The following is a 57,671-nucleotide window of genomic DNA, read 5'->3' as shown; positions in this document are numbered from 1 at the left end:
GCGGCATGTCGTCACGTGACACCAAGGAGAGCAATCGCAGTGGCAGGTCTCCCTGCGCACTCAGTTCGAGTGCGGTGTCCAGGAGGATCTCTGCCCCGGGCCGTCTCCCGATGGCGGCGGTGATCGCCCGGACCCGGGCCGACCCGGTGTGACTGAAGCCCCTCGGGGCCAGCGCCACCGGGATCGAGGAACTGTGCAAGAGGTCATTGACGACCGACCCGAGGGAATGCCGGCCGATGAGGCCACCCCCGGAGGCGCCGACGACGAGCAGGGTCGAGTTCAGGCGTTCGGCCTCCTTGAGGATTCCGTCGGCGGAGTTCTCGTCGAACGCGACGTGAGTCGCAACTGTCACGTCGTCGGGTACCAGGGCCGCTGCCTCTGCCAGCCATTCCTGGGCCGCATCGTCGAGGACGTCGGCGTAGCTGCCTGTGCTCGCGAACGCCTCCGGTCGGTCGGGCGGGATCACCAGAGAGATGTCGAGTGAGGCTTTCAGGGTGCGGGCCAGGCACACGCCGAGCGCTACGGCGTCCTGGCCCCCGGGCGTTGCCAGATACGCGACGAGCAGCTTCATCGTGCACTCCGATCGTGAGCTCGAGAACGATGCAGGTGAACTCACTGTGCGCCGGTCATGATGCCTGCGCATCTGACAAGATGTCGCGCTCGGTACACCAGCCATGTACATGGTGGAGCGGAGAGGTCGCCGACGCGGGCCGGGAGGTCACCCGGTGGTCACCCGCGTGACGACGTCGAACTCCAGGCGACCAAGAGCAGGCCGAGGCGACCGCCCTGGGCGACGATCGGTGTCGCCGAATGCCCGGTCGGCTCGCTGCTCGCGGAGAAGGTCATGGAGGCCTGACCGGGTTTCCCAATGAGCGGACGACGCTGCCGGCCAGGGTTTTTCCCGACCGGCAGCGCCGTACACGTCGGCTCAGCTGAGGTGATGGACCTCCTGCAATCCGTACACCGGCGTCGGGATGCCCTCGTACCGGGCCTTGAGCTGGAGTGCGAGATAGAGCGAATAGTGGCGGGACTGATGGAGATTCCCGCCGTGGAACCACAGGCCGGGTTGCTGGGTGGGCTTCCACATGTTGCGTTGCTCGCCTTCCCAAGGACCCGGATCCTTGGTGGTCTCCGAGCCGAGTCCCCACACCTTGCCGACGCGATCGGCCACGTCCTGGCCCATCAGGTCGGCCGCCCAGCCGTTCATCGAGCCGTAGCCGGTCGCATAGACCACGACGTCGGCCTCGAGTTCCGTGCCGTCGGCGAGGACCACGGAGTGTTCGGTGAGGTGATCGACATCGCCGTGGGCGAGTTTGATGGCGCCGTCGGCGACGAGATCGCATGCGCCGACGTCGATGTAGTAGCCGGAACCGCGCCGCAGATACTTCATGAACAGACCGGAATCATCGTCGCCGAAGTCGAGATCGAATCCGGCCGCCTCGAGACGGTCGTAGAAGTCCTTGTCGCGCTCGCGGATCTGGTCGTACAACGGGATCTGGAACTCGTGCATGATGCGGTATGGCAGTGAGGCGAAGGTGAGGTCGGCCTTCTTGGTCGTCATTCCGGACTCGACGGCCTGCTCGCTGTAGAGGGCGCCGAGGCCGATCTCCATGAGTGAGTCCGACCTCACGATGTGGGTTGACGACCGCTGCACCATCGTGGTGTCGATACCGTTCTCCACCAGCGCCTTACAGATGTCGTGCGCGGAGTTGTTGGCGCCGATCACGACGACTTTCCTGCCGGCGTAGCCATCCGGACCTGGATGCTGACTCGAGTGGTGCTGCTCGCCGGTGAACACATCCTGACCAGAGAAGGAGGGCACGTTGGCCTTGCCCGACATACCGGTGGCCAGCACCAGCTGAGTGGGATGGAGGGACGTCCGCTCGCCGTCGCGCTCGATCTCGACAGTCCACTGCTGTGCCTGCTCGTCGTAGTCGGCCGACAGGCACGTCGTCTTGCTCCAGTACGGCACCTCCATGACCTTGGTGTAGAACTCCAACCAGTCGCCGATCTTGTCCTTGGGGGCGAACACCGGCCAGTTGGCCGGGAAGGGTAGATACGGCAGGTGGTCGTACCAGACCGGATCGTGCAGGCAGAGCGACTTGTAGCGCTTGCGCCACTGGTCGCCTGGTCGGTCATGGCGGTCGACGACGATCGACGGCACGCCGAGTTGCCGTAGCCGGGCGCCGAGCGCGATCCCGCCCTGCCCGCCGCCGATCACCAGCACGTACGGCTGAAGCGTGCGGCCCAGCGCGGCGTCCTCGTCTTCGCGCTTCTCCGCCCACGAGCGCCGGTCGGGGTCGGATCCGTGTACCGCGCCGCGCACGCGGGTGGCGCCGTTGGGTTCTTCGTGTCCCTTGAGTTCTTGCAACGTGGTGAGCAGTGTCCACGCGACATCGGTGCCGGACACCGCGTCCGGCCGGAGCCGCAGATGACCGACGCCGCGACCGGTCGCGGTCTCGAACTCGATGAACGCCGAGGCGACGTCGTTCTCCGCGGTGGCGGGTGCGGCAGAACGGAAGGCTTGCGGATCGATGTCGGCGAGCCGGGTGGTCAGCATATCGGCGATCTGTTCGCGACCCTCGACGGTCTTGAGGTTCCAGGTGAACGACACCAGGTCTCGCCAGAAGCTGTCCGTGGCGAACATACCGGTGACCTGGTCGACGTCGCGGGCAGCAAGTGCGGCCTCGAACGCGGCGAGCCAGGCGTCGATGCGCTGCTGCGGTTCGGTCGGTCGCGCCTCGGCAGTGGTGGGCTCCAATGTCTGCGTCATGATGTGCCTTCCTCGGGTGCTGCGATCATCGCTGTCTGTGATCCACAGCACACCGATGAGGCGGCCGCGACAAGGGTTGCAGCGGGTTGCGGCCGGAGGCCCTCGTGGCTGCAACCCGCTGCAACCCACGTCCGTGCTTTGCGGGCCGAGTGTGATGGGGAGCACAATCAGGGGGTGTCGGACCCAGATGCGCAGATCGGCCCCGAACCCGCGATGTCCGCGGGGGATGACCCACGGCACTACGCCCAACTGCTCTCCGCCGTGTACGACGCCGCGATGGCCGGCGACAAGATGCCGGCTCGTCCTCGGTCGGTGATCAGCGAGTCCTGGGACCGCGTCCTGACCGCGGGAGTCGATCCGGAGGTCGGGCGGACCGATGACGGCCTCGACGTGAGTGAGATCGAGGAACGTCGGGCTGTGTCCGGTCTGACCACAGTGCTCGACGACCTGACCCGAGGTCTCGATTCGGTGATCGCGGACGGTGGCAACATCCTCGTCGTCGCCGACGCCGAAGGTCGCGTCCTCTGGCGTAGCGGCGCACCGCGCGTCTTGCAAAGGGCCGATCGACTCGGTTTCATCGAGGGCGCAGGCTGGGCGGAGGACGCTGTCGGGACCAATGCGATCGGCACCGCGCTGATGTCGGGTCGTGCGGTCCAGGTGTTCTCGGCGGAGCATTTTGTGCGCAGCCACCATTCCTGGACCTGCGCCGGGGCGCCGATCCGGGACCCGAGGACCGGCGCTCTGCTCGGCGTGGTGGACGTGAGTGGACCGGCCGCCACGATTCATCCGACCACTGTGGCGCTCGTCGACGTGGTCGCGAGGCTCGCAGAGTCGCAACTGCGTGATCATCACCGCCGCTCACTGGACCAGCTACGGTCGGTCGCCGCGCCGATGCTCGCCAGATTCGGCGGGCCCGCATTGGCCGTGGACGACGACGGATGGGTGGCCGCGCTCGACGCCGTCGCGCCCCGCACCCGCCTGACGTTGCCGCGCCATGCCGGACCCGGTCGGATGTGGTTGCGCGGTCTGGGGGAGTGTGACCTCGAACCGCTGCCGGGTGGTTGGCTGGTCCGAGTCGCCGAGCGGGACTCGACGTCGTCGTCGGACACGACACTCGATCTCGATCTGCGCGATTCGCGCAATCCATCGCTGACGGTGTCCGGTCTGACGGGCCGGTGGACCATGCAGCCGTCGCCCCGGCACGCGGAGATCCTGACGCTGCTCGCGCAGCACCGGGGTGGCCGGAGTGCGGCACAGATGTCACGGCATCTGTTCGGGGCGGATGACCGGACGGTCACCGTGCGAGCCGAGATGTCGCGCCTACGGAAGCATCTCGGTGGACTGCTCACCGCAAACCCCTACCGCTTCGCCGATGGTGTGACCGTACGAGTGGACCGTGCGGTAGCCGTCTCCTGACACGCCGGACAAGCGTGCTCTGAGGCGCCGGGTGCGGGCGATCGCGTTGTGGGAGTGGTGATCTCGATATGCCGCGGGCTGGCTGCGCTCGCTCGTGGCCATTCGGGCGACGGAGGACGATCGGCGGGAGGCCGGGCTACTCGATGGGCGGAGGACGATCGGCGAAGGACGCGGGCTACCCGATGGGCGCACCTCCGCCCCCGAGCGCCGCTTCTGGCCTACATTCGCTGTGTGACCTCCCTCGTCGACGGGTATCTCAGCCACATCACGTCCGCCTGCGCCGCCGATCTCTCCGGCGCGGTGGCCGACTACATCCCCGAACTCGCGCAGGTGGACCCGGAGGGATATGGGCTGTCATTGTGCGTGCACGACGGCCACGTCTACTCCCGCGGGGACAGTTCGGTGGAGTTCACCATCCAGTCCATCTCCAAGCCGCTCACGTACGCGATGGCGCTCTCCCGACTGGGTTACGTGCAGGTGGACACCAAGATCGGAGTGGAGCCCTCGGGTGAGGCGTTCAACGAGATCAGCGTCGACGACCGTCGGCGCCCCAAGAACCCGATGATCAACGCCGGCGCGATCCTGACCGCATCGATGCTGCTGCCGCCCGTTCGTGAGGTCGCCGCGCAGACCGTAGACGAAGTCTTCGACGAGTTGGTGACGTTCTATTCGGCATGCGCCGGGCGGCATCTGTCCATCGACTCCGCGGTCTACCGGTCGGAGGCGGCGACCGGTGCGCGCAACCGGGCGATCGCCTACATGCTCGACAGCTTCGGGGTCATCGACACCGATCCGGAGGCTGCGCTCGACCTCTACTACCGGCAGTGCTCCCTGCGGGTGACCACCGACGATCTGGCGGTGATCGGATGCACCGTCGCCAACGGCGGGGTCAATCCGCGTACCGGTCGCCAGGTGCTGAACCAAGAGGTGGCCCAACGAGTGCTGTCGGTGATGACGACCTGTGGAATGTACGACGGCGCGGGCGACTGGGTGTCGTCGGTCGGGCTGCCGGCCAAGAGTGGGGTGGGCGGCGGAATCCTCGCGATCCTGCCGGGGCAGCTGGGGATCGGGGTGTACTCACCACGACTCGATCGGCACGGCAACAGTGTGCGGGGCATCGACACCTGCCGCCATCTGTCGACCGACCTCGGTCTGCACATGTTCAATCTGACCCGGGAGAGCCGGGTGACCATCCGGTCGATCCACGACATCGCCGATTTCGAGATCGGGGAGGACTGGGGCGAGGTCGAACGCCTGTATCTGCGAACCTGCCGTGACCGGGTGAGAATCTACGAACTCCAGGGCGACCTGACCTTCTCTGGCGCCGAGAGCGCGATGCGGCGGTTCGAGGGGGATCTCGACGACCTCGACGTCCTGATCGTGGACATCTCCCGGATCGGGGTCATCGACCCGGTGGCCCGGACCATGATCCTCAACTTCAAGCACGCCCTCGACGATCGTGGGCAACGTGCCATGCTGGTCGACCCCGACGGCGTGGTGCGGGCCAGCGTGGATCGCCACCGCAACGACAGCTCGCTCCCAGATCTTGCTGCACCGCAAGCACTTCGGGGTTTCGACCCGACGTTGCCGCATGTCCACGGCACCATCGCGGATGCGGTCATCGACGCGGAGGCGTTTCAGCTGAAGCAGCGGTACTCGGCGTGAGGGCGTGTTGGGTGGGGAGTGCGCCGCCACGTCGGCGCGGTCGCTAAGCTGGCCACCGTGCGTCTGGTTATCGCGAGCTGCCAAGTGGACTACGTCGGGCGATTGACAGCACATCTGCCGATGGCGAAACGTCTGCTGTTGATCAAGTCGGACGGCTCGGTGAGCGTGCACGCCGACGACCGCGCCTACAAACCCCTGAACTGGATGAGTCCACCCTGCTGGATGGCCGAGCTGCCGGTTCCAGACGGCGTCGACGGCGAGGCGTATTGGGTCGTCACCAACAAGGCCGGCGAGGAACTGCGGATCACCATCGCATCGATCGAACACGACTCGGCTCATGAGCTCGGCGTCGATCCCGGTCTGGTCAAGGACGGTGTCGAAGCCCACCTGCAGGAGCTGCTGGCCGAACACGTCGAGACGCTCGGAACCGGTCACACCCTGGTCCGGCGTGAGTACATGACGGCGATCGGTCCGGTCGATCTGCTGTGCCGCGACGCCACCGGCGCGACGGTGGCGGTCGAGATCAAGCGTCGCGGCGAGATCGACGGGGTGGAACAGCTGACGCGCTACCTCGAGTTGCTCAACCGCGATCCCATCCTGTCGCCGGTGTCCGGGGTCTTCGCCGCGCAGCAGATCAAGCCCCAGGCGCGAACGCTTGCCGAAGATCGTGGAATTCGTTGTCTGATACTCGATTACGATGCGTTGCGTGGCGCGGAGAGTACCGAGTTCCGGTTGTTCTGAACACTCCCCGCGGCCCTCAGGACATCGGCGGCAGTGCGACCACGGCGATCGTGCGGCTGACCTGGTCCTGATAGCTCTGGAAGTCGAAGCCGTTCTCGTTCAGGGTCGTCCACATCTGATCTCGTTCGGCACCGATGATCTCCGCGCCCGAACCGGCGTCACCGCGTCTCCGATCGCGATCTCCGCCGGGTCGCGCGCCTTGAGGTTCAGCCACCAGCCGGGCTCCCAGCCGCCCCCGCCGTTCGAGGCGACGACGATCCATCGATCGCCGTCGGGCATCAGGATCAGAGGTGTCGTGCGCCGCGCTCCGCTCTCGCGGCCCGTGGTGGTCAGCATCAGCAGGTCGGCCCCGCGGAAATGCCGTGGACGGATCCGTCCGATCACAGCGTTCATGGTGCGGTTCACCAGACGCACGCCACTTCATGGCGAGATCGTGGGCAGTTCGGCGGAGATCCGCCGCGCATCGATCCCGGTGGGCCTACTTGTTCGCTGTCTGGTTCTTCGCTGTCTGGTTCTTCGCCGTCTGGTTGTTCTTGGACTGACCGCCGGCGACATTGGACGTGGGCGCCGCCGACGAGCCGTTGGTGCCGCCGCCGTTTGCCGCGCCGGGTCGCTTGATCTGGGACTGCGAGGAGAGCGCGCGATTGAGCAGTTCGAGATCGTCGGAATCGGTGAGTTCGGCGAGGTCCTTGTGGCGTTCGGCCAGTTGCTCGGGAACCTTCGCCAACTGCTCGCGGACCCGGTCGAGCTGCTCGACGACCTGCTTGCGGGCGAGGTCGGCCTTGTTGGCGAGTTCACGCGAACGGGCCAGTCGCTCGGTGGCTATCTCTTGTGCCGTGTCCTTCGTCCGTTGGGCATCGTGGCGTGCTCGGTCACGCTGGGCGGCCAGTTCGGCGTCGTGACGCTCGCGCTCGGCCTGGCGCGCACGCGTGCTCTGCAGTTCGAGTTCGGCGGCCTCACCCTTGGCCTTGGTGACGATCCGACGTGCCTCGTCGCGTGCCGCGCTCATCGTCTCCTTGTGCTCGGCCTCCATCGCCGCAGTGCGCTCGGTGATGAGGACGCCGGCCTCCTCGGCCTCCTCGGCGGCCTGCGCGGCCAGCGTATCGGCCTTCTCGCGCGTCTGACGTGCACGTTCCTCGGCTTCGTCGATCAGCTTCTTTGCTTTGTCCTCCGCGTCTTCACGGATGCGCTCGGCGTCGGCCTGGGCGTCGTCGCGCAGCCCGGCGGCCTCCTGCCGGGCGACAGAGGTCGTCTCGGCCGCCTCGGCGGCGGCATCGGCACGGATCTCCGACGCCTCGTCGGAGGCGAGCTGGAGCATCCGGCCGAGCCGCTCGCTCATTCCCTGAGCGGTGGTCGGCGGTACCGAGAGTTTGTCGACCTCGCGACGCAACTCCTCGATCTCGTCGCGTGCTTCTTCTAAGTGTGCGGCGAGTTCGTGAGCGTTGGCGGTGGCCGCATCGCGGTCCGCCGCGAGCACGCGCAGTTCGGCGTCCATTCGCTGCAGATGCTCGGCAACCTGCTCGCGATCGAAGCCGCGCATGACGATCGCGAACGGGAGTTGCCGCGGTGCAGGAGCTGACATGCGGCACAGTCTATCTCAGTGGGAAAGGTCAGTGACCTGTGGAATCCGTCGCAGGCTCGACCAGCTCGAGGAGCACGCCGCCGGCATCCTTGGGGTGCACGAAGTTGATCCGCGAGTCGGCCGTGCCACGCCGTGGCTCGGGGTACAGGACACGCACGCCGGCGTCGGTCAGGCGGGCGCTCACCACGTCGACATCGGTGACGCGGACGGCCAGCTGCTGCAGACCCGGCCCGTTGCGGTCGAGGAACTTGGCGATCGTGGAGTCCTCGGTGAGCGGGGCGAGCAACTGGATCACGGCACCGCCGGACTCGGCTGCGCTCCGTGGGCCCACCATGGCCTCGATCACGCCCTGGTCGGTGTTCGTCTCCTGGTGAAGGGTCTCGAATCCGAGGTGGGTCAGGTACCACTCCTTCGCGGCGTCGAGATCGGGGACCGCGATGCCGACATGATCGATCGCGACGACGAGATCCGAGATCAGCTCGGTGGCCGAGACGGTTGCGGGGTCTGTTGCAGAGGTGGTCATGCAACAACGGTAGCGTTGGATGTACAAGCGCACAGAGCGGGCGCTCGGTCTGCCCGCGTTCACCGGAGATCCTGGAGGTCCCATGTCCACGAACACGGAACAGTCGTCGACGGTCATCGTCGCGGGAGCGCGGACGCCGTTCGGCCGCCTGATGGGGTCGCTGAAGGATTTCAGTGGAGTGGACCTGGGCGCGATCGCGATCGAGGGCGCCCTGGCGAAGTCGGGCGTGCCGGCCTCGGAGGTCGACTACGTGATCATGGGGCAGGTGCTCACCGCGGGTGCCGGTCAGATGCCGGCGCGGCAGGCCGCGGTCAAGGCGGGCATCGGCTGGGATGTCCCGACGCTGACGATCAACAAGATGTGCCTCTCCGGGATCGACGCGATCGCGCTCGCCGACCAGATGATCCGCGCCGGCGAGTTCGACGTCGTGGTCGCCGGTGGCCAGGAGTCCATGACGCAGGCACCACACCTGCTGCCGGGTAGTCGCGGTGGCTTCAAGTACGGCAACACCGAGCTGGTCGACCACATGGCCTTCGACGGCCTCTGGGATGCCTTCACCGATCAGCCGATGGGCGCTCTGACCGAGCAGGGCAACGACGTCGCGGCCGATGCGGCAGCAGACGTGACCCGTGGATTCTCGCGCGCTCAGCAGGACGAGTTCGCCGCGCAGAGCCACCAGCGAGCAGCGATCGCGTGGAAGAACGGCGTGTACACCGACGAGGTGGTGCCGGTCAGCATCCCGCAGCGCAAGGGTGACCCGATCTCGTTCGCCGAGGACGAGGGCGTTCGCGCGGACACCACGGCCGACTCGCTGGCCGGTCTGCGCCCCGCATTCCGCAAGGACGGCACCATCACCGCGGGCAACTCGTCGCAGATCTCCGACGGTGCGGCCGCCGTCGTCGTCATGAGCAAGGCCAAGGCGATCGAACTCGGCGTCACGTGGCTCGCGGAGATCGGTCCGCACGGCGTGGTCGCGGGTCCCGACTCGTCACTGCAGGCGCAACCCGCCAACGCGATCGAGAAGGCGTGCGCGCGCGCCGGGATCACGCCCGCCGAACTCGACCTGGTCGAGATCAACGAGGCCTTTGCCGCGGTCGGGCTCGCCTCGACCGCACAGCTCGGGATCGATCCGTCGATCATCAACGTCAACGGCGGGGCGATCGCCGTCGGGCATCCGATCGGCACGTCCGGCGCTCGCATCACGCTGCACCTCGCGCTGGAACTGCAGCGTCGTGGCGGCGGAGTCGGCGTGGCGGCGCTCTGCGGCGCCGGTGGACAGGGCGATGCCCTGATCGTGCGGGTCCCGAAGAGCTGATCCGACCGGACGAGGAGACTTCTACTACACCTGGTCGTAGAATTCTGTCTGATTCGGCACAATGGAGACCATGTCGCAATTCTTCGATCTCAGCACCCCGGCCAAGCGCTTCCGTTTGGTCGCGGTCCTCGAGGCGATCACCTGGTTGGCGCTGTTGGTCGCGATGTTCTTCAAGTGGGTGCTCGGGCACACCGAAGCGGTTGCGGTTCCTGGCATGGTGCACGGCATCGTCTTCATCCTCTTCGTCATCGTCTCGCTGGTCACCGCCATGCAGCTGCGCTGGCGTGCCGGGGTCACCGTGCTGGCGCTCGTGTCCAGCATCCCGCCGTTCGGCACGCTGGTGTTCGAATGGTGGGCGCAGCGCAACGGCCACCTCGCGGAGCTCTCCGACGAACCCGCCGCCGAGCAGCTGACCGCCTGAGTACGGGCCGTCGTGATCGTTGCGTTCAGCCTGACGCCTTCGGGCGGCGATGCGGTCGGCGACGACGGCGGCATGAGCGCGGCCGTCGCGGCAGCGGTTCGAGTCGTCCGTGAGTCGGGTCTGCCGCACCAGACGACTGCGATGTTCACCTACCTCGAGGGTGACTGGGACGAGGTGATGGCCGTGGTCAAACGCGCCACCGACGCCGTTGCCGAGCACGCCCCGCGCGTGGGCCTGGTCCTCAAGGCAGACATCCGGCCGGGCCACACCGACGAGCTGACCGGCAAGGTCGAGCGGGTCGACCGGCATCTCGCGTGAATGCGCCTCGTCGGGGGGCGCAACGCGAGGTCGAGGTCGAGGCCACCGAACGACGGGCACGCGCGTCCGTCGTCGCCGTCTTCTCGCTGAACGGCTTTCTCGCCGCGATGTGGGTGGCCCACATCCCGGTGATCACCGAACGCACCGGCGTCTCGCATGATCAACTCGGCGGGCTGCTCCTACTCCTCGGGGCGTCGGCGTTCGTCGGGATGCAGGTCTGCGGACCGCTCATCGACAGATGGGGCTCGCGTCCGAGCACCGTCGTCGCGGCCGTTGTGCTCTCGCTCGTGATCCTCGCGCCGGTGAGTGCGGTCAACGGCGCAACGCTGGCCGCCGCCCTCGCCGGATTCGGCTTCGCCAACGGTGCACTCGATGTCTCGATGAACGCCCAGGCGGTTCAGGTCGAGCGCCGGTACGGCCGCCCGATCATGTCGTCGTTCCACGGGTTCTTCTCCGTCGGGAGCCTGATCGGGTCCGGTGTCGTCGCGGCGACGCTGTGGCTCGATGCGGGGGTCCTCGCCACCGTCGCCGTCGCGGGCGTCGTCGGCCTGGTGGTCGCCGCATGCGCGGCCCCCGGGCTGCTGCCCCGGGAGCAACACCAGCCGGCGCCCGTGCGGCGTGCCGCGGAATCGGAGGGGGCGGGTCCTGCGCGCTGGTGGACCGGCGTCGATCTGCGACGGCTGGCGTTGCTGGCCGCGGTGGCGTTCGCGCTGATGCTCGCCGAGGGCACCGCCTACGACTGGAGCGCCCTGCACGTCGTCGAGACGTTCGGTACCCGCGAATCGATCGGTGCCATCGCCTTCGGCGCCTTCAGCGCGGCGATGACGGTGTCCCGATTCGGCGTCGACGCGGTCGCGGCATCCGTCGGCCCGGTTGCGGTGATCCGCTGGGGTGCCCTGATCGGGATGACGGGCATGCTGCTCGCAGTCCTCGCGCCGTCGGCGGGCTGGGCGATCGCCGGATGGACCATCTTCGGCGTCGGCCTGGCCGGACTGATCCCGCAGATCTTCACCGCCGCCGGAAACCTCACGACTGCTTCGAGTGGTCGGGCGATCTCCATGGTCGTCGGATGCGGCTATCTGGGCATGCTGGCAGGACCGGCGGTCGTCGGGTTCATCAGCACCCGCAGCAGCCTGTCCGTCGGATTGATCGTCGCGATCGGCGCCCTCGTCTTCGCCGCGGCGGCCGCCGGGGTGGTACGCGCGGACCGGTGACAGCGGAGGTCGGCCGTCGGGAGGCATGACACACTGGAGGGGTGAGCAGACCAACGAATCGGCAGCAGGCGGCCGCCGCGGCCGCACGGCAACAGGCTGCCGCGGTAGCGATGTCGGGTGCGGTCGACCTGTCGGCCCTCAAAGAACGCGCCGACGCGCAGCGGCAGCAGTCGGGAAGGCCGGCACCGGCCCCCCGAACGTCGGAAGCACCGCACGACGCGCCGGGCGGCAACGCGCCGGCCGGCGGTACCCCCGGCGACTCCGGCGGCGCAGTCATCGACGTCACCGACGAGAACTTCGAGAGCGAGGTGCTCGGCCGGTCGCAGGAACAGCTGGTTCTCGTCGATCTGTGGGCAGAGTGGTGCGGTCCCTGCAAGCAACTCTCGCCCGTGCTCGAGTCGCTGGCGGCGCGCGCGCAGGGCTCCTGGGTACTCGCCAAGATCGATGTCGACGCCAACCCGCGCATCGCCCAGGCGTTCCGGGTGCAATCGATCCCGATGGTCGTGGCGATCGCCCAGGGACAGCCGGTGGCCGCCTTCAACGGTGTGCGATCCGAGGCAGAGATCTCGCAGTGGGTCGGGGAGATCCTCGATCAGCTCGGCGAGGCCCTGCCCGGCGGTGAGGCCGGTGAGGTCGAGCCGGAGCCCGACGACCCCCGCATGGTGGCGGCCGAGGACAAACTGAACGCCGGTGATTTCGAGGGCGCCCTCGCCGATTATCGGGCGATCACCGAGGCCGAACCCGACAACATCGAAGCGGCGTCGGCAGCCCGGAATCTCGAATTCGTGCTCCGCGCACAGGCCCACGATCCGGCGATCGTCGACACGGCTGCACCGGCCGACGTCGATGCCCAGTTGGCCGCCGCGGATGTGTTGCTGCTCGGGCAGCGGCCCGAGGATGCGTTCGACCGGATCGTCGGCGTCATCAAGGTGACGTCGGGCGACGAGCGCACGCGAGCACGGACCCGCCTGCTGGAATTGTTCGAGCTCTTCGATCCGGCGGAACCGTTCGTGGTGGCGGCGCGCCGCAAGCTGGCCAGCGCGCTGTACTGACCGTCCGCCGAGGCCGACAGACTGTCCGCCGAGCGGGCGCAGGATTCCGTCGAGCGGGCACACCGCTGTGCCTGTCGGCACGATCGGCGGGTATCTGCGCCCAGTCGGCGAGATTGTGCCCGATCGACGAACCGGTGCGCCCGGTCGGCGTCAGCTCGACGACGTGGCGGGTGCGAGGAAGATGGCCGAGTTGGCCGGGAGCATCACCGTCGCGGAGCTCTCGCGGCCGTGCCAGCCCGGTCCGTCGGCGACAACCTGTCCGAGATTGCCTTTCCCTGCTCCGCTGTAAGCCGCCGAGTCGGTGTTGAGGACCTCCGCCCACGTCCCTGGCCGCGGCAGGCCCACGCGGTAGCTCTCGCGATCGGAGCCGGAGAAGTTGAACAGGCAGGCCATGACCGAGCCGTCGGTGCCATAGCGTAAAAAGCTGATGACGTTGTTCGCGGTGTCATTGGCATCGATCCACGAATACCCGTCCGGCGTCCCATCCTGGCTGAAGAGTGCCGGGCTCTCGCGATACACGCGATTGAGATCGGACACCAATGCCGATATCCCGGAGTGCAATTCGCCTTCCCAACCCTGGAGTTGGTGCCAGTCCAGGCTCCGGTTGTCGGCCCACTCACCGGTCTGCCCGAACTCCTGACCCATGAACAGCAACTGCTTGCCGGGGTGTGACCACATGTACGCGAGCAGCACGCGGACCCCACACGCCTTGGTGAACGAGTCGCCCGGCATCCGACTCCACAATGTGCCCTTCCCGTGGACGACCTCGTCGTGCGAGATCGGCAGCACGAAGTGCTCACTCCACGCGTACATCAACGAGAAGGTGATCTCGTGATGGTGGAAGCTGCGGTGGATCTGATCCCGGGAGAGGTATCCGAGCGTGTCGTGCATCCAGCCCATGTTCCATTTGAAGGTGAATCCGAGACCGCCGAGCGTGGTCATCTGGGTCACCCCAGGCCAGGCGGTGGACTCCTCGGCGATGGTGACGACGCCGGGGAAGTGTTTGTGCACAGTCGCGTTCGTCTCCTGGAGGAACTGTACGGCCTCCAGGTTCTCGCGGCCGCCGTAGACGTTCGGGCGCCACTGCCCGGCGGGACGCGAGTAGTCCAGGTACAGCATGGATGCGACCGCATCGACGCGCAGTCCGTCGATGTGGAACTCCGTGAACCAGTACAGGGCGTTCGCCACCAGAAAGTTGCGGACCTCCCGGCGTCCGAAGTCGAAGACCAGAGTGCCCCAGTCCAATTGCTCGCCGCGCATCGGGTCGGCGTGCTCGTAGAGGGCCGTGCCGTCGAAGCGGGCCAGGGCCCAGTCGTCCTTGGGGAAGTGGGCGGGGACCCAGTCGACGATCACGCCGATCCCCAACGAATGCAGATGATCGACGAGATATCGGAAGTCGTCGGGCGAACCGAAGCGCGCGGTGGGCGCATAATACGACGTGACCTGATAGCCCCAAGACCCGCCGAACGGATGCTCGGCGACCGGTAGGAATTCGACGTGGGTGAACCCCTTCTCGACGAGGTAGTCTCCGAGCTCGGTGGCGAGTTCCCGGTACGAGAGATCCACCCGCCACGAGGCGATGTGGACCTCGTAGACACTCATCGGCTCGTCGACGGGCGAGCCCTCGGCGCGCCGGGCGATCCAGTCGTCGTCGGTCCACGAGTACGTGGACTCGCTGACCACCGACACCGTGGACGGTGCGGTGTGCGTTTGCCGGGCCATCGGGTCGGCCTTGTCGCGGACCACACCGTCCGCACCGTGGACGCGGAACTTGTACCGCTCGCCATCAGAGACGTCGGGGACGAACACCTCCCAGATCCCACTGCTGCCGATCTGCCGCATCGGAGTCTGCCGCCCGGTCCAGTTGTCGAAATCGCCGATGACCGCCACGCCATGGGCGTTCGGGGCCCACACCGAGAATGCCGTCCCGCGGACCTCGCCGTCCGGTGTCGTGTACGAGACCACCCGAGCGCCGAGGACGTCCCACAGGGATTCGTGCCTGCCCTCGGAGAAGAGGTGGACGTCGACCTCACCGAGGCTGGGCAGGAAGCGATATCCATCGGCCACCAGATGGTCGTCGCCATCCGGGTACGAGACCCGATAGCGATAGTCGATCAGTCCCGTGATCGGCACCGCGACGACCCAGAGGTCGTCGCTCTGGCGCTGCATCGGATGGTCGGCCTCGCCGATCACGGCGACGACGGCGGTGGCATCCGGTCGCAGGGTGCGCAAGATGGTCCAGCCGTCATCGGTCTCGTGCGCGCCGAGAAAGGAGTGCGGGTCCGGGTGCGTCAAGCTGAACAGCCGGCGCAGATCATGGTCGGAGGCATAGGGTTCGGGGGTTTTGGTCGTCTCGGTCACGGCAACCTCACTGCATCCGGTAGGCGAGTCGTCTGGCGGCGGTCGGGGCGATCGGGGGCAATGCGAGGATGTGCGCCACCGCACGCCATGGCTCGAGCTGGATGTAATTGGCCTGTCCCCAATGGAATTCGTGGCCGGATACCTCGTCACGGACGGTGAAACGGTCCTGCCAGTCGTAACCGAGAGCGGGGAGGTCGAGCCACAGCGTGGACGTCTCGGTACCGAACGGATTGAGATTGATGACGACGATCACGCGGTCGCCGGACACCGGATCGAACTTCGAATAGGCGATCAGCGCGGGATTGTCGAGATGGTGGAAGGTGATGTTGCGCAACTGCTGTAAGGCCGGATGACGCCGTCGGATCTCGTTCAGTGTGGTGATCCACGGTTCGAGTGATTCGCCCCGGCTGGAGGCGGCCTTGTAGTCGCGTGGCCGCAGCTCGTACTTCTCGGAGTGGAGGTACTCCTCGCTTCCGTCGGCCACCGCGATGTGCTCGTAGAGCTCGTATCCGCTGTACACTCCCCACGTCGGCGCCAGCGTGGCGGCCAGCGCGGCGCGCAGGGCGAACATCCCGGGGCCGCCGTGTTGCAGGCTCGCGTGCAGGATGTCCGGGGTGTTGACGAAGAGATTGGGACGGGCCTCGTCGGCGTGGGCAGCGATCTCTCGGCCGAACTCCTCGAGTTCCCACTTCGCCGTCTTCCAGGTGAAGTACGTGTAGGACTGGCTGAACCCGATGCGGGCGAGTCCGTACAGACGGGCCGGCCGGGTGAACGCCTCCGCCAGGAACAGGACGTCCGGGTCCCGCTTCTTGACCTCGTTGATCAGCCACTCCCAGAAGTTGGGTGGCTTGGTGTGCGGATTGTCGACCCGAAAGATCTTGACGCCCAGTCCGACCCATTTCAACGTCATCTTGAGGACCGCGCGATAGAGCCCGTTGCGATCGTTGTCGAAATTCAGTGGATAGATGTCCTGGTACTTCTTCGGGGGATTCTCCGCGTAGGCGATGGTGCCGTCGGGCAGCGTGGTGAACCACTCGGGGTGTTCGGCTGCCCAGGGATGGTCGGGAGCGCATTGGAGAGCGAAATCGATGGCGACCTCGAGGTCGAGTTCGCGGGCCCGCGCGAGGAAGTAGGTGAAATCGTCCTCGGTGCCGAGCGCGGGGTTGATCGCGTCGTGCCCGCCCTCGACGGAGCCGATGGCCCACGGTGAGCCGACGTCGTCGGGTCCTGCGACCAATGTGTTGTTGCGGCCCTTGCGATTGACCTTGCCGATCGGGTGGATCGGCGGGAGGTATACGACGTCGAAACCCATGCCGGCGATCCGGGGCAGGTCGTCGACGGCCGTCAGAAAGGTGCCGTGGACGGGATTGCCCTCGTTGTCCCATCCGCCGGTGGACCGCGGGAAGATCTCATACCACGAACCGAACAGTGCGCGGCGACGGTCGACCCAGACGCGATACGACCGTGATTTGGTGACCAGTTCGCGGATCGGGTGTTCGGTCAGCAGTTCGGCGACCTCGTCGGAGATGGCCAGGATCACCCGGTTCTCGATGCGCCGTCGCCTCGCGCGCAGCAGGCGGATGGCGTCGTCGAGGGTGTCGTGGGCCTCGATCGGGACCACGTCGTGTGCCCGGGTGAGCAGCTGGGCGCCGATCTCGAGGTCATTCGCCAGATCGGCGGCGCCCTGGCCGGCGTCGATCTTCTTGACGATGGCCGACCGCCACGTGGTGTACGGGTCGCTCCAGGCCTCGATGCGGAACACCCAGTATCCGATGGCGTCCGGTACGAACGCGGCGTTGAACACGTCGGGTTCGCCGGCCGGTTGCATCCGGATGTCGAGACCGGTCCGCTCCGGGCCGTCCACCCGCAAGGTCACGCCGAGGGCGTCGTGTCCTTCGCGCCATGCGGTGCTGCTGACCGGGATGAGCTCACCGACAACGGCTTTCGCCGGCAGCTGCCCAGCCGACACCAGGGGTCGGATATCGTCGATCCCCATCCGCCCGATCACCAGCGGCCTCCTCTCGTCAGACCCCGCGATCTCTGGCGCACGCTCGGGTGCGGCGACGCCGGCATCGCTGCCGCTCTCAACCGTAGGGGATCGCGGCCAGTCTGCCCAACGCAGAACGCACCAGATCGCCATCGGTCGTACGCCAGAACGGCGGCAACGACGCAAGCAGATACCCACCGTATCCGGCCGTCGCCAGGCGGGAGTCCAGAACGGCGACGACACCGCGATCATCCGTGGAGCGCAGCAGGCGTCCGGCACCCTGGGCGAGCAGCAGTGCGGCGTGATTGGCCGCGACCGTGAGGAATCCGTTGCCTCCGCGAGCCTCCACTGCGCGTTGGCGGGCGGTGAGCAGCGGATCGTCCGGTCGGGGGAACGGGACACGGTCGATGACCACGAGGCTGCACGACGGCCCTGGGACGTCGACACCCTGCCACAACGAGAGCGTCCCGAACAGGCACGTCTCGGGATCGTCGGCGAATCTGCGGACCAGGGCGGATGTGGTGTCCTCACCCTGACAGAGCACCGGGTGATGGGTGCGGCCCCGGATGGCTTCCGCGGCCTCCCGCGCCGCGCGCATCGAGGAGAACAGCCCGAGGGTGCGTCCACCGGCGGCGTCGACGAGACCGGCGAGTTCGTCGAGGGTCACGTCGGCGATCGCATCCCGGCCCGGTCGCGGCAGATGGCGAGCGACGTAGAGGATCGCCGCTTTCTGGTAGTCGAATGGGGAGCCCGCGTCGAGGCCGGCCCAGCGTGGCGGTGCGTCGTCTGCGGGTGCGGTCTTGCCGATCGCCATGACGTCGATGTCGCCGGTCGGCACCTCGGTCGACGGGTCGACCCCGTCGGTGTCACGCCGGCCGGCGGCGGGCAGACCCCAGGTTGCGGCGAGCGCGTCGAAGTTCCCCCCGACGGTCAGCGTGGCCGACGTGAGGATGACCGTCGCCTTCGCGAACAGGGACGCCCGCAACAGGCCGCCGACCGACAGCGGTGCGATGCGCAGCACCGGTCGGGTGTCCTGCCCCACCTTGTCGTGCGCCACCCACACGACGTCGCGGCGCTTCGCCTCGTCAGGCGAGTCGAAGGCGCCGAGCAGGCGTACCACGGTGTCGTGGGTGTCCTCGAGCGAGGTGAGCGCGGCCGAGCGGGCGGCGGCCGAATCGTCGCTCGCGCCGGGCATCCGGACCGGGCCGATCGCATTGCGCGCCTGCCACAGGCGATCACGCAACATGGCGAGGGCCTCGGCCGTGCCGGAGGGCAACCGGAGCCACTCGCGGGCCGGCAACTCGGCGAGCAGGCCGTCGAAGTTCTCGCCGGCACCCAGCAACGCATCGGTGGTCTCGTCGTCGATGAGCTTGCCGCATCGTCGCGCGACCAGAGTGATCCCGGCGCCGGAGATCTCGGCGGTGGAGACCGAGGTGATGCGGTCGACCAGCTCGTGGGCTTCGTCGATCACCACCACGTCGTGTTCGGGCAGGATGCTGGCGGGGCTCATCGCGTCGATCGCGAGTAGCGCGTGATTGGTGACGATGACGTCGACCTGCCCGGCCGCCCGGCGGGATCGTTCCGCGAAACAGTCGTCGGCGTAGCTGCAGTTGGCGGCGCCGAGACATTCGCGCGCCGTCACACTCACCTGGCGCCACGACCGATCGGTCACACCGGGGGAGAGGTCGTCGCGATCACCGGTCTCGGTGTCCGAGGTCCACTCGCGGAGTCGGGTGACCTCCCGTCCGGTGCGTGACAGTTCGAAGGCGTCGAAGAGTTCGGTGGCCGGCTCCTCGGCAGTCCCACTGTGGATCTTGTTGAGGCACAGATAGTTTCCTCGACCCTTGAGAATTGCGAAGGTCGGCTCCCGATGCAACGATCCGGCGAGTGCCGGTGCCAGGCGCGGCAGGTCCCGCTCGATGAGCTGGCGTTGCAGTGCGATCGTCGCGGTGGACACCACGACCGTGCGGCCGGACTCGACGGCGTGCCGGATCGCCGGGACGAGGTAGGCCAGGGACTTACCCGTACCGGTGCCGGCCTGGACGGCCAGATGTTCGCCGGTGTCGATGGCGTGCGCGACCGCCGCCGCCATCCGGACCTGCCCGTCACGGCGGCTGCCACCGAGGGCGGTGACCGCGGTGTCGAGCAGCGCGGTCACCGATGGGGTCTTGCTCATCCGGTCGGCGCCATTGCGCCCGACGCCGTGTGGTGCGGAGTCATGTAGGGCGACGTCATTCGATGTGTGTGGATCCGTCGTAGAGCAGATCCCCCGTGAGATCAACTCCTGCCGAACGCATCTCGGACAAAGCCTTCGACGACGTGGTGGCGGCGACGGCTGCGGTGAAGTTCAAGAGCACGCGCGTCTGGAATCCTTCTTTCACGGCGTCGAGCGCGGTCGCACGTACGCAGTGATCGGTCGCGATCCCGACGATGTCGACGTGCGTGATCCGGTGATCGCGGAGCCAATCCGCCAGGGAGGTGCCGTCGTCGGCGGCCCCCTCGAACCCGGAGTACGCGGCGCTGTAGTGGCCTTTCGAGAAGACCTCCTGGGCGACCGATGAATCGAAGGAGGGGTGGAACCAGACACCTTCGGTGCCGGCCCGGCAATGCGGAGGCCAGGAGTCGACATAGTCGGGATCATCGGAGAAATGATCGCCGGGATCGATGTGATAGTCACGCGTCGCGACGACGGTGCGGTAATCGTGCACGATCGTCTCGAGGGCTGCGGCCACCGCGGCACCACCGTTGACGCCGAGTGCGCCGCCCTCACAGAAGTCGTTCTGGACGTCGACCACGATCAATGCATGGTCCTTGGGTTCCCGATCGGACATCGCGACTCCTAACCGAGCAGGTAACGGGTGGGCACTGCCGGGTCGCCGTGCGACAGGCCGAGGCCCTCCCACGGGAGGGTCACCAGTGCGTCGGCGAGATGGGTTCGGCTGTCGCCGAGCGACGGCAGGCCGTCGACGGGTTCGCCTCCGCGGACCAGCGGGATCTGCAGTGGCCGAACGGACAGGCCGTCGGTGTGCGGTGGATCGTCGGTGGCGCGATACAGGATCTCCTCCACAATGGTGCCGCTGGCGCGAGCCGCTCGCAACGCGGATTTGGCCCCGCCCTTGGACTCCTTGTGACTCGAGCGCTTGGCGACCGGGATCCCGTCGACCTCGACCAGCTTGTAGATCATGCCGGCGGTCGGTGCGCCGCTACCGGTGACCAGGGAGGTGCCGACGCCGTAGGTGTCCACCGGCTCGGCGCGGAGCGACGCGATGGCGTACTCGTCGAGGTCGCCCGACACGACGATCTTGGTGCCGGTCGCGCCCAGGTCGTCGAGCTGTTCGCGGACCTGGCGTGCGAGGACACCGAGATCACCGGAGTCGATCCGGACGCCGCCGAGTTCGGGACCGGCGACCTCGATCGCATTCCGGACGCCCTGGGTGATGTCGTAGGTGTCGACCAGGAGGGTGGTGCCGGTCCCGAGGACCGCGATCTGGGCAGCGAAGGCCGCCTTTTCGTCGGGGCCGTCCGGCCCGGCGAAACCGAGGGTGAAGGCGTGTGCCGCGGTGCCGGCGCTCGGGACCCCGTAGGTTCGGGCTGCCTCGAGATTGGAGGTCGCGGCGACACCGGCCAGATAGGCGGCGCGGGCGCTCGACACCGCGGCACGCTCATGCGTGCGGCGCGAACCCATCTCGATGATCGGGCGTGATGCGGCGGCGCTGACCATGCGGGCGGCTGCGGACGCGATCGCACTGTCATGGTTGAGGATCGAGAGGACCAGCGTCTCGAGCAGGACGCCCTCGGCGAAGCCGGCCCGGACGGTCAGGATCGGCGATCCGGGAAAATAGAGTTCGCCCTCGTGGTAGCCGTCGATGTCTCCGGAGAACCGGTATTCACGTAACCAGTCGACGGTGTCGGCGTCGAGGAATCGGCGCACCACGGCGAGTTCCTCGTCGCCGAAGCGGAATCCGGCGAGCTCGTCCATGAGTCGTCCGGTGCCTGCCACCACGCCGTACCGACGGCCGTCGGGGAGCCGCCGGGCGAACACCTCGAACACGCACGGACGGTGCGCGACAGGGTGGTGCAACGCGGCCGAGACCATGGTCAGTTCGTACTGATCGGTCAGCAGCGCGGTGTTGTCGATGGTCACAATCGCTTACCCTTGGTCCTATGGCGCCTGACGAAACTCGTGCGCACGAGGCTACCCCGGGCGAGCGGAGCGACGGGAGAAGGCTCGGCGAGCGGAGCGACGGGAGAAGGCTCGGCGAGCGGAGCGACGGGAGAAGGCTCGGCGAGCGGAGCGACGGGGGATTCTTCGGCGAGCGGAGCGACGGGGGATTCTTCGGCGAGCGGAGCGACGGGGAATCCACGCCGGGAGGTACCGCGGTTGCCGAACCCGGCGTCGCAGAGGGTGCGACCGCCCTCGACCGGCCCTGGGTGACGATCGTATGGGACGATCCGGTCAACCTCATGAGGTATGTCACCTTTGTGTTCCAGAAGATCTTCGGCTACTCCGAGTCCCGGGCCAACGAGCTCATGATGCAGGTCCACAACGAGGGCAAGGCCGTGGTGTCGGCGGGTGCTCGTGACAAGGTGGAGTCCGACGTCCGGAAGCTGCATGCGGCGGGCCTGTGGGCCACCATGCAGCGCGACGCCTGAACGGGGACCGGACGACACGTGCGTACCTGGAAGCGCAAGGGCCGTGGCCCTGCGATGCGTATCTGCTCCAACCTCGACGTGCACGAGGTCGAGCTGCTGGCATCGATGGTCACCTCGCTGAGGGAGTTGCTCTCCGAACGCGAATCCACCGCGCCGCGCGATGAGCTCTCCGATCTCACCGGTATCCGCACCGGACACAGCGCCGCACCGGGCGACGCCACCCTCGGTCGTCTGCTGCCCGACTTCCACCGGCCTGATCAGGACCGGGAACTGACCGCCGATGTCGTCAACGGCGATGTCAACGGTGCGCTCCGCAGCGTTCACGAGCCGCACATCATCGACGCGAAGATGGCGGCCGCACAGGTGGTGCTCGACACCCTGCCGCGCGGCGGCGGCGATCTGGCGCTCACCGAGGATCAGGCGATGGAGTGGCTGACGGCGCTGAACGACGTCCGGCTCGCGCTCGGTGCCATGCTCGGCATCTCCGAGGACACCCCGGATCAGTTGCCCCCGGATCATCCACATGCGGCCCATCTGGACGTCTACCACTGGCTCACGGTGATGCAGGAACTCCTCGTGGAATCGTTGCCGTGATCGCCCCGTCGGGGGACCGCATCACCGACGTCGCCGGCATCGAGGTTGGTCATCATCACCGGATCGATCCGGACGCGGTGGTCGCCGACCCAGACGCCGCCCGGGACGGCAGCGGCTGGGCGACGGGCGCCACGGTGGTCCGGATATCCGGCCCGAACGCGGTGTGTGCGGTGGATGTGCGCGGAGGCGGACCGGGTACCCGGGAGACCGATCTGCTCGACCCCGTCAACACCGTCCAGACCGCACACGCCATCGTGCTCACCGGCGGCAGCGCCTACGGACTGGCCGCCGCCGACGGGGTGATGTCGGGCCTGGAGTCCGCGGGGGTCGGCCTGCGGATGGACGACCTCGGTCACGTGGTGCCGATCGTGCCGGCCGCGGTGATCTTCGACCTCCCGATGGGCGCGTGGGAGAACCGACCGGACGCCCCGTTCGGTCGGGCGGCGTTGTCGGCGGCGACGACCGACCTCGAGGTGGGCAGTGTCGGTGCGGGGGCCGGGGCGCGGGCGGGGGCCCTCAAGGGCGGCGTGGGTACGGCGTCGATCGTGATCGAGGACGGACCGGCCGCGGGCGTGACGGTCGGTGCCCTCATGGTGGTCAACCCGGTCGGTTCGGTGATCAACGAGAATACCGGATTGCCCTGGTCGGCAACAGATTTCGATCTGGAAAGGTTCGGTCTGCGACGACCGTCGGGGCGTCACATCGTCGACCATGCCGGCCTCGTCGCCAAGCAGACGGTGCTCAACACGACGATCGGGGTGGTGGCCACCGACGCGGTCCTGGATCCGGCGTCGACCCGTCGGGTGGCGATGGCCGGTCACGACGGCATCGCGCGGTCGATCGTGCCGGCACATTCCCCGCTGGACGGAGACACCGTCTTCGCGGTGTCGACGGGGACGGTTCATCCCGAACAACCCGACGTTCCGGCGGGTATGAATCCGGGCGTGGCGTTGCTCACCGAGGTCTGTCGCGCCGCGGCCGACGTGGTGCAGCGGGCGATCGTCGGCGCGGTGCTGGCCGCGACCCCGGTGGCGGGGCTACCGACGTACCGCGAGGTGCTGCCCTCGGCTTTTCGAGTGACCGGGTGAGGCCGATGCCGCTCCTCACGCCGCTATTTGCGTTCGGCCGCGCGGTTCGTGTGACCTGGGGCAGGTGCGGGTCCGGAATAGCGACAACCGGACCGACGTTGTCGCCGAGCGTGACGAGAGGTGGGACGAAGTGCTGACGATCGGTCAGGAATTGGTCGATGCGATGGTCGCGCACGCTCGTGCCGACCACCCGGACGAGGCGTGCGGGATCATCGCCGGGCCCGAGGGGTCGGATCGACCCGATCGGTTTGTCGCGATGGTCAACGCGGAGCGCTCGCCGACCTTCTACCGATTCGATTCGGGCGAGCAGTTGAAGGTGTGGCGGGAGATGGATCGCCTCGACGAGGAGCCGGTGGTGATCTACCACTCGCACACCGGGACCGAGGCCTACCCGAGTCGCACCGACATCTCGTATGCGAGTGAACCGAATGCCCACTACGTGCTGGTGTCCACCCGGGACGCCGACAACGCGGAGATCCGCAGCTATCGCATCGTCGATGGTGTGGTGACCGAAGAGCCGATAGAGATCAGGAGCTGACCTATGGCGGTAACCGTGTCCATCCCGACCATCCTGCGTGCACACACGGGTGGTGAGAAGCGCGTCGAGGCGTCCGGCGCGACCCTCTCGGAGGTCATCGACAATCTCGAGTCGGCCAACCCGGGGATCAAGGAACGACTCGTCGCCGACGGCAAGCTGCATCGCTTCGTCAACGTCTATGTCAACGACGAGGACGTGCGGTTCTCCGGCGGTCTCGACACGACGATCGGCGACGGTGACGACGTGACGATCCTGCCCGCCGTCGCGGGCGGATAGATCTCGGTGGCTCGCTACACGTCGCTCATCGACTCGGTGGGGCACACACCCCTGATCGGGCTACGGCGACTCTCACCGCGTTGGGACGAGACGGCCGACGGTCCGCATGTGCGCCTGTGGGCCAAACTCGAGGATCGTAATCCGACCGGTTCCATCAAGGACCGTCCCGCGTTGCGGATGATCGAGCAGGCCGAGCGTGACGGGTTGTTGTCACCCGGATCGACGATCCTCGAACCGACCAGCGGCAACACTGGGATCTCGCTGGCGATGGCCGCCAGGCTGAAGGGTTATCAGCTGATCTGCGTGATGCCCGAGAACACCTCGGAGGAACGCCGGTCGCTGTTGAAGATGTTTGGTGCGCAAGTCATCTCGTCGCCGGCGGCCGGTGGCTCCAACACGGCGGTCGCGATGGCGAAAGATCTTGCCGCCGAACATCCCGACTGGGTGATGCTGTACCAGTACGGCAACGAGGCCAACATGCTCGCCCACTACGAGGGAACCGGACCGGAGCTGTTCGCGGACCTGCCGGAGATCACGCACTTCGTGGCGGGGCTCGGCACCACGGGGACCCTCATGGGTGTCGGCCGCTACCTGCGTGAGCAGAACCCCGAGATCGAGATCGTCGCCGCCGAGCCGCGTTACGGCGACGAGGTCTACGGGCTGCGCAACATCGACGAAGGTTTTGTGCCCGAGCTCTACGACGACTCGGTGCTGACCCGTCGGTTCTCCGTCCAGGGCGTCGACGCGGTCGCCCGGGTGCGCGAGCTCATCGACGCCGAGGGGATCTTCGCGGGTATCTCCACCGGGGCGATCCTGCAGGCCGCACGCGGAGTCGGCCGGGGTGCGATGAAGAACGGCCAACGCGCCGACATCGGCCTGGTCATCCCCGATGCCGGGTGGAAGTATCTGAGCACCGGAGCGTACGAAGGTAGCCTGGAGCAGGCAGAGCAGGCGCTCGAAGGTCAGCTCTGGGCATGACCTGCGCTGGTCTGGAGTCGACCGGCCCCAGCAGCTGGTCGAGTGTCGGCGAGCGGACGGCCGACCGGCCCCAACTGCTGGTCGAGTGTCGGCGAGCGGACGGCCGACCGGCCCCAACTGCTGGTCGAGTAGTCGGCGAGCGGAGCGAGTCGACGTATCGAGACCACCACCGACGAGGACCCAGATGACAGCCAATCCGGCACCCGCACGGCCCACGCCGCGGCCCCTCTGGCAGCGCTCGGCGCTGATCATGGCCGCGATCGCCGTGCTGCTGTTCGTGATCGAGGCGATCGATGCGGCCACCGATTACCGGCTCGACGACGCCGGTATCGTGCCGCGTCAGGTCGACGGCCTCGACGGCATCCTCTGGGCGCCGTTTCTGCATGTCGACTGGGCGCACCTCATCGGGAATCTCATCCCCGGGCTCATCCTCGGATTCCTCTTGTTGCTGACGAGGCGCTTCGTCCTCGTCACGCTGATCGTCTGGGTGGTGTCCGGGATGGGCGTGTGGCTGTTCGGACCGGCGTACACGGCGACCGTAGGTGCGTCCGGGATCATCTTCGGCTGGCTGACATACCTGCTCATCCGTGGACTGTTCACCAGGGACATGTGGCAGATACTGGCCGGAGCCGTCCTGTTCCTGGTCTACGGATCGATCCTGTGGGGTGTGCTGCCGGGCAATCCGGGCGTCTCCTGGCAAGGGCACCTCTTCGGTGCGCTCGGAGGGGTGCTCGCCGCCTGGTTCCTCGCCGACCGGGACCGTCGTCGCAAGGTCAAGCCCGGCACACCCCAGTTCCCGGGGGTGTCGTCATAGCGGCGAACAACAACGGCGACGGGCGCGCTCACGTCGCAGCCGGGCTGGGTGACCCGACGGCCCCCATCGGCATCTTCGACTCCGGCGTGGGCGGATTGACGGTGGCGCGCGCGATCATCGACCTCCTCCCCGACGAGGACGTCATCTACATCGGTGACACCGCCAACGGTCCGTACGGCCCGCTCGCCATACCTGACATCCGACGACACGCCCTGACCATCGGCGATGATCTCGCCGAACGGGGCGTGAAAGCGATTGTGATCGCCTGTAATACGGCCTCGGCAGCGTGTCTGCGCGACGCCCGGGAGCGTTATGCGCCGATCCCGGTGGTCGAGGTGATCCTCCCTGCAGTCCGCCGCGCGGTGGTGGCGACCAAGACCGGACGTATCGGCGTGATCGGCACCGAGGCGACCATCGCCTCACGCGCCTACCAGGATTCGTTCGCCGCGGCCCGGGACGCGGAGATCACGGCGGTGGCCTGTCCGCGGTTCGTCGACTTCGTCGAACGGGGTATCACCAGCGGCCGGCAGATCCTCGGTCTGGCGCAGGGCTACCTCGAACCCTTGCAGGAGGCCGACGTCGACACGGTCGTCCTGGGGTGTACGCACTATCCGTTGCTGTCCGGCGTCATCCAACTGGCGATGGGTGATCAGGTCACCCTGGTGTCCAGTGCGGAGGAGACGGCCAAGGACCTCTTTCGGGTGCTGACGGAGCGCGATCATCTGCACCCTCACTCCGACCGTGACGCCGTCCGGGAGTTCCGGTCGACGGGCGACCCCGAGTTCTTCGCCCGCCTGTCCAGCCGTTTTCTCGGTCCGGCGATCGGTCAGGTACAGCATCTGTGATCGCCGCATCGCTCCTGTGAACAGTCGTTGGCCAGTTGTGACCCGTACCTGATCGCTATCCGACGACGGCGTGGCACAGTAGGGCATATGCGTCTGACGGTCCTCGGATGTTCCGGAAGTGTGGGCGGCCCCGGCGCCGCCTGCTCCGGATATCTGCTGTCGACCGAAGGCCGTCGTCCGGTGCTCATCGACTGCGGTCCCGGTGTGCTCGGCGAATTGCAGAAGGTGGTCGACCCCGTCGAGGTGGACGTCGTCCTCAGCCATCTGCACGCCGACCACTGCCTCGACCTGCCCGCGATGCTGGTGTGGCGACGTTATGCGCCGTGCCCAGCGCCCTGCCGGGCCTGGCTGTACGGCCCGCCCGGTACCGCGTTGCGGGTGGGTGCGGCGTCCGCAGAGATCCCCGGCGACATCGACGACATCTCGGACACCTTCGACATCGTCGAGTGGCAGGACGGTGTTCCCGAAATGCTGGACGGTGTGGAGATCGTCCCGACGAAGGTCAACCATCCGCCCGAGACCTTCGGAATGCGTCTCACCGGGCCCGACGGGCAGGTGATCGCTTACAGCGGCGACACCGCGATGTGCGACGAGGTGGTCGACGTGGCGGCCGGCGCCGACATCTTCCTGTGTGAGGCGACCTGGACCCATGCACCGGACGAGCGACCGCCCAACTTGCATCTCTCGGGGTACGAGGCCGGTCAGATCGCCACCAAGGCGGGGGTGCGGTCGCTGGCGTTGACGCATCTCGCCCCGTGGTTCGACGCGGAGGCCATCCTGAGCGAGGCGCGCTCGACCTTCTCCGGACCGGTCGACCTGGTGCGGCCCGGACAGGTTTTCGATCTCGTTCCCTGAGGCCTGCCAACGCCCGGCAGGCCGGTCGATCACCCGTCAGACGGGTAGTTACAGTTGGGATCGTGACGACACGAGCTGATGGCAGGACCGACGACGAACTGCGACCGATCACCTTCACCCGCGGATTCACGAGCCATCCGGCGGGCTCCGTGCTCGTCGAGTTCGGCCAGACCCGCGTGATGTGCACGGCCAGCGTGACCGACGGCGTGCCGCCCTGGCGTCGTGGTTCGGGTCTGGGCTGGCTCACCGCCGAGTACGCGATGCTGCCGTCGTCGACGCACGAACGTTCCCGCCGCGAATCGGTGAAGGGCAAGGTCGGCGGACGTACCCATGAGATCAGCCGGCTCGTCGGACGGTCGTTGCGGGCCTGCATCGATCTGGCGGCGCTGGGCGAGAACACCATCGCCATCGACTGCGACGTGCTGCAGGCCGACGGCGGGACCCGCACCGCAGCGATCACCGGCGCCTACGTGGCTCTCGCCGACGCCGTCACGTGGCTCGGTGCCGCCGGGCGGCTCAGCGATCCGCAGCCGTTGTCGTGCATGATCGCGGCGGTCAGTGTGGGTGTCGTCGATGGTCGTGTCCGGCTCGACCTTCCCTACGAAGAGGATTCGCGCGCCGAGGTCGACATGAATGTGGTCGCCACCGACGCCGGCACCCTCGTGGAGGTGCAGGGGACGGGTGAGGGCGCCACATTCCCGCGCGCCACCCTGGACAAACTGCTCGACGTGGCGACGCTCGGGACAGAGCAGCTCTTCGCGGCGCAACGCGAAGTCATGGCGCAGCCGTACCCGGGCGAGCTGCCCGGTTCGAAGCAATGACGACCGTCCTCGTGGCCAGCCGCAACGCCAAGAAGCTGGGCGAGTTACGGCGCGTATTGGATGCCGCCGGGGTCATCGGGATCGACGTGGTCGGTCTCGACGCCGTGCCCGAGTACCCGGAAGAACCCGAAACCGGCGCAACATTCGAGGAGAATGCGCTGATCAAGGCCGTGGCCGGTGCACGCGCAACCGGGTTGGCTTGTCTCGCGGACGATTCCGGCCTCGCAGTGGATGCGTTGAACGGGATGCCGGGCGTCCTGTCGGCGCGCTGGTGCGGTCGTCATGGCGACGACCAAGCCAACAACGATCTTCTCCTGGCGCAGATCCACGACGTTCCCGACGATCGGCGCGGTGCGGCGTTCGTGTCGGCGTGTGCCCTGGTCGAGCCGTCGGGTAGAGAGGCCGTCGCGTTCGGTGAATGGCGGGGCACGATGCTGCGCGCGCCGCGCGGGGACAACGGTTTCGGCTACGACCCGTTGTTCGTGCCGGACGACGACGTTGCTCAAGGCCGTTCATCGGCCGAGCTGTCCGGAGCGGAGAAGGATGCGCTCAGTCACCGTGGCAAGGCGCTGGCGCTGCTGGTTCCCGCGCTCCGGGTCCTCGCCGGAGGCTGAGAGAGTACCGGTCACGTCATCCTCCTCGGTGGACGGCCAGCATGCGGGCGATCGAGTCGGGCCATCGGTACCCCGACGCCCGACGTCGGGCAGCCGATTCCCGGTCCGGCCGCGGCAGGGCGAGCACCTCCTCGATGGCGTCGGCGAATGCGGCGGGCGAATTGGTAGCCAGCGCACCACAACTCGCGTCGACCATGCCGGCCACCGCCGACGACGTGGAGGCGACCACCGGGGTCCCCGAGGCCAGGGACTCGAGCGCCGACAGGCAGAAGGTCTCATGCGGACCCGGGGCCAGAGAGATCTCGGTGGTGGCGAGCAGTGCGGCGACCTCACCGCGGTCGGCGACGTGACCGAGGAACGTGACCGGTAGGTCGCGTGCTGCGCGCTGCAGGGCGGGTCGGCGGGGTCCGTCGCCGGCGACCACCAGATGTACCTTGCGGCGTGACTTGTGCAATCGCCCGATCGCCGCGATGCTGCGGTCGGCCCGCTTCTCGGGGGACAGGCGCCCGCAGTGGGTGATCAACGTGGTCGTGTGGTCGGCGAACCGGGCGCCGACGGCGGGATCGGCGTGGCGTGGGTCGAACACGTCGAGGTCGACGCCGAGGGGCGCGTGCTCGATGTTGGCCGCGCCGATGCGGGCGAACTCGGCGGCTGCGAAGTCGGTGGTGCACACCACCGTGTCGAAGGAGTCGGCGGTTCTTCGGTTCGCCTCGTCGGCGAGTGCGCGCGCCAACGGGTTGGGCATGGTCATCGCGAGGAGTCGGTCGAGCCGTTCGTGCGACACCATCGTCGAGTGGATGTCGCGCCGGCGCGCCCATCGGCCGAAACCGCGAAGGGTGAGGCGATCCGATACCTCGAGCGCGTCGGGCCCGAGATGGCCGAGGATGTCGGCGACGCGTCTGGCCGATGCGACACGGTAGCCGCCTGAGAACGGCAGTCGCGGCGCGCTCACCGAGATCCGTTGGACCCCGCTTGGCAGGGTCTCGGTGTGATCGTCGACGCCGGGAACCACCAGGATCACCTCATGACCGTCTGCCACGTACCCGGCGCCCCAGCGGTCGATCGCGGTGCGCAGTCCACCCGACCGGGCTCCGTAGAAGTTGGCGAGCTGCACGATGCGCACCCGCTCAATGAGGTCGGACCGGGGTGAAACCCTACCGACTGTTGCCTCACGAGCCGCCGATCAGCGGGTGAACACCTCGCCGAACGGGCGCAGAAGTTCGTCGATCGGGCGCACAGCGCCCGCCTTGAGCGTCAGAGGCCGTACTGCGCCTTCACGTCCTTCGTACGGATGTGCTCGAAGTAGAAGGACAGGAACGGAATGGTGCCCGCGATCGCGGTGATGACGATCTTGCCGAGCGGCCAGCGCACCTTGATCGCCAAATCGATGGTGACGATCAGATAGACGAAGTAGACCCAACCGTGCACGATCGGCACGAAGTCGAGCGCGTCGACACCGAATCCGTACTTGAGGATCAGCTCGGCGACCAGCAGGAGCAACCACAGGCCCGTGATCCAGGCGAGGACGCGGTAGCGCAGCAACGCAGGCCGGACCTTCTCCACGGGTGTGCCGGTGGTGGTACTGGTTGTTTCGGTCACCTGCGATGTTCCTCACTGCTCGACAGAGATTCGTCTGACCGACCGAGTTCGGTCAGGTATGCGTTGTACTCGGCCAGCGCGGAATCGTCGTATTCCGACGGCGCGGACGACAGCGATGACGCACTCGAAGTGGTGGGCCGCTCGGGCAGCAGGCCCGCGGGGATCTCGATCGCCCCCTTGGCGCCGGGCGCGATCTTGGCCTTCTCCTCCGGATCACTTTCCAGGACAACGAAACGCCGATAGGCCCAGATCACGGCGACGGCGAACGCCGGCCACTGCAGGGCGTATCCGAGATTCTGGGCGGTGCCCGACGCGGACTCGTACCGGTCCCACTGCCACCACGCCAGCGCGAGACACGCCAGTGCCGCGACGATCACCAGGACGATGAGTGCCGGACGATGCCGGCGCCTGGGGGTGGAGGAGCCCGATTCCATACCGTCGACGGTACCTGGCCAGCGATGATCGGTTCACGGGCGGTACTCTGACGCAGGCGCCGGTGTGGCCGGCGACACGCGCGAGTGGCGGAATTGGCAGACGCGCTGGATTTAGGTTCCAGTGTCTCAGGACGTGCGGGTTCAAGTCCCGCCTCGCGCACCACTCAGCGACGGTCCTGGCGCCTCGTATCGTCGGACGTCCTTTCCTGATGCTCGTCGTGCTTCTCGTTGACGTCTCGCAGGCGGAGCATGCGGCCCACGATGAGTGCCACGACGACGGCAATCGTCACCCAGACGGTGACCAGGATTGCGACGATCAACCATGTGGACATACCCCACGGTACGCACAGGGGGTGCCCGATCGACAAGTCCGCCTGCATACAGCGCTGCGACGGGTACCTGCGTCCGATTGGCGGGAAACTGTGCCCGATGGGCGGGAAACTGTGCCCGCTCGGCGACGACGGGCATGGCCCTCATTCGCCCGGGAACACGATCCCGATCTCTGCACGGATGCGGTCCATCACCCCGAGGGTCGCGACCACGTCCGCGGACGGATGGATGGCGGAGTCGATGGCGCCGTCGACGATCCGTCGCGCCGCATCGGCGGCCGAGAAGTGCAGCCCGTCCTCATGGGATGCCGACTCCTCCTCATGGACCAGCGGTTCACCGGCCCGCGGCACCAGCCGGAACGGCCCCGGCTGGTAGAACGGCCCGGCTAGCTCCAGGTACCCGTCCTCACCGGCGACGGATGCGGTGGTCGGCGTGTCGGCCAGGATCGTCGTCGAGACGAAGGACTGGCCGCCGTCACGATGGCCCAGGGTGACCGAGATCTGGCCGTTGAGTTCGTGATTCGCGGCTACGCCGATCGCCGACACGGTATGCACCTCACCGAGGACCCACTGGGCGAAGGCCACCGGGTAGGTGCCCAGGTCCAGCATCGGGCCGCCCGCGAGCGCCGGATCGTAGATCCGGTGGGCGGTGGTGAAGTACTCGCCGTGATCGGCGGCCACGGTGCGCAGTGTCCCCAGTGTCCCGTCGTCCAGGAGTTGGCGGATCACATCGAACTTCGGCAGGAACCTCGTCCACATCGCCTCGCCCGCGAACACGCCGGCCGCGTGGGCGACCGCGAAGACCTCGCGCGCCTGGGCGACGTTGATCCCGGCAGGCTTCTCGATGAGGACGTGCTTGCCGGCCGCGATCGCGTCCAGCGCACATCGATGATGCTGCGGATGCGGCGTACTGACGTAGACGATGTCGACATCCGGATCGCCGAGGAGCGCTTCGTAACCGGCGTGTGCGGTGGGAATGCCCATGCGCCTGGCGAACTCGTCGGCACGATCGGCAGATCGAGATCCGACCGCTATGACCCGCTGACCGGTGTGCTTGTGCAGCGCCCCGACGAACCGCTGTGCGATCCAGCCCGGTCCCATGATTCCCCAGCGCAGTGAGGGCGCCGTCGACGGGTCGAGCGTTCGGGGTGCCGGCAGGTGCCCCGGCACGTCAGTTCCGGTACTTGTCGACGTAGTCGGTCATGGTCGCCAGCTGATACCGCGAGACGTCGCTCGCGTTCTCGTTCTCGGCGAAGACACTGGACACCATGACGGCGTCGTCACGGTCGTAGAAACCGATCTCGCCGAGCGTGCCGAAGAACTCCTCCCAGTTCACGTCACCGTCACCGATCTTCAGGTGCTGGTGCACCCGGACCGCGTTGCCGGGCGGATTGGTGATGTACCGAAGGCCATGTGACGCATGGTGATCCATGGTGTCGGCGACGTGCACCAATCGCAGCATGTCGCCGGCGGTGGTCATGATCTCGGCCGTGTTGTCACCCATGTGAAAGGAATGGCAGGCCACATAGACGAGGCCGAAGTTCTTCGAATTGATCCCGCGGATCATCCGGATCGCGGCCAGGCCGTCCTCGACGAAGTCGTCGGGGTGCGGGTCGATCCGTACGTCGATGCCCTCACGCTCGATGATCGGCACCAGTTGCTCCATCGAGCGGTAGAAGGCGCGCTCGGATTCCTCGGCGTTCTCGGGGCGGCCGGAGAACTCGGTGTTCATCACGTTGACGCCCAGATCGATGGTGATCTGGATGGCCCGCTTCCAGTAGCGGACAGCGGCTTCGCGGGCGTCCTCGTCGGGGCCGGACCAGCGCAGGACCGGTAGCACCGACGCGATGCCGACGCCGGCGTCCGTGCAGGCCTTGCGAAACTTCGCGACGAGGTCGTCGTCGGCCTTGGGGTGGTTGAAGAACGGGATCATGTCCGCGTGCGGCGTCAGCTGGAGGTACTCGTAGCCGAGATCGGCCACGACGCCGGGCAATTCGAGCAGCGAGTGGCTGTGGTGGAACGGGGTGGGGTCGAGCGCGACCTTCATGTCGGGACCTTCCTCGGTGGGGTGTCAGGCGTCAGCTGAAACGGACGGCAGGCACGCCACAGGAACCGAGGTAGCGCGCGGTGCGCTGGGCGATCGGCAGCGGGGCGTCGGGGGCGCACGGGTACATGTCCTGTTCGACGATCGCGAAGATGTCGATGTCCAGGTCGGCGACGGCGTCGAGCAGCGGCGGCATCTCCGGGATGCCGCGCGGAGGTTCGGTCATCGCGCCGAGACGGACCGCCTCACCGAACGGAAGGTCGTCGGCGGCGACCTTCGCGCGCACGGCCTCGTCGACCTGCTTGAGGTGTAGATAGCCGAGGCGCTCGGGGTGCTTGCGGATGATGGCCAGATTGTCGCCGCCGCAGTAGCTCACGTGCCCGGTGTCGAGGCACAGATTGACGAACTCGCCGTCGGTGTTCTCGAGGAACCGATAGATGTTCTCCTCGGTGTCCACGTGGCTGTCCGCGTGCGGGTGATATTGGGCGCGCACGCCGTACTTCTCGAACATGGCCTTGCCGAGCTCGTTCATGCCCCGGGTCTTGGCGAGCCATTGGTCGTCGGTGAGGTGGCGGTCCTCGAGGACCACACCGGTCGCCGGGTCACGCCACATCTCCGGGATCACCACCACATGCTTGCCGCCCACGGCTGCGGTGAGCTTGGCGACGTCCTCGATCTGAGACCACACGGCATCCCACGAGTCGTCTTGATGGAGGTGCTCGAAGACGGTGCCCGCGGACAGTCTCAGGCCCCGCTCGCCGAGTTCGTCGAGGAGTTGTTCCGGATCGGTCGGCAGATAGCCGAACGGTCCGAGTTCGATCCACTCGTAACCGGATGCGGCCACCTCGTCCAGGAATCGGGTGTACGGGGTCTGCTGGGGATCCTCGGGGAACCAGACGCCCCATGAGTCAGGTGCAGAACCGACGATGATGTTGCTCACTGATGTTGTCCCTTCGGGTGTTCAGATACTGGTGGCAGAGAGTGCCGGATACGAGATGGTCTCGGGTACGCCCGAGCGCAGAGACCTGGTGGCGGCCTCGGCGATCGCCTGGGCCTTGAGTGCCTCGGGCAGCGTGGGGCCGATCGGGGTGCCGGAGTCGACCGCGGACACGAAGTGGTCGAGCGCGCTGCGATAGGTCGGGGCGACCCGCCCGAACCATCCAGGATGCATGCCGTCGGTGACCAGGCTCCCGGCGCGATAGCGGGTGACCGACCCGACGCGCTGCCGACCTGCCTCGATCATCCCGTCGGAGCCCAGCACCTCGATACGCTCGTCGTACCCGTAACCGATGCGACGCACGCTGTCGATCTGAACGAGTGCGCCACTGGGTATCCGGAGGATCACGACCGAGGTGTCGACGTCGCCGAGATCGGTCAGGCCGGGATCGGTGAACACGGAGCCCGTGGCGAACACCGACTCGGGGTCCTCGCCGGTGATCCAACGCGCGAGGTCGAAGAAGTGCACGGTCTGATCCCGCATCTGACCGCCGGAGACCGCGACGTAGTCCAACGGCGGCAGGGCCGGACCTCGGGTGGTCATCTGGACGAGTTCGACGGTGCCTATCTCGCCCGCGCGCACCGCATGATGGAGTTGTGCGTAGTCGCGGTCGAAGCGTCGGTTGAAGTCGACCATCATCGGGCTCCCGGCGGCCCCCACCTCGCCGACGGCGTCGATCGCGTGCTGCAGATCGAGATCGATCGGCTTCTCGCAGAGAACGGCCAGTCCGGACTCCGCGGCGCGTCGGAGGTGATCGGCATGCGTGTCGGTCGACGAGGCGATCAACACCGCGTCGACCTCCGAGGAGGCGAAAGCCGCATCGAGATCAATTGCCCGAGTGAGGTTCCGGGTAGCAAGGTCGGTGGAGCGCGCGGTGTCGACGTCGTAGACGCCGACGAACTCGACACCTGAATGGGCGGCGAGGTTCTCGGCATGAACCGAGCCGATGAACCCTGCGCCGATCAGCGCCATGCGGACCATTCGCGCGCGCTCCTTCTGTCGGAAACCGGCGAACCGTGGGACAGTGGGACACTATGGGACCGGTCCCAGTCACCATACGTGGTGCAGATCACCAGGGCAATAGGATGAACGACTGTGAGTGTTGACGAAGTGAATCCCGATGGCGGTGCTGCCGTCGTCGGCGGTCGACGAGCTGCGACGATCCGCGACGTTGCCGCTCACGCGGGCGTGTCGAAGTCCGTGGTCTCGCGGGTGGTGCGCGACGAGCCGAATGTCAGCGAAGAACGTCGGGAGCGGGTGCGCGCGGCGATGGCCGAACTCGGCTACCGGCCGAACTCCATCGCGCGAGGTCTGTCGGAGGCTCGTAGCGGCACCGTCGGTGTGGTGATCAACGACCTGCGGAACCCGTGGTACGTCAGTCTGATCGAAGGCCTGGCGACGACGTTGGACGCGGTGGATGTCGCGCCGATCCTGGTGGACAGTCGACTTGATCACCAGGTCGGTCGCGACACCGTGGAGACATTGCTGTCCCGGCAGGTGGACGGTCTGGTGGTGGTGGGTACGACCGACGCACGCGTGGATGTCGAGCGGGCGGCGCAGTCGATTCCGGTGGTGCTCGCCGGCACCCTCGAGCCGGATCTGCCGACCGTGGACATCTCGGTCGACGACGATCTCGTCGGCGCGCGGCTGGCCACCGAACACCTTCTCGCGCTGGGGCATCGCCGACTTGCGCACATCCAGGGGCCGGGCGTGGTCGGGACCCTCCGTCGGCGGGGATTCGAGGAGACCATCGCCGAGTCGGATGCGGCGGTCGAATCCGTGATGGTGGAGTACGGCGGCATGACCGAGGACGGCGGACATGCGGCGGCCGCGCGACTACTCGACTCCGCTGCGCCGCCCACCGCGATCTTCGGCTTCAACGACATGACGTGCCTGGGTGCGATGTCCGCGGCCGATGACCGAGGCATCTCGGTGCCCCGTGACCTGGCGCTCCTCGGCTACGACAATACGCAGTTGGCCGGCCTGCGGCACATCTCGCTGACCTCCATCGACAACGGGAACTTCACCGTCGGTGCGCAGGCGGCGAAGTTCCTCATCCAGCGCATGGACAGACTCGCCGCCCCGCGGCGGGTCTATCGGCACACGCCAGAACTGGTGGTCAGACGGACGACGGCGGCACCCCGCTGACCTTCGAGCAGGGTGCTGCCGTGTAATTTCAGCCGCGGGCGTACAGGGCCAGGGCGACGAGCGCGGGCTGGCCGAACAGCCGGATGAGACGTTTGCGATCCGAGTCGAGACCGAACGCATCGATCTTGTTCCGGTACTGATGGATATTGCCAGGGAACACCGCGACGAAGAACGCCGCGGCCAGCGCGCCCAGCGCGCGACGCTGTTTCGGCAGTCCGATGAGCCCGAGCCCGAGTCCGACCTCGGCGACACCGGAGGCGAGCACCGTGGCATCTGCGCCGAGCGGGACGAAGTCCGGCACCTGGGCCTGGAACTCCTCACGTTGGAACGTCATGTGCCCGATGCCCGCGGTGGCGAGGACCGCGCCCAACGTCAGACCGGCGACGCGGTGCGTGTCAGTCATCGGCGAGCGAGAGTGTGACGTCGATGTTGCCGCGCGTCGCATTGGAGTACGGGCATACCTCGTGAGCCTTCTCGACCAGCGACTTCGCTGTTGCGTGATCGGCCGACGGGAGTGACACCTCGAGTTCGACCGCGAGCCCGAATCCGCCCGATTCGGTCGAACCGAGCGAAACCCGTGCTCCGACAGCAGAATCGGTCACGTCCCCACCTTCCTGGCCGGCCACGAGTCGCAGGGCGCTGTGGAAGCAGGCGGCATATCCGGCGGCGAAGAGCTGCTCGGGGTTCGTGCCCACCCCGGAGCCGCCGAGTTCCTTCGGCATGTCGAGGTCGAAGTCGAGCTTGCCGTCGGAGGTCCGGGCATGACCGTTGCGACCGTCGCCGGTCGCCAGTGCCTCTGCCGTGTAGATCGCCTTCATGATTCGATTCCTTTCGGTGATGCGGGCGCGTCGAGGTGTCGGCGCAACTCGTCGGTGAGTTCGTGCAGGGTGGTGCGGAGTGCGATGAGTGCCGCAGGGTCGAACGAGACGTCGGCGCCCGATTCTTGAGCTTCCGATTCGCCTGCGCCGGATTCGTCTGCGCCGGATTCGTCTGCGCCGAAATCCTCCTCCGCAACATCGACGATCGCCGACGCGAGGGATTCGTAGACGCAATCCGCGTGCCCGCCCAGCGCGACCCCCTCGGGAGTGAGGGCCACGGTGACCGATCGCTCGTCGTCGTCTGACCTGCGGCGGGTGACATGGCCCAACGTCTCGAGTCGTCGGACCAGTGGTGACACCGTTCCGGAGTCGAGGTGGAGGCGCCGGCACAGTCGGCCGACCGAGATCTCGTCTTCTTCCCACAGCACGAGCATCGCGAGGTATTGCGGATAAGTGAGTCCGAGTTCACGGAGGCCGGGGCGCTGCGCCGCGATCACCGCACGGGATGCGGTGTAGAGCGCGAAGCAGAGCTGGTCGTCGAGGCGGACGGAGGTCACCCATACGACACTAGCGCATTGTTTGTTGTGCACAACATGGTTGTGGGACATTTGACTGTGCGGTGGAGCGTGTCAACCTGGGTTGACGAATCGCCATGTGGTCGGCACCCTGGAGGGATGAAGACCGGCATCGACAGCGACGACGGCGATACGCCGATCGAGGAGCTGACGCGGATTGCCGCGGTCCGCCGCGACATCGCCCGCGAGGAAGAAGTTGCGGTGCGCCGTGCGCGCCATGCGGGCCTGTCGTGGGCCGAGATCGGCACCTTGCTCGGGGTCTCGAAACAGGCGATGCACAAGAAGTATCGGAAGGTCGGATGAGCGCCGCACAACCGCTGGCCGACGACGCGGTGGTCGATGCGCTCGGTGCCGACCTGCGATCCGCGGGCTACAGTGCCGACGGTGTGGCCGAGCTGCTGGGTGACGAGGCGAACGAGGCGCTCGGCCGGGGGATCTGGTGGCCTGCGCTGCACGCCACCCGTCGGGCGCAGGAGGACTCGTCTCGACTCGCCACGGTGATCAGGCTCTTCCTCCTCGGTTCCGATGAGTCGGAAACAGCGGTTGCTCAGGCATTTCCAACGGCCGGGGTGGGTGCGCTGATCGTCAACGGTGTGATCGCCCGGTTCGGCGCCGAGATGATCCGCGCGACGCTCGACATCCGGCCGCACGCCGACGACGTCCGCGAGTACCTGGTCGTGTCGGACCAGGATGCGGTGATGAGGTCGGGACCGGTCGACCGTGAACATGTGCTCGGCATCGGTGGCGCGTCGGTGTCGTTGGCGCGCGCGGTGATCCGCACGCCGGTGCGCCGCGCGCTCGACATCGGGACCGGTTGTGGCATCCAGTCCCTGCATCTCGGCACCCACTGTGACGAGATCGTGGCGACTGATACCAACGAGCGCGCTCTCGCTCTCGCCGGAGCAACCGCACGACTCAACGGGATGCGCTGGGAGCTACGGTCCGGCAGCCTGTTCGAGCCGGTGGCGGGTGAGCGGTTCGACCTGATCGTCTCCAACCCGCCGTTCGTCGTCGGCGCCGGCGCCCAGGATTACGTCTATCGTGATTCCGGCATGATCGGCGACGCACTGTGCGCCGACCTGATCAGGCAGATCCCCGACCACCTGAATCCCGGTGGCACGGCGCAGATCCTGGCCAACTGGATCGTGCCGACGGACGCGGACTGGCGGGACCGGGTGCGCGGCTGGCTGGCTCGAACAGGACTGGATGCCTGGGTCGTCCAACGCGAGCTGGCCGACCCGGTCAGCTACATCTCGCTCTGGTTGTCCGACGCGGGAGAGTCATCCGACACCGTCGCCGAACGCGGCGCGCAGTGGCTCGACTGGTTCGCCGACTCCGGGATCGCCGGCATCGGCATGGGACTCATCACGATGCGCCGCCGGATCGAGGGGGAGGTCGGAGAGCCCGACCTGGTCATCGAGGAGATCACCGGGGCGGGGGAGGAGGTGACGGGAACCGAAGCCCAGGCATTCCTGGCCCGGCGTCACTACCTCCGGACCACGTCTGACGCGCATCTGCTCAGCGCCCGGTTGTCGACCGCGCCGATCTTCCTGGAGGAGCAGTCACTGCCCGGAGAAGAAGGCTGGCAGCAGATCTCGGCGGCGGTGCGCCGGCCAGGCGGGCCGGGTGCCCTGCTCGGGGTCGACGAGGTGTCGCGAGCGCTGCTCGCGGGATGTCGGGGGCAGGTGCCGCTCGGCACGCTGATCGACCTGCTCGCCGGCTTTCACGGAGTGGACGAGGGAGCGCTCGCCGAGGCGGCGTTGCCGGTCGTGCGTGAAGCGGTCGGGCGGGGGATTCTCTACGAGGCGACCTGAGGCAGGTCTCGGTCACATTCACGTTGTGCGGCAGCTGTTCTCACGCCGAGGTCGGTGTCAACCGAAGGTCGCGTCCAATGCGGCGCGGAGGTCCGATTCGAGGTCGGCGTGATCCTCGAGGCCGACCGAGAACCGGAGATGTCCCCATCGCCGGAAGTCGGCCGGGTAGGCGGCCACCCGGGGACCGTCGGTGCCGACGTGCACGATCAACGACTCGTCGTGGCCGAGGGAGACCGCCGAGGTGATCACCCGCAGGTGGGAAACGAAACGATTCTGCGCGTCGGGACTGCCGTTCACCGCGAACGCCATCATCCCGCCGAAGCCGCGGCCGCCGAATTGTCGTGTGGCGAGCTCGTGTTGCGGGTGCGATTCCAGGCCGGGATAGGCGACGAACGCGATCCGCTCGTCCGCCTCGAGAAACCCGGCCAATCGCTGCGCATTCGATTGATGCTGGGCCAGTCGCAACGGGAGGGTTATCGATCCGCGTGAGATGAGCCACGCGTTGAACGGTGAGATCACCCCGCCCACATCGACCATCGCCTCCGCCTTGATCGGTTCGACGAGATCTGTCCGCCCGATGACCGCACCGCCCATCGCGTCTCCGTGTCCGTTGATGTACTTCGTGAGCGAGTGGGCCACGAGGTCGGCGCCATCGGTGATGGGGCGGTAGAGCGGTGGTGGGGTGAACGTCGAGTCCACCACCAGCAGTGCATCGGCGCCGTGAGCGATGTCGGCGAGGGCCGCGATGTCGGCGACCTTCGTCGTCGGGTTGGCGACGGCCTCGGTGATCAGCAAGCGGGTGGTGGGGCGCACTGCCGCGCGTACGGCGTCGAGGTCGGTGACGTCGACGAAGGTGGCCTCGATCCCGTACTTGCGGGGTAACAACGACGACCAGAGCTTCCAGGTCGCCTCGTAGGTGGTGTCCGACACCACGACGTGATCACCGGCCGCGACGTGGGTGAAGAAGATCGCGTGCAGGGCCGCGACACCGGAAGCGAGAGCGACGGCATCCTCACCGTGGTCGAGCGCCGCGAGCTTCTCCTGCAACGCGATCTGGTTGGCGCCCGAGTTGCGGGTGTAGAACAGCCGGTCGGTCGCGGACCAGTTCATCGTGGACGGGTCGTCGGGCAGGCGATAGGAGTTCGCCATGGTGATCGGCGTCCGGATGGCGCCCGACGAGCCCTCCGTGTTGCCGGCGTGGACACACAGCGTGTGGTCGCCGACGGCGCCCAGTGGTTGCCGGTGGGATGATTCTGACGACGTCATGATGCAGCTCCGACGGTCTCGGCGGGTTGTGCCGCCACAGTGGATGGAAGTGCCTGATGGCTGCGTCGTTCGATCCGCCGCGCGAGAATGACCGGCAGCCGGTGGAGTTTGTCGATGTGGCAGGCACTCCGGAACTCCGACCACGCCCAGCAGAGGCCGAAAACAGTGAGGACCACGCAGGTGGTCGTCACCGATTCCCACGGTCGGTGGGCCACATGTATCGGTATGAGCACGAGCGCGATCGCCTGCAACACATAGGAGTCGAGGCTGCGGGTGCCGGTCATCACGAGGGGCCGCAGCCAATCCTTGTGCCACCAACGCAGTAACACGCGGAAGATCCCGTAGATCGCCGGGACCACGAGCCACGCGCCGATCGCACGGGCGGGTCGGAAATCCAACTTGTCGGCGATCGCCGGCTCGAATCGTATCCACGGACCCGCATCGACCACGAAATGCAGGATCAGCGCGACACCGATCGCGACCGCCACGATCACGGGGAGCCACCGATCGATGAACTCGGGCACCCGCCAATCCCGCCACTTCCAACCGACCACCACCGCCGGGACGAACATGATCTGCCACGCCGCCCAGTTCTGGATTCGCGGCGCCGCCATGGTCGCCGTCAGGTAGAGCCAGTCGGGCGAGAACATCAGCGAGACCACGTACAGGGCAATCGAACCCCCGAGGACGACCGGCCACCATCCCCGCATCAACATGGGGAAGAGGACATAGGCCGATGCCATCAGCACCATGTAGAGCAACAGGATGTTCCCGCCGCTCGGTAGGTATCGCATCTGCAATGCCAGGCCCAGTCCTTGGCCCCAACCGTCGATCGGGAGCAGCAGGGTCAGCCAGCGATGGCCCTCGATGGCCGCCGCGACCGCGATCAGCGCGATCGTCAGCTGGCATACGTAGAGGACCGCCAGTCGCTTGGTGAGTCGCCAGTAGGCGAAGCGCAACGAGATGCGTTCGATCCAGCGCCGGTAGACCAGCCCCAGCACCATTCCCGATAGCAATACGAACGCCGACATCCCGTCCACGTACGGGTATGCGTGGGTGGGTGCGGCGATGAGCGTGCCGGCGGCAAAGTGCAGCGAGATCATGCTCCAGATCGCGAGCCCCCGCGTCGCGTCGATGGCGAGATCTCGATTCATCGGGTGACACCTTACGTTGTCGATCGTCCGGGGACGCCACGGCGACCGTGGTCACCCCACCCGACGGGAACGCCCGGCTCCCGAAGAGGGGAGCCGGGCGCCGGTCGCCGAACCCGACGGGTGTCGTCCCGTCCGGGTGGGCGATCAGGTGTAGAGGTCGGCGATGGCGCGTTTCTGCGCGTCGTGGATCACGTTGCGCTTCAACTTCATCGTCGGCGTCAGCTCACCGGACTCGATGGTGAAGTCGGTGTCCAGGATGGTGAACTTCTTGATCGCCTCGGCCTTCGACACCTTCCCGTTCGCATCTTTGACCGCGGCGTCGATCTCGGCGTGCAGCGTCTCGTTCTCGGCGAGCTCGGCGGGCGACGTGTCGGCCGGCAGGTGGTGACGCTCGAGCCATCCCGGGATCGCTTCCGGGTCGATGGTGATCAGTGCGGCGATGAACGGCTTGTTGTCGCCGACCACGAGGCACTGGCTGACCATCGGATGTGCCCGGATGGTGTCCTCGAGCTGGGCCGGCGAGACGTTCTTGCCACCGGCTGTGACGATCAGTTCCTTCTTGCGTCCGGTGATGAACAGGAAGCCGTCGTCGAGATGACCGATGTCGCCGGTGTGGAACCAGCCGTCGACGATGGACTCCTCGGTCGCCTTGGCATTCTTCCAATAGCCGCCGAAGACCACGGGACCGTTCAGCAGCACCTCGCCGTCGTCGGCGATCCCCACCGTCACGCCGGGAACCGGGCGACCGACGGAGCCGACACGCTGATGCTCCTCGTTGTTGGCGGTCACGGCCGCGGTGGTCTCGGACAGCCCGTAGCCCTCGTACACAGGGATGCCGACGCCGCGGAAGAAGTGTCCGAGTCGCGCACCGAGTGGTGCTCCGCCGGAGATCGCGCCCTCGCACTGGCCGCCGAGCGCGTCGCGCAGCTTGCCGTACACCAAGCGGTCGAACAGCGCGTGCTTGAGCTTCAGGCCGAGGCCGGCGCCACCGTTCTCCATCGCCTTGCTGTATTCGATCGCCGTCTCGGCCGCGCGGTCGAAGATCTTGCCCTTGCCGCCGTCGTATGCCTTCTGCTTGGCGGAGTTGTAGACCTTCTCGAAGACCCTCGGCACCGACAACACGTAGTTCGGATTGAACTTGCCGAGGTCGTCGATGAGGTTCGGGATGTCGTTGGTGTGACCGAGGACGACCCCGTTCTCCACGCAACCGACCGCGACGACTCGGGCGAACACATGCGCCAGCGGGAGAAACAACAGCGTCGACTTGCCCTCGACCAGGCCGGCGCCGACGGCGTCGCGGGTGGCTTCGCACTCGGCCAGGAAGTTGGCGTGGGTCAGGACCACACCCTTCGGCCTGCCGGTGGTGCCGGAGGTGTAGATCAGGGTCGCCGCGTCCGAGGAGAGCGCGTTGGCGTGGCGGGTGTCGAGTTCCGCGTCGCCGATCTTGGCGCCGCGCTTGGTGATCGTCGCCAGTGCGTGGTCGTCGATGATGAGGGTCTCCCGTAGCTCGGGAGCTTCTTCGATGACGCGGATGTGCTTGGTCTGGTGGGCGTGCTGCTCGATGAACAACATCGACGTCCCCGAGTCCTCGAGAATCCACTTCACCTGATCCGGCGCGGACGTCTCGTAGATCGCCACCGTCGTGGCCCCCGAGCGCCAGATCGCATAATCCAGGACGGTCCACTCGTAGCGGGTGGACGACAGGATCGCGACGCGTTCGCCCGGCTTGATCCCGGAGGCGATGAGGCCCTTGGCCACCGCGTCGACCTCGTCGGCAAACTGTTTCGCCGTCACATTCACCCACTGATTCCCGGACCGCTTCCGGAACAACGGCATCGTCGGGCGCTCCGATCGGTACCGGAGAATGCTGTCGACGGTCGTCGCCTTGTCCTCGATGGAAAGGTTCGACGGGGTGGAATACTGCTCCATGGCGGGCTCCCCTGTGCGCAACGAAATTGGTACATAACGGACACGGGCGGGCCCGCGTGAACTCCGTCAGCTGTCTGTTGAGTGTCACTGACAGTACCAGTATCCAGTGGGCGCGATCACAGCTCGGTGCGCTGCGTGAGCAAGGGCAGGTCGACCCTGTGACGTCGTCGTTCGGTGAGATTCCTCGCCAGCGGCCTCGGCGGATTAGAGTGGCAGTGATGAACGGACAGATCGCACATGAGTGAGTCCACCGACGAGAAGGCCGACAACGCCGACGGCCCCGGCGTCACATTCGACGACCTGGACATCGACCCGCAGGTCCGCCAGGCGATCACCGACGTCGGGTACGAGACACCGTCACCGATCCAGGCCGCCACCATCCCGCCGCTGATGGCCGGCCGCGACGTGGTGGGTCTCGCTCAGACCGGAACGGGCAAGACCGCCGCGTTCGCGATCCCGATCCTCTCTCGGCTCGACGCCTCGGCGCGTCGCCCGCAGGCGCTGGTGCTGGCTCCCACGCGTGAGCTCGCCCTGCAGGTGTCCGAGGCATTCGGACGCTATTCGTCGCACATGCCGCAGGTTCGGGTGCTGCCCATCTACGGCGGCCAGAGCTATGGCGTCCAGCTCGCCGGACTCAAGCGGGGTGCGCAGGTCATCGTCGGGACGCCGGGCCGCGTCATCGATCACTTGGACAAGGGCACCCTGGACATCTCCCAGTTGGAATACCTCGTCCTCGACGAGGCGGACGAGATGCTCACCATGGGGTTCGCCGAGGACGTCGAACGGATCCTGGCCGAGACGCCGGACTCCAAGCAGGTCGCGCTCTTCTCGGCGACCATGCCCAGCGCGATCCGTCGATTGGCGCAGCGGTATCTCGACAATCCGCAGGAGATCACGGTCAAGTCCAAGACCGCGACCGCACAGAACATCACCCAGCGGTACCTACAGGTGTCCCACCAGCGCAAACTCGATGCGCTCACCCGGTTCCTCGAAGTCGAGACGTTCGACGCGATGATCGTCTTCGTCCGCACCAAATCAGCCACCGAGGAACTGGCGGAGAAATTGCGCTCGCGCGGCTTCTCCGCGGTCGCGATCAACGGCGACATGGCCCAGGCCCAGCGCGAGCGGACCATCAACCAGCTCAAGGGTGGGGCGATCGACATCCTGGTCGCCACGGATGTGGCTGCGCGAGGACTCGACGTCGAACGCATCTCCCATGTCGTCAACTACGACATCCCACACGACACCGAGTCGTATGTGCACCGGATCGGCCGCACCGGGCGCGCCGGACGGTCGGGAAACGCGCTGCTGTTCGTGTCGCCGCGGGAGCGACATCTGCTGCGGGCCATCGAGCGGGCGACGCGGTCGACCCTGACCGAGATCGGGTTGCCCAGCGTCGAGGACGTGAATGCGCAGCGTGTCGCGAAATTCGCGGATTCGATCAACGAGAACCTGGGGTCCGACCACCTCGACCTGTTCCGCAAGCTCGTGGAGGATTACGCGCGCGACAAGGACGTCACGATGGCCGACATCGCCGCGGCGCTCGCGCTCGAGACCCGCGACGGAGGTTTCCTCATGTCCCCCGACCCGCCGGAGGGGCAGCGCGCCGATCGGCGCGAGCGTGCTCCACGAGGGTCCGGCGGCGGCCAGTTCGCCACCTACCGGATCGCGGTCGGACGTAAGCACAAGGTCTCCCCGGGTGCGATCGTCGGCGCGATCGCCAACGAGGGCGGACTGTCCCGCGGGGACTTCGGCAACATCAGCATCCGCGACGACTTCTCCCTCGTCGAGCTCCCGGAGAATCTCGACAACGAGACCCTTGCCGGCCTGCGGAACACCAGGATCGGGAAGACTCCCATCGACATCCGCCGTGACTACGGGCCACCGCGGTCGCGAGGCGGCGCCAAACGCGGACAGGGTCAGCGCGGCGGGCCTGCGCGCGACGGCCACGGGAAACGACCGGATCACTGGGGCAAGCGGACCACGCCGCGAGTGGCCGGCCGCGGCCGGAGCTGAACGAATCCGACGAGATACCTGTGGGGTTTGGTATTTCGTGGTGTAAAACTTGCCGGATCGAGATATTTCCGTAACCTTTGTTGGTGGGGGAGCGCCAGACCTCAGGGGTCGTGCGCATCGCGACCCACCCCCTTCTGATCACGGCTGAACCGTGCGTCAGTGGCGGTTCCAGGCAGACGACTCAACAGGAACGGTGACTCACCAGTGTCAGTGGTGGATTCGATAACAGCAGCCGACGCGAAGTCGCATTGTGAGGACGATCACGCAGTGATCGTCGATGCGCGCCCTCAGGTGGTCCGACACCAGGGCAGTCTGCCCGGTGCGGTGGTGGTGGACCCGAGAGATGTCCGCGATCGGTTCAAGCCCACCCCGTCGGGAACGTTCCCCATCGTGCGCGATCCCGACACCGAGATCGCTGTCGTGTCGGTGCGATCGCAGGCACCCGCCATTGCCGAGGAGATCGCGGATCTCGGTTACACGAACGTGCGCTACGTCGACGGTGGTTTCCCCGCCCTGCGCACCGCGTATCGCGCGTAGTCGAACACCGCGTACCGCGCCCAGTCGAATCCGCACGCACCGAGTCCGATTGGTAGCGTTCTTGACGTATCCACGCCAGTGAATCCAGCCGACGACGCCGGATAGGGCGGACGGAGGAGGGAACGGAACAGGCATGGCCGACGGGACCGACACGGCGCACACCTATCCACAGCACACCGATCCACAGCACACCGACGCGGCCGACCAGGTTGTGCGGCTGTTGGGTTATCTCCGAGAACTCGTGCGCTCCCGTTCGGAGATCGTCAGCGACGTCGAGCAACACCCGGGCCTGGTCTGGGTGGGCAAGTCGACCGACGTGCCGATACGGGCGGGCGCCGGGACCGGTCAGGTGGTCATCGAGCTCGCGCCCGACAGCCAGGGATACGACGCGGTCTCACACCTGATCGACGAACTGCACGACAGTCCGGAGACGCTCGAACTCGTGCTGGCCAATGCGCTGGTGACGGTGCGGGACGACGAGGCCGAGGGCGATACCCGCATCCGTGAACACCTGGTGACCCAGCAGGTGGTCGCCGACCGGGACGACGACACCGCGGCCATTCGTGTGACCATCGGTACCGGCGCGACGCCGATGATGCACGACACCTACCTCCTCGCCCCGATCGACGGCGTGGACCTCGGCGCCGCGATCAAGGTGCGGGGCCAGATCTCCGAACTCGTCAGCCCGGTGGGTAACCAGGTGACCGACCTCGTGGACACCTGGCAGCAGCAGGTGCGGGTCGACTCCGACATCGTGTCGCTCTCGGTCGACATGCGCCCGGCGCTCGTGCTGCGGCGACGCGGGGTCACGGCAGCACTGGCGTTCTACGACGCGATCCTGGCCGAGCTGCGGGAGACCGCCGGTACCGAGAGCGACCCGACCGGACCGGTCCGGGGCGAGGTGCCCATCGGTCTCGCGCAGTTGGTCGCCCCGATCGAGGCGCCCGAACGCCTGGCCGCGCTCGCGCGGTCGGGTGCGCTACCCGCCGAGGACCTCGTACGCGACGCGCTGTACCCGCTGCCCGCGAATGTGGAGCAGCGAGATGTGCTGGCGCAATTGGGCGTCGACAGCGGCGTGGTCGTCGAGGGCCCACCGGGGACCGGTAAGACCCACACCATCGCCAACCTCACGGCTGCGCTGCTGGCCAAGGGGCAGCGCGTGCTGGTGACGAGCGAAAAGGCACATGCCCTGCAGGTGATCAGGGACATGTTGCCCTCGGAGCTGCGAGGGCTCGCGGTCTCGATCGCCGATGTCGGGCAGGACGATTTCGAGGCGACGGTTTCCGGTGTGGAGGCGATCGCCGAACGCAAAGCCGGGCACCAACCGCGGGTGGTGGCCGCGGAGATCGCCGACCTCATCGACAAGCGGGAACAGGCGATCCGCAAGCGCGAGCGCGTGCTCCGCGAACTCTGGATGGCGCGCGAGTCGGAGACCGAGGTCCACGAATGGGTGGCCGGGGACTACCGCGGGACCGCAGCCGAGGTTGTTCGGCGATGCAACGACGACAAGCACCGATATGACTGGTTGCCGGGTCCGGTCGAGGGTTCCCTGCCCCCGCTCGGCGCCGGTGAGTTCGAGGAGCTTCTCGAGCTGCTCCGCACCGACGTCGGTGCGACAACGCGATTGGGGCAGCGGTTGCCCGATCTCGCCGATCACCTGCCCGACTCGGCCGACCTCGAGCAGATCTGCGAACGGATCGGTCGGCGGCCGCACGAGCCGATGATCGGAAGCGGATCGCTGCTGTCGATCCTGTCCGGTGTGGACAGTGGACGGCTGGTGCGGATCAAGGACGTGTGCGACCACCTCGCGGTCTCCGCCGGTGAAGTCGCCTCGTTCCCGCCATTGGTCGCCGACATGGCCGATCGTCTGCTCGCCGGTCAGGCCGCCCATCTCTGGTCACGGGTGACCACACTGTCACCGATCATCGGCGAGGCCGCCGAGCGTGACCGGGCGATCGGGGCGCATGTGATCGGAACTGAGGGGGCACGGCCCGGTGACAGCGCGATCTTCCGTGCCGCGGCCGATCACCTTGCCGCTGGCGGCCGCCGGCGGGGCCGACTCCTGCGGTCGGCAGAACAACGTGCCGTCGAGGAATCCGGAGTCCGCGCCACCGTCGACGGGGTCGAGGCCACCGACGAACAGTCGTTGCGGCTCGTCGCCGACCACCTCGCCGTCTTCGACGCGGTGCAGCAAGTGCAGAGGGTCCTCGCGGATCTGCATGTCCCGGTGGACAACTCAGGATCGCGGTCGGCGCAACTGAACAGCCTTGTCCGACTCGACAACCAGCTCGCGTGGATCTCCGAGCTGATGGCCGGGCGCGACCAACTGGTTCGTGAGCTCGAAGCGATCAGCCCCGGCGGGCCTCGGCCACGCAGTGTCGCCGAGGTGACCGAGGTCGCCGTACAGGCCGGGGCGATTGCCGCCACCAACGACGCCGTACTCGCCGAACACGAGCTGGCCGAGTGCGCGTACAGACTGTCGGCCGAGGTGGACCGGGGGCCTTCTCCGGAAGGCGACGCACTTGTCGCCGCGCTGGCGAAAGCCGATGCGCAGGCGATCAAGTCGGCGCGGCGCGACTGGAGTAGGGCACGTGACGAACTGCAGGCACAGACCGCGCTCGATCTCTACGCACTGCGACTGCGCAACAAGGCCCCGGAGTTCTACGGCCTACTGACCGACACCGCAGACGACGACACCTGGCACGCCCGACTGCGCGACGTCGGGGCGGCCTGGTCGTGGCGCCGCGCACAGGCGTGGGCTCTCGAGCGCAGCGATCCGACGCTCGAGACACGTCTGCAGGCCGAACTCGACGAACACGAAGCCGACATCGCCGCGTTCACCGCCCGGCTGACCGCGGCCTACGCCTGGCGCGAGTGCCTGGATCGGATGAGTGTCGCGGAGGTCCAGGCCCTGCAGTCCTACCGGGATCACATGATCAATCTGGGCAAGGGATCAGGAAAGCACGCCAACCGCTTTCGGGCGGCAGCCCGGGCCGCGATGGAGCACGCGCAGGGCGCGGTGCCCGCGTGGATCATGTCGATCAGCCAGGTCGCGGAGACCGTGGATCCGCACCGCAACGCGTTCGACGTCGTGATCGTCGACGAGGCCAGTCAGGCCGACATCACCAGCTCGTTCCTGCTCTGGCTGGCCCCGCGGGTCATCGTCGTGGGCGATGACCGGCAGTGCGCGCCCACCGGCCTGTCGGGAACCACCCTCGACGACGCGTTCGCCAAACTCGACGCGCATCTACCGGACCTGCCGAACTACCTGCGGGACGGGCTCACACCCCGATCGAGCCTTTTCTCCCTGCTGCGCAGCCGATTCGGTCATCTGATCCGTCTGCGTGAGCATTTCCGGTCGATGCCCGAGATCATCGAGTTCTCGTCGCGTCAATTCTATACGGGTGCCCCGCTGCTGCCGGTGCGGCAATTCGGCGCGGACCGGTTGCCGCCGCTGCGATCGGTGGCCGTCGATGACGGCGTCGCCACCGGTCAGGGGGCTTCGGTCGTCAACGAGAACGAGGCGGCGGCGATCGTCGCGGCGCTCACCACGTGTCTGGGCGACCCCGCCTATGAAGGACTCGATTTCGGGGTCATCGCACTGCAGGGCACCAAGCAGGTGGACGAGATCACCCGCCGGCTGCGTGCCGCCGTCAGCGAAGACGACTGGCGGTCGCGTCGTATCCGGGTGGGGACACCGCCGGACTTCCAGGGTGACGAGCGACATGTGGTGATGTTGTCCATGGTGGTTTCCGATCCGTCCGCGATCGCGCCGCTGACGCGCGCGGAATCGCAGCGCCGGATCAATGTCGCTGCCTCGCGTGCGATGGATCAGATGTGGCTCTTCCACTCGATCGAGCTCGAGGCGCTCAGGGCGAACGATCTGAGGTACTCGCTGCTCGACTACATCCGGGCCGGGCAGGGGCCGACCAATCCGCCGATGCCGTCCGACGTCTCGAACACCGAGCGGCAGCAACCGTTCTCCAGTCTCTTCGAGCAGCAGGTGTTCAACCGGCTCGCCGACCGTGGCTACTACGTGGTGCCGTCGATGACCATCAACAACCGCGTGATCGATCTCGTGGTCACCGGGTCGGACGCCCGGATGGCCGTCGAGTGCGACGGGGACTCGTTCCGTACCACCGGGGAGCAGGCCCGCTCGGACATGGAACGCGAACGCGAACTGCGTCGATGCGGTTGGGACTTCTGGCGAGTCCGGGAGTCCGAGTTCGAACTCGATCCCGACCGTGCCCTCGATGGGCTGTGGGAGGCGCTCGATCGGCGCGGGGTGAAGCCGGGATCGATCACCACGCTGTCGGCGGATGCGCGGGCGGCATCCGACCATGGCTGGGACCCGATCGGTCTCAGCGCGGGGGAGTGAGACGGCGCGGAGACCGGACCGTCAGTCGGCGGATCGGACCGCCGTGACCAACGCAGGCAGGCCGACCGCGGCAGACGACCGGATGCTGTGGGTGACCTCGCGACTCAGCGCCGATGGCTCCGGATTGAACTCGATGACCGGGGTGCCGGAGGCGATGGCCCGCTCGGGGAGCCCGGCGGCCGGATAGACGATGCCGCTGGTTCCGACCACGATGACGACATCGCTTGCGGCAAAAACGTTCTCGGCGGTGTTCCACGCGTCGGCGGGCAGCGGTTCGCCGAACCAGACGACACCGGGACGGATTGCGGACAGGCAGACCGGACAGGTGGGCGGTTCCACGCGCGCCTCGTGCACGGCCCGCTCCGGGTCGGCTCCGGTGCCCTGATAGGGCCGCCCGCAATGGCTGCAGCGCGGCGCGAACAGACTCCCGTGTAGGTGGCTCACCACGTCGCTGCCGGCTCGTTCGTGGAGATCGTCGACGTTCTGCGTCACCACCATCACCGCACGATCGCGAGCCAGTTCGACGAGCGCGCGGTGTCCGGTGTTGGGTTGCGCCTCGCGAACCATCCGGGCCCGCCACTGATACCAACCCCACACCAGTGCGGGATCGGCCGCCCAGGCCTCCGGGGTTGCCAGCTGCGCGGGATCGAACTTCTCCCACAGGCCGGTCTCGGCATCGCGGAAGGTGGCGATGCCGCTCTCGGCGGACATTCCGGCGCCGGTGAACACCGTGACCCATTCGGCCCGCCGGACCGCTTCGACCGCGTCGCCGGGGAGATCCGGAGCCGGCGCGGATGTCGACGTCGCCGACCGCGTGGTCGGGGGCGATTCGTCGTGGTCGCTCATCGGCGATCGGTTTCCAGCGCAACCCGGAGCAGCTCGGCGGTCTGATCGGGGTCGGGGTCGCGACGAACCACCAGCCCCTTGGCGAAGCTCAGCTTGTCTCCGTTGTGGCGGGGCACGACGTGCAGATGAGTGTGGAACACGGTCTGGAAGGCCGCCCGTCCGTCGTTGACGACCAGATTCACGCCGTCGGCGCCCAGCGCGCCGGACTTCATCGCGGCGGCCACCTGTTGACCGGCGGCAAACAGGCGGCCCCCCATCTCTGGGTCGAGGTCGGCGAGCCCGGAGGAGTGCTCGCGTGGGACGAGCAGAGTGTGACCGCGGGTGACCGGGCGGATGTCGAGGAATCCGATGACGTCGTCGTCGCGGTAGACCGTCCGAGCCGGTGCCCGCCCGCCGACGATGTCGCAGAACACGCACGTTGCCATGCCGAGCACCCTACGGTTCCGGACGCGCGCCGTCGCGATCGGCGACGACCTGTGATCGTCGTGGATCGAGAGTGCAGCATGTCACATAACGATTAGATAACGGATCGTCGCAGCTCTCGGGGGCTCCGAACGAGCGCTCGGAAATGATCCGTGATCAGCGGCAATCCAGGGGCGGCAGTAGGAGACTTCGGTGCACACGTGTGTTACTCGCGGGGTTACCCGCGGGTATACCCGCGGGTCGATGCCAAACATGAGGAAAGCCTCATTTTCGTGTGTCATCATTGGGACACGTTCACGCCGACGACGACTCATAGGTGAGTCTCACGTGCAGCCAAAAGTGTTGCGCGGCAGGTGTGTTCATCGAGCGTGCCACAGCGCGGCACGGAGAAGTGCAGCGCAGCACCGAAAAGTCCAGGCCACCGTACCGACAGACCTCAGCGGGTGATTTGTGTGCCCGCGGCTCAGCCAACGACGACAAGCCATTGACTACCCGCGACACGAGCACCCAGGCCACAACAGTGTCGAGACAAGAGGAGAACCCGTGACCGTCGACCAATTCCGTTCAGGAGCACAGGGCGCCGCGCACTCGGACCGCCCGACCACGACGCTGATCGACCGTCTCATCGACGGCGAGCCGTATGCGATCAGTTTCGGTGGACAGGGATCGCCCTGGCTGCCCACCCTGGCCGAACTGGTCGTCGACGCCGATCTCGAGCATCGGATCGGCAAGATCGTCGCCGCCGCCGAGCGCATCATCGACCCGGTCGCCGCCCAGCTCACCATCGCGGTGGTGGACGGTTTCCACCCGCTGACCTGGGTCCGTGCCCTTGACGCCGAAGAGCCGGTGCCCGGTGAGACAGAGCTCGCCGACTTCACGCTGTCGGGTCCGGGCGTGCTGCTGACCCAGCTGGCCGCCGTGGAAGCGCTGAAGAAGCAGGGCCTCGACACCACAGCCATCACGCCGACTGCCGTCATCGGACACTCGCAGGGGTCCATCGCCACGCACGCGATCGGCGCCGACGGCCAGGCGGCAGAGTCCGGCCAGGGCCTGCTGCTGGCGATCGCACACCTCATCGGCGCCGCCGGCACCCTCGTCGCACGTCGTCGCGGGTTGGCCACCACCACCGACGGCACCCCCATGCTCGCCATCAGCGGTGCCGTGCCCGCGCGTATCGAGGAGATCCTCGCCGACTACCGCGCCGGTCTGAGTGAGTCCGAGCTGGCCTCGGCCCCCGTCGTCGCGATCCGCAACGGCCGGCGCGCCGTCGCCCTCTCCGGTGCACCGCGCCACCTCGCCGCGTTCGCGGCGCTCTGCGAGCGCCTCGCGGCCGCCGAGACCGACGAGCGCAAGCGCAAGGTCGCGGGTGGGGCGCCGTTCGCGCCCAAGTTCGACCACCTGAACGTCAGCGTCGCCTTCCATCACCCGACCATGGCCGAGGCCGTCGACCTCGTCGCGGAGTGGGCCGACGAGTGCGGGATCGATCGCGACACCGCGATCGGCCACGCCAATTCCATCTTGGTCGATCCCGTCGACTGGGTCGCGACGGTCGACGAGGTCGTCGATGCCGGCGCCAAGTGGATCCTCGACTTCGGGCCCGGCGACCTCGCCACCCGCCTCACCTCCTCGCTGGTCCGCGGCCAGGGCGTCGGACTCGTGTCGCCCGCACTCCGCGTGGGTCAGCGGAACCTGTTCAGCCCGGGCGGAATCCCCGAGGTCGCCCGGCCCTGGACGCAGTTCGCCCCGCAGCTCGTCGAGTTGCCCGACGGCCGCAAGGTCGTCGACACCGCGTTCACCCGGCTGACCGGTCGTTCACCGATGCTGCTGGCCGGCATGACCCCGACCACGGTCGATCCCGCCATCGTCGCTGCGGCCGCCAACGCCGGGCACTGGGCCGAACTCGCCGGTGGCGGGCAGGTCACCGAGCAGATCTTCGCCGACAACGTCGCACGCATGACCGAGCTCCTCGATGACGGCAGGCAGGCACAGTTCAACGCGCTGTTCCTCGACCCCTACCTGTGGAAGCTGCAGCTCGGCGGAAAGCGCCTCGTGCAAAAGGCCCGCGCCCAGGGCGCACCGATCGACGGTGTCGTCGTGTCCGCGGGTATCCCCGAACTCGAGGACGCGGTCGCACTCGTCGACGAATTCGTCGAAGCCGGCCTGCGCTTCGTCGCCTTCAAGCCCGGCACCGTCGAGCAGATCCGCGCGGTGGTCCGCATCGCCGCCGAGGTGCCCCATCACCCGGTCATCGTGCAGATCGAGGGCGGCCGCGCCGGTGGCCACCACTCATGGGAGGACCTCGACGATCTGCTGCTGGCCACCTACAGCGAACTCCGGGCCCGCAACAACGTCGTGATCTGTGTCGGTGGCGGCATCGGCACCCCGGAACGGGCGAGCGAATATCTCACCGGCGCATGGTCGTCGGTCTACGGCTATCCGTCCATGCCGCTCGATGGCATCCTGATCGGTACCGCTGCGATGGCCGCCAAGGAGGCCACCACCGCCCCCGAGGTCAAGCAACTGCTGGTGGACACCGTCGGCTGCGACGATTGGATCGGTGCCGGGTACGCGACCGCCGGCATGGCCTCCGGGCGTAGTCAGCTCGGTGCCGACATCCACGAGATCGACAACACCGCGTCGCGCTGCGGTCGTCTGCTCGACGAGGTCGCCGGGGACGCCGACGCCGTCGCCGACCGCCGCGACGAGATCATCGCGGCCATGGCCGACACCGCCAAGCCCTACTTCGGTGACGTCGCCGCCATGACCTACCGGGCATGGCTGGACCGCTACGCGACCCTCGCGGTCGGCGACGGCCGGTCCGATCAGCTGCCGTGGGCCGACATCACCTGGCAGCAGCGGTTCACCGACATGCTCCAGCGCACCGAGGCCCGGATGAGTCCCGTCGATTCGGGTGAGATCCCGACGATGTTCGCCGGGTCCGGCAGCACCGACGATCCCCACTCCGCGATCGATGCGCTCGGCAGTGTGTACCCGGAGATCGAGACCGACATCCTGCATCCCGCCGACGTCGCGTTCTTCCTCGAGCTCTGCCGCACCCCGGGCAAGCCGGTCAACTTCGTCCCGGTCATCGACAAGGACGTGCGCCGCTGGTGGCGCAGTGACTCGCTGTGGCAGGCCCACGATGCGCGCTATCCGGCCGATGCGGTCTGCATCATCCCCGGCCCGGTGGCCGTCTCCGGCATCACCCGCGTCGACGAGCCGGTCGGCGAGCTGCTCGACCGCTTCGAGGCGCAGGTCGTGCACGATCTTCAGGACGCCGGCACAGATTCCGTCGCCGTCGACACCCGCAAGCGCGCCGGCCTGGTGGACGGCGACGGCACCATCGTGGCCGTACTGGAGGCCGACGACGTCGACTGGGTCGGCCGTATGGTGCCCAATCCCGTTGCGCTGCTCGGCGATCGCGATCGCTGGACGCTCGTGGACCCGGATCGTGCCGAGCACGAGCCGACCGGTTCGGTGCTCGAACGCGTCACCGGCGCCGGGAGCGAAGCGAGCGGGTCGAATGGATTCCGGGGCGACCGGTACGACCTCATCACGCCGATCTCCGGCTCGTCGGTCCGGATTCCGCTGCACGTCGATGCCGGTCTGCTCGACGGCGGGAATCCGCGGGTCGGGATCGACGAGGCCTCGCAGGCCATGCGTGAGATCCTGACCGTCGCCGCCGGTGGCGAACTCGCCACCGTCGAGGGAGGCGTCTCGGTCACCACCGTCTCGTGGGACCCGGACAGCGTTGCCGACCACGCCGCGGTGACCGGCTACACCCTGCCCGCCAACCTGCGTCCGACGACCCCGACCGAGCCGTTCGGCTTCGCGGTCCCCGACACCCTCGTCGGCGCGAGCTGGCCCAGCGTCTTCAGCGTCATCGGCGCGGCCCGGACCGAATCGGGCGCTCCCGTCGTCGAGGGTCTGCTGGACCTTGTCCATCTCGACCACGCCGTCGAGCTGGTCGGCGAGATACCCGCCACCGCAGCGGAACTGACTGTCACCGCGCGCTCGGGCGCAGTGTATGACACCGAGGTCGGCCGGGTGGTCGAGGTCGGTGTCGAGGTGGCCGGCGCGGCCGGACCGATCGCCACGATGGCCGAGCGGTTCGCCATCCGCGGACGCCTCGGGTCGGCGGAACTCACCGACCCGGTGCGCGCCGGTGGCGCTGCCGACGACGAGCGGTCGGCCACCCGTAAGCTGCTCCGTTCTGCCACCATCACCGCACCGAGTCGCATGACCGGTTTCGCCGCGGTGTCCGGTGATCGCAACCCGATCCACACCGATGTCGCGGCCGCCAAACTGGCCGGGCTCGGCGAGCCCATCGTGCACGGCATGTGGGTGTCGGCCGCCGCCCAGCAGGTGGTCACCGCAACCGACGGCAAGCACCCGACCCCGTCGGCCCGCCCGTTGGTCGGCTGGACGGCCCGGTACCTGGGCATGGTGCGCACCGGCGACTCCATCTCGATCCGCGTCGACCGGGTCGGTCTCGACGCCGGTCGTGAGGTCGTCGAGGTCACCGCGAAGGTCGGCGACGACCTCGTGATGGCCGCCACCGGCCTGATGGCCGCGCCGCGCACGGTCTACGCCTTCCCGGGCCAGGGCATCCAGAGCAAGGGCATGGGGCTCGACGCCCGCTCGCGGTCGAAGGCCGCACGGGAGATCTGGGATCGGGCCGACAAGCACACTCGCGACGCCCTGGGTTTCTCGATCCTGGCGGTGGTGCGGGACAACCCGACGACCCTGGTAGCCAACGGCACCACCTACAACCATCCCGACGGAGTTCTCTACCTGACGCAGTTCACCCAGGTCGCCATGGCGACCCTGGGCGTCGCGCAGATCGCCGAGCTCAAGGAAGCCGGCGGTTTCGTCGAGAACGCCATCACCTGCGGTCACTCGGTGGGCGAGTACAACGCG

Annotated in this window: 52 protein-coding genes and 1 tRNA gene (2 of these 53 running past the window's edge); 27 read left to right on the top strand and 26 right to left on the bottom strand. The window is 67.4% G+C overall.

The features are described from left to right. Positions 1–571: the 5' portion of a universal stress protein gene (locus ACLQ3I_RS22205; protein WP_425793492.1), read on the bottom strand. 302 nt of this gene lie to the left of the window's left edge; 571 of the gene's 873 nt are visible here — the first part of the coding sequence; the start codon lies at positions 569–571; its stop codon lies beyond the left edge, outside the window. A 357-nt stretch (positions 572–928) separates the two neighbouring features. After that, positions 929–2,773 carry a flavin-containing monooxygenase gene (locus tag ACLQ3I_RS22200; protein WP_425804825.1) on the bottom strand — a complete coding sequence of 615 codons (1,845 nt, stop codon included), beginning with the start codon at positions 2,771–2,773 and terminating at the stop codon, positions 929–931. A 213-nt stretch (positions 2,774–2,986) separates the two neighbouring features. Between ACLQ3I_RS22200 and ACLQ3I_RS22195 the strand changes: the two genes are divergently transcribed. From ACLQ3I_RS22195 to nucS, 3 genes are all read left to right on the top strand, one after another. Then, positions 2,987–4,189 (top strand): GAF domain-containing protein, encoded by a 1,203-nt coding sequence (locus ACLQ3I_RS22195; RefSeq protein ID WP_425804834.1) that lies wholly within the window; start codon positions 2,987–2,989, stop codon positions 4,187–4,189. A gap of 231 nt (positions 4,190–4,420) precedes the next feature. After that, positions 4,421–5,854 (top strand): glutaminase A, encoded by a 1,434-nt coding sequence (gene glsA / locus ACLQ3I_RS22190; protein WP_425793495.1) that lies wholly within the window; start codon positions 4,421–4,423, stop codon positions 5,852–5,854. A gap of 57 nt (positions 5,855–5,911) precedes the next feature. Then, entirely contained in the window at positions 5,912–6,595 is a 684-nt protein-coding gene (gene nucS, locus ACLQ3I_RS22185; RefSeq protein ID WP_425793496.1) for an endonuclease NucS, read from the top strand. A gap of 99 nt (positions 6,596–6,694) precedes the next feature. Here the strand turns inward: nucS and ACLQ3I_RS22180 are convergent, their stop codons facing one another. The 3 genes from ACLQ3I_RS22180 to mce form a co-directional block, all read right to left on the bottom strand. Continuing rightward, positions 6,695–6,988 (bottom strand): nitroreductase/quinone reductase family protein, encoded by a 294-nt coding sequence (locus ACLQ3I_RS22180; RefSeq protein WP_425804822.1) that lies wholly within the window; start codon positions 6,986–6,988, stop codon positions 6,695–6,697. Positions 6,989–7,073: 85 nt separating this feature from the next. Continuing rightward, on the bottom strand, positions 7,074–8,177 hold the full coding sequence (locus ACLQ3I_RS22175) for a hypothetical protein (RefSeq protein ID WP_425804819.1): 1,104 nt from the start codon (positions 8,175–8,177) through the stop codon (positions 7,074–7,076). A gap of 28 nt (positions 8,178–8,205) precedes the next feature. Then, complete coding sequence (mce, locus tag ACLQ3I_RS22170) at positions 8,206–8,700, bottom strand: methylmalonyl-CoA epimerase (RefSeq protein ID WP_425793499.1); 495 nt, start codon at positions 8,698–8,700, stop codon at positions 8,206–8,208. Positions 8,701–8,782: 82 nt separating this feature from the next. On the opposite strand from mce, the gene ACLQ3I_RS22165 reads away from it, so the two are divergent. From ACLQ3I_RS22165 to ACLQ3I_RS22145, 5 genes are all read left to right on the top strand, one after another. Continuing rightward, the gene (locus ACLQ3I_RS22165) at positions 8,783–10,015 is read left to right on the top strand and encodes an acetyl-CoA C-acetyltransferase (RefSeq protein ID WP_425804816.1); all 1,233 of its coding nucleotides are present in this window, start codon (positions 8,783–8,785) and stop codon (positions 10,013–10,015) included. Positions 10,016–10,076: 61 nt separating this feature from the next. After that, a complete protein-coding gene (locus ACLQ3I_RS22160) occupies positions 10,077–10,436 on the top strand; it encodes a DUF3817 domain-containing protein (protein WP_425793501.1) in 360 nt (119 codons plus the stop codon). 12 nt (positions 10,437–10,448) lie between these two features. Beyond that, positions 10,449–10,754 (top strand): thiamine-binding protein, encoded by a 306-nt coding sequence (locus ACLQ3I_RS22155; protein WP_425793502.1) that lies wholly within the window; start codon positions 10,449–10,451, stop codon positions 10,752–10,754. A gap of 107 nt (positions 10,755–10,861) precedes the next feature. Then, positions 10,862–11,968 (top strand): MFS transporter, encoded by a 1,107-nt coding sequence (locus ACLQ3I_RS22150; RefSeq protein WP_425793988.1) that lies wholly within the window; start codon positions 10,862–10,864, stop codon positions 11,966–11,968. A gap of 41 nt (positions 11,969–12,009) precedes the next feature. After that, positions 12,010–13,020, top strand: a complete 1,011-nt coding sequence (locus ACLQ3I_RS22145) for a tetratricopeptide repeat protein (protein ID WP_425804814.1) — start codon at positions 12,010–12,012, stop codon at positions 13,018–13,020. A gap of 150 nt (positions 13,021–13,170) precedes the next feature. Here ACLQ3I_RS22145 and glgB read toward each other — a convergent pair whose 3' ends face one another. From glgB to ACLQ3I_RS22120, 5 genes are all read right to left on the bottom strand, one after another. Next, complete coding sequence (gene glgB / locus ACLQ3I_RS22140; RefSeq protein ID WP_425793504.1) at positions 13,171–15,381, bottom strand: 1,4-alpha-glucan branching protein GlgB; 2,211 nt, start codon at positions 15,379–15,381, stop codon at positions 13,171–13,173. A gap of 7 nt (positions 15,382–15,388) precedes the next feature. Continuing rightward, positions 15,389–17,389 (bottom strand): maltotransferase domain-containing protein, encoded by a 2,001-nt coding sequence (locus ACLQ3I_RS22135; protein ID WP_425793505.1) that lies wholly within the window; start codon positions 17,387–17,389, stop codon positions 15,389–15,391. Between the two features lie 76 nt (positions 17,390–17,465). Then, positions 17,466–19,544, bottom strand: coding sequence for an ATP-dependent DNA helicase (locus ACLQ3I_RS22130; protein ID WP_425804812.1), 2,079 nt, complete (start codon positions 19,542–19,544; stop codon positions 17,466–17,468). 55 nt (positions 19,545–19,599) lie between these two features. Next, positions 19,600–20,199 (bottom strand): isochorismatase family protein, encoded by a 600-nt coding sequence (locus tag ACLQ3I_RS22125; protein ID WP_425793507.1) that lies wholly within the window; start codon positions 20,197–20,199, stop codon positions 19,600–19,602. A gap of 8 nt (positions 20,200–20,207) precedes the next feature. After that, entirely contained in the window at positions 20,208–21,512 is a 1,305-nt protein-coding gene (locus ACLQ3I_RS22120) for a nicotinate phosphoribosyltransferase (protein WP_425793508.1), read from the bottom strand. A gap of 287 nt (positions 21,513–21,799) precedes the next feature. Between ACLQ3I_RS22120 and clpS the strand changes: the two genes are divergently transcribed. From clpS to ACLQ3I_RS22065, 11 genes are all read left to right on the top strand, one after another. Beyond that, positions 21,800–22,021 (top strand): ATP-dependent Clp protease adapter ClpS, encoded by a 222-nt coding sequence (gene clpS / locus ACLQ3I_RS22115; RefSeq protein ID WP_425793989.1) that lies wholly within the window; start codon positions 21,800–21,802, stop codon positions 22,019–22,021. A gap of 18 nt (positions 22,022–22,039) precedes the next feature. After that, entirely contained in the window at positions 22,040–22,615 is a 576-nt protein-coding gene (locus tag ACLQ3I_RS22110; protein WP_425804810.1) for a DUF2017 domain-containing protein, read from the top strand. After that, positions 22,612–23,703: a P1 family peptidase gene (locus tag ACLQ3I_RS22105; RefSeq protein ID WP_425793510.1), complete on the top strand. Its 1,092-nt coding sequence runs from the start codon at positions 22,612–22,614 to the stop codon at positions 23,701–23,703. The genes ACLQ3I_RS22110 and ACLQ3I_RS22105 overlap by 4 nt, the downstream gene beginning before the upstream one ends. Before the next feature lie 130 nt (positions 23,704–23,833). After that, positions 23,834–24,241: a Mov34/MPN/PAD-1 family protein gene (locus ACLQ3I_RS22100; protein WP_425793990.1), complete on the top strand. Its 408-nt coding sequence runs from the start codon at positions 23,834–23,836 to the stop codon at positions 24,239–24,241. 3 nt (positions 24,242–24,244) lie between these two features. Then, entirely contained in the window at positions 24,245–24,517 is a 273-nt protein-coding gene (locus ACLQ3I_RS22095) for a MoaD/ThiS family protein (RefSeq protein WP_425804808.1), read from the top strand. A 6-nt stretch (positions 24,518–24,523) separates the two neighbouring features. Continuing rightward, the gene (locus tag ACLQ3I_RS22090) at positions 24,524–25,495 is read left to right on the top strand and encodes a PLP-dependent cysteine synthase family protein (protein WP_425793514.1); all 972 of its coding nucleotides are present in this window, start codon (positions 24,524–24,526) and stop codon (positions 25,493–25,495) included. A 184-nt stretch (positions 25,496–25,679) separates the two neighbouring features. Continuing rightward, the gene (locus ACLQ3I_RS22085) at positions 25,680–26,309 is read left to right on the top strand and encodes a rhomboid family intramembrane serine protease (RefSeq protein ID WP_425804805.1); all 630 of its coding nucleotides are present in this window, start codon (positions 25,680–25,682) and stop codon (positions 26,307–26,309) included. Between the two features lie 44 nt (positions 26,310–26,353). Continuing rightward, positions 26,354–27,154 (top strand): glutamate racemase, encoded by an 801-nt coding sequence (gene murI, locus ACLQ3I_RS22080; RefSeq protein WP_267631625.1) that lies wholly within the window; start codon positions 26,354–26,356, stop codon positions 27,152–27,154. An 87-nt stretch (positions 27,155–27,241) separates the two neighbouring features. Next, positions 27,242–28,009, top strand: a complete 768-nt coding sequence (locus ACLQ3I_RS22075; protein ID WP_425793517.1) for a cyclic nucleotide-degrading phosphodiesterase — start codon at positions 27,242–27,244, stop codon at positions 28,007–28,009. Between the two features lie 62 nt (positions 28,010–28,071). Continuing rightward, positions 28,072–28,830, top strand: a complete 759-nt coding sequence (rph, locus tag ACLQ3I_RS22070) for a ribonuclease PH (RefSeq protein ID WP_425793518.1) — start codon at positions 28,072–28,074, stop codon at positions 28,828–28,830. Then, positions 28,827–29,444, top strand: coding sequence for a non-canonical purine NTP pyrophosphatase (locus ACLQ3I_RS22065; protein WP_425804803.1), 618 nt, complete (start codon positions 28,827–28,829; stop codon positions 29,442–29,444). Before rph ends, ACLQ3I_RS22065 begins: the two co-directional genes overlap by 4 nt. 16 nt (positions 29,445–29,460) lie before the next feature. Here ACLQ3I_RS22065 and ACLQ3I_RS22060 read toward each other — a convergent pair whose 3' ends face one another. The 3 genes from ACLQ3I_RS22060 to ACLQ3I_RS22050 all read right to left on the bottom strand — a co-directional run bounded on the left by ACLQ3I_RS22060 (position 29,461) and on the right by ACLQ3I_RS22050 (position 31,477). Beyond that, positions 29,461–30,567 (bottom strand): glycosyltransferase, encoded by a 1,107-nt coding sequence (locus ACLQ3I_RS22060; RefSeq protein WP_425804801.1) that lies wholly within the window; start codon positions 30,565–30,567, stop codon positions 29,461–29,463. A gap of 131 nt (positions 30,568–30,698) precedes the next feature. Then, on the bottom strand, positions 30,699–31,043 hold the full coding sequence (locus ACLQ3I_RS22055; RefSeq protein ID WP_425793521.1) for a DUF3817 domain-containing protein: 345 nt from the start codon (positions 31,041–31,043) through the stop codon (positions 30,699–30,701). Then, complete coding sequence (locus ACLQ3I_RS22050; protein WP_425804799.1) at positions 31,040–31,477, bottom strand: transcriptional regulator; 438 nt, start codon at positions 31,475–31,477, stop codon at positions 31,040–31,042. The genes ACLQ3I_RS22055 and ACLQ3I_RS22050 overlap by 4 nt, the downstream gene beginning before the upstream one ends. Before the next feature lie 78 nt (positions 31,478–31,555). Here ACLQ3I_RS22050 and ACLQ3I_RS22045 point away from each other — a divergent pair. Beyond that, positions 31,556–31,640 (top strand) — tRNA-Leu (locus tag ACLQ3I_RS22045). A gap of 1 nt (position 31,641) precedes the next feature. Here the strand turns inward: ACLQ3I_RS22045 and ACLQ3I_RS22040 are convergent. The 5 genes from ACLQ3I_RS22040 to ACLQ3I_RS22020 form a co-directional block, all read right to left on the bottom strand. Further along, complete coding sequence (locus ACLQ3I_RS22040; protein WP_425793523.1) at positions 31,642–31,809, bottom strand: hypothetical protein; 168 nt, start codon at positions 31,807–31,809, stop codon at positions 31,642–31,644. 141 nt (positions 31,810–31,950) lie between these two features. Then, positions 31,951–32,976 carry a Gfo/Idh/MocA family protein gene (locus ACLQ3I_RS22035; protein ID WP_425793525.1) on the bottom strand — a complete coding sequence of 342 codons (1,026 nt, stop codon included), beginning with the start codon at positions 32,974–32,976 and terminating at the stop codon, positions 31,951–31,953. Position 32,977: 1 nt separating this feature from the next. Then, entirely contained in the window at positions 32,978–33,853 is an 876-nt protein-coding gene (locus ACLQ3I_RS22030; RefSeq protein WP_425793526.1) for a sugar phosphate isomerase/epimerase family protein, read from the bottom strand. 31 nt (positions 33,854–33,884) lie between these two features. After that, positions 33,885–34,790 (bottom strand): sugar phosphate isomerase/epimerase family protein, encoded by a 906-nt coding sequence (locus ACLQ3I_RS22025; RefSeq protein ID WP_425793527.1) that lies wholly within the window; start codon positions 34,788–34,790, stop codon positions 33,885–33,887. Between the two features lie 21 nt (positions 34,791–34,811). Next, positions 34,812–35,828, bottom strand: a complete 1,017-nt coding sequence (locus tag ACLQ3I_RS22020; protein WP_425793528.1) for a Gfo/Idh/MocA family protein — start codon at positions 35,826–35,828, stop codon at positions 34,812–34,814. Positions 35,829–35,942: 114 nt separating this feature from the next. On the opposite strand from ACLQ3I_RS22020, the gene ACLQ3I_RS22015 reads away from it, so the two are divergent. Beyond that, on the top strand, positions 35,943–36,995 hold the full coding sequence (locus ACLQ3I_RS22015) for a LacI family DNA-binding transcriptional regulator (RefSeq protein ID WP_425804796.1): 1,053 nt from the start codon (positions 35,943–35,945) through the stop codon (positions 36,993–36,995). Positions 36,996–37,023: 28 nt separating this feature from the next. Here the strand turns inward: ACLQ3I_RS22015 and ACLQ3I_RS22010 are convergent, their stop codons facing one another. Genes ACLQ3I_RS22010 through ACLQ3I_RS22000 form a run of 3 tightly spaced genes read right to left on the bottom strand, consistent with a single transcriptional unit; the run spans position 37,024 to position 38,370 of the window. Continuing rightward, positions 37,024–37,398 carry a DoxX family protein gene (locus ACLQ3I_RS22010; RefSeq protein ID WP_425793531.1) on the bottom strand — a complete coding sequence of 125 codons (375 nt, stop codon included), beginning with the start codon at positions 37,396–37,398 and terminating at the stop codon, positions 37,024–37,026. After that, positions 37,391–37,813 (bottom strand): organic hydroperoxide resistance protein, encoded by a 423-nt coding sequence (locus tag ACLQ3I_RS22005; protein ID WP_425793532.1) that lies wholly within the window; start codon positions 37,811–37,813, stop codon positions 37,391–37,393. The genes ACLQ3I_RS22010 and ACLQ3I_RS22005 overlap by 8 nt, the downstream gene beginning before the upstream one ends. Further along, positions 37,810–38,370: a MarR family winged helix-turn-helix transcriptional regulator gene (locus ACLQ3I_RS22000; protein ID WP_425804794.1), complete on the bottom strand. Its 561-nt coding sequence runs from the start codon at positions 38,368–38,370 to the stop codon at positions 37,810–37,812. The genes ACLQ3I_RS22005 and ACLQ3I_RS22000 overlap by 4 nt, the downstream gene beginning before the upstream one ends. A gap of 117 nt (positions 38,371–38,487) precedes the next feature. On the opposite strand from ACLQ3I_RS22000, the gene ACLQ3I_RS21995 reads away from it, so the two are divergent. Together ACLQ3I_RS21995 and ACLQ3I_RS21990 are read left to right on the top strand one after the other, a co-directional pair. After that, entirely contained in the window at positions 38,488–38,691 is a 204-nt protein-coding gene (locus tag ACLQ3I_RS21995) for a hypothetical protein (RefSeq protein ID WP_425793534.1), read from the top strand. Next, positions 38,688–40,202, top strand: a complete 1,515-nt coding sequence (locus ACLQ3I_RS21990; protein WP_425793535.1) for a DUF7059 domain-containing protein — start codon at positions 38,688–38,690, stop codon at positions 40,200–40,202. The genes ACLQ3I_RS21995 and ACLQ3I_RS21990 overlap by 4 nt, the downstream gene beginning before the upstream one ends. Before the next feature lie 57 nt (positions 40,203–40,259). Here the strand turns inward: ACLQ3I_RS21990 and ACLQ3I_RS21985 are convergent, their stop codons facing one another. The 3 genes from ACLQ3I_RS21985 to ACLQ3I_RS21975 all read right to left on the bottom strand — a co-directional run bounded on the left by ACLQ3I_RS21985 (position 40,260) and on the right by ACLQ3I_RS21975 (position 44,551). Next, positions 40,260–41,468, bottom strand: coding sequence for a trans-sulfuration enzyme family protein (locus tag ACLQ3I_RS21985; RefSeq protein WP_425793536.1), 1,209 nt, complete (start codon positions 41,466–41,468; stop codon positions 40,260–40,262). Next, a complete protein-coding gene (gene opgC / locus ACLQ3I_RS21980; protein ID WP_425804791.1) occupies positions 41,465–42,622 on the bottom strand; it encodes an OpgC domain-containing protein in 1,158 nt (385 codons plus the stop codon). The genes ACLQ3I_RS21985 and opgC overlap by 4 nt, the downstream gene beginning before the upstream one ends. A 144-nt stretch (positions 42,623–42,766) precedes the next feature. After that, positions 42,767–44,551 (bottom strand): AMP-dependent synthetase/ligase, encoded by a 1,785-nt coding sequence (locus tag ACLQ3I_RS21975; protein ID WP_425793538.1) that lies wholly within the window; start codon positions 44,549–44,551, stop codon positions 42,767–42,769. Between the two features lie 237 nt (positions 44,552–44,788). Here ACLQ3I_RS21975 and ACLQ3I_RS21970 point away from each other — a divergent pair, with 237 nt between their 5' ends. The 3 genes from ACLQ3I_RS21970 to ACLQ3I_RS21960 all read left to right on the top strand — a co-directional run bounded on the left by ACLQ3I_RS21970 (position 44,789) and on the right by ACLQ3I_RS21960 (position 51,482). After that, positions 44,789–46,567, top strand: coding sequence for a DEAD/DEAH box helicase (locus tag ACLQ3I_RS21970; RefSeq protein WP_425793540.1), 1,779 nt, complete (start codon positions 44,789–44,791; stop codon positions 46,565–46,567). Positions 46,568–46,771: 204 nt separating this feature from the next. Continuing rightward, the gene (locus tag ACLQ3I_RS21965) at positions 46,772–47,104 is read left to right on the top strand and encodes a rhodanese-like domain-containing protein (RefSeq protein ID WP_425793541.1); all 333 of its coding nucleotides are present in this window, start codon (positions 46,772–46,774) and stop codon (positions 47,102–47,104) included. 133 nt (positions 47,105–47,237) lie between these two features. Further along, positions 47,238–51,482, top strand: coding sequence for an AAA domain-containing protein (locus ACLQ3I_RS21960; protein WP_425804789.1), 4,245 nt, complete (start codon positions 47,238–47,240; stop codon positions 51,480–51,482). A gap of 21 nt (positions 51,483–51,503) precedes the next feature. Here the strand turns inward: ACLQ3I_RS21960 and ACLQ3I_RS21955 are convergent, their stop codons facing one another. Together ACLQ3I_RS21955 and ACLQ3I_RS21950 are read right to left on the bottom strand one after the other, a co-directional pair. After that, positions 51,504–52,328, bottom strand: a complete 825-nt coding sequence (locus ACLQ3I_RS21955; RefSeq protein ID WP_425793543.1) for an SIR2 family NAD-dependent protein deacylase — start codon at positions 52,326–52,328, stop codon at positions 51,504–51,506. Beyond that, complete coding sequence (locus ACLQ3I_RS21950) at positions 52,325–52,753, bottom strand: HIT family protein (protein WP_425793544.1); 429 nt, start codon at positions 52,751–52,753, stop codon at positions 52,325–52,327. The genes ACLQ3I_RS21955 and ACLQ3I_RS21950 overlap by 4 nt, the downstream gene beginning before the upstream one ends. Positions 52,754–53,294: 541 nt before the next feature. Here ACLQ3I_RS21950 and ACLQ3I_RS21945 point away from each other — a divergent pair. Next, positions 53,295–57,671: the beginning of a fatty acid synthase subunit beta domain-containing protein gene (locus tag ACLQ3I_RS21945; RefSeq protein WP_425804787.1), read on the top strand. It continues 4,902 nt past the right edge of the window; only the first 4,377 of its 9,279 coding nucleotides appear in the window; the start codon lies at positions 53,295–53,297; the stop codon falls past the right edge of the window.

Origin of the sequence: Gordonia sp. DT101 (genome assembly GCF_049844895.1) — a bacterium.
Taxonomy (GTDB): Bacteria; Actinomycetota; Actinomycetes; order Mycobacteriales; family Mycobacteriaceae; genus Gordonia.
Note: the sequence above shows the minus strand (reverse complement) of the source record. Positions and strands in the feature narration are given on the sequence as shown.

Bases quoted from the DNA above. Each gene is read 5' to 3' on its own strand.
- ACLQ3I_RS22085 (WP_425804805.1), top strand. From the start codon at position 25,680: ATGACAGCCAATCCGGCACCCGCACGGCCCACGCCGCGGCCCCTCTGG.
- ACLQ3I_RS22180 (WP_425804822.1), bottom strand. From the start codon at position 6,988: ATGAACGCTGTGATCGGACGGATCCGTCCACGGCATTTCCGCGGGGCC.
- ACLQ3I_RS21985 (WP_425793536.1), bottom strand. From the start codon at position 41,468: ATGACGTCGTCAGAATCATCCCACCGGCAACCACTGGGCGCCGTCGGC.
- ACLQ3I_RS22050 (WP_425804799.1), bottom strand. From the start codon at position 31,477: ATGGAATCGGGCTCCTCCACCCCCAGGCGCCGGCATCGTCCGGCACTC.
- ACLQ3I_RS21950 (WP_425793544.1), bottom strand. From the start codon at position 52,753: ATGGCAACGTGCGTGTTCTGCGACATCGTCGGCGGGCGGGCACCGGCT.
- ACLQ3I_RS22065 (WP_425804803.1), top strand. From the start codon at position 28,827: ATGACGACCGTCCTCGTGGCCAGCCGCAACGCCAAGAAGCTGGGCGAG.
- ACLQ3I_RS22075 (WP_425793517.1), top strand. From the start codon at position 27,242: ATGCGTCTGACGGTCCTCGGATGTTCCGGAAGTGTGGGCGGCCCCGGC.
- ACLQ3I_RS21990 (WP_425793535.1), top strand. From the start codon at position 38,688: ATGAGCGCCGCACAACCGCTGGCCGACGACGCGGTGGTCGATGCGCTC.
- ACLQ3I_RS22130 (WP_425804812.1), bottom strand. From the start codon at position 19,544: ATGAGCAAGACCCCATCGGTGACCGCGCTGCTCGACACCGCGGTCACC.
- ACLQ3I_RS22195 (WP_425804834.1), top strand. From the start codon at position 2,987: ATGTCCGCGGGGGATGACCCACGGCACTACGCCCAACTGCTCTCCGCC.
- ACLQ3I_RS21960 (WP_425804789.1), top strand. From the start codon at position 47,238: ATGGCCGACGGGACCGACACGGCGCACACCTATCCACAGCACACCGAT.
- ACLQ3I_RS22010 (WP_425793531.1), bottom strand. From the start codon at position 37,398: ATGACTGACACGCACCGCGTCGCCGGTCTGACGTTGGGCGCGGTCCTC.
- ACLQ3I_RS21955 (WP_425793543.1), bottom strand. From the start codon at position 52,328: ATGAGCGACCACGACGAATCGCCCCCGACCACGCGGTCGGCGACGTCG.
- ACLQ3I_RS22005 (WP_425793532.1), bottom strand. From the start codon at position 37,813: ATGAAGGCGATCTACACGGCAGAGGCACTGGCGACCGGCGACGGTCGC.
- opgC (WP_425804791.1), bottom strand. From the start codon at position 42,622: ATGAATCGAGATCTCGCCATCGACGCGACGCGGGGGCTCGCGATCTGG.
- ACLQ3I_RS22095 (WP_425804808.1), top strand. From the start codon at position 24,245: ATGGCGGTAACCGTGTCCATCCCGACCATCCTGCGTGCACACACGGGT.
- ACLQ3I_RS22165 (WP_425804816.1), top strand. From the start codon at position 8,783: ATGTCCACGAACACGGAACAGTCGTCGACGGTCATCGTCGCGGGAGCG.
- ACLQ3I_RS21970 (WP_425793540.1), top strand. From the start codon at position 44,789: ATGAGTGAGTCCACCGACGAGAAGGCCGACAACGCCGACGGCCCCGGC.
- ACLQ3I_RS22040 (WP_425793523.1), bottom strand. From the start codon at position 31,809: ATGTCCACATGGTTGATCGTCGCAATCCTGGTCACCGTCTGGGTGACG.
- mce (WP_425793499.1), bottom strand. From the start codon at position 8,700: ATGACCACCTCTGCAACAGACCCCGCAACCGTCTCGGCCACCGAGCTG.
- ACLQ3I_RS22200 (WP_425804825.1), bottom strand. From the start codon at position 2,773: ATGACGCAGACATTGGAGCCCACCACTGCCGAGGCGCGACCGACCGAA.
- ACLQ3I_RS22125 (WP_425793507.1), bottom strand. From the start codon at position 20,199: ATGTCCGATCGGGAACCCAAGGACCATGCATTGATCGTGGTCGACGTC.
- ACLQ3I_RS21995 (WP_425793534.1), top strand. From the start codon at position 38,488: ATGAAGACCGGCATCGACAGCGACGACGGCGATACGCCGATCGAGGAG.
- ACLQ3I_RS22020 (WP_425793528.1), bottom strand. From the start codon at position 35,828: ATGGTCCGCATGGCGCTGATCGGCGCAGGGTTCATCGGCTCGGTTCAT.
- ACLQ3I_RS22150 (WP_425793988.1), top strand. From the start codon at position 10,862: ATGTGGGTGGCCCACATCCCGGTGATCACCGAACGCACCGGCGTCTCG.
- ACLQ3I_RS21975 (WP_425793538.1), bottom strand. From the start codon at position 44,551: ATGGAGCAGTATTCCACCCCGTCGAACCTTTCCATCGAGGACAAGGCG.
- ACLQ3I_RS22175 (WP_425804819.1), bottom strand. From the start codon at position 8,177: ATGTCAGCTCCTGCACCGCGGCAACTCCCGTTCGCGATCGTCATGCGC.
- ACLQ3I_RS22030 (WP_425793526.1), bottom strand. From the start codon at position 33,853: ATGAAGGTCGCGCTCGACCCCACCCCGTTCCACCACAGCCACTCGCTG.
- ACLQ3I_RS22160 (WP_425793501.1), top strand. From the start codon at position 10,077: ATGGAGACCATGTCGCAATTCTTCGATCTCAGCACCCCGGCCAAGCGC.